This window comes from Vibrio tapetis subsp. quintayensis, assembly GCF_030409945.1.
Classification (GTDB): Bacteria; Pseudomonadota; Gammaproteobacteria; order Enterobacterales; family Vibrionaceae; genus Vibrio; species Vibrio quintayensis.
Genome location: NZ_JAUFQV010000043.1, coordinates 1 through 57,671, shown reverse-complemented (window position 1 = coordinate 57,671; position 57,671 = coordinate 1). Strand labels below are relative to the sequence as shown.

Annotated in this window: 52 protein-coding genes and 1 pseudogene (1 of these 53 running past the window's edge); 25 read left to right on the top strand and 28 right to left on the bottom strand. The window is 43.7% G+C overall.

What is annotated here, in order from left to right:
• The 9 genes from QWZ04_RS21265 to QWZ04_RS21225 all read right to left on the bottom strand — a co-directional run.
• Positions 1–655: the 5' portion of a methyl-accepting chemotaxis protein gene (locus QWZ04_RS21265; protein WP_290330260.1), read on the bottom strand. The gene continues 1,250 nt to the left of window position 1, outside the view; the window shows 655 of its 1,905 coding nt (coding positions 1–655); the start codon lies at positions 653–655; the stop codon falls past the left edge of the window.
• Between the two features lie 97 nt (positions 656–752).
• The gene (locus QWZ04_RS21260; protein WP_290330259.1) at positions 753–2,522 is read right to left on the bottom strand and encodes an exo-alpha-sialidase; all 1,770 of its coding nucleotides are present in this window, start codon (positions 2,520–2,522) and stop codon (positions 753–755) included.
• Between the two features lie 204 nt (positions 2,523–2,726).
• A complete protein-coding gene (locus tag QWZ04_RS21255; protein ID WP_290330258.1) occupies positions 2,727–3,797 on the bottom strand; it encodes a YjhT family mutarotase in 1,071 nt (356 codons plus the stop codon).
• A gap of 14 nt (positions 3,798–3,811) precedes the next feature.
• On the bottom strand, positions 3,812–4,972 hold the full coding sequence (locus QWZ04_RS21250) for an N-acetylneuraminate epimerase (RefSeq protein ID WP_435433645.1): 1,161 nt from the start codon (positions 4,970–4,972) through the stop codon (positions 3,812–3,814).
• Positions 4,973–5,176: 204 nt separating this feature from the next.
• Positions 5,177–6,013 (bottom strand): MurR/RpiR family transcriptional regulator, encoded by an 837-nt coding sequence (locus tag QWZ04_RS21245; protein ID WP_102257793.1) that lies wholly within the window; start codon positions 6,011–6,013, stop codon positions 5,177–5,179.
• Between the two features lie 112 nt (positions 6,014–6,125).
• A complete protein-coding gene (locus tag QWZ04_RS21240; protein ID WP_290330256.1) occupies positions 6,126–7,016 on the bottom strand; it encodes a dihydrodipicolinate synthase family protein in 891 nt (296 codons plus the stop codon).
• Between the two features lie 82 nt (positions 7,017–7,098).
• Positions 7,099–8,382 carry a TRAP transporter large permease gene (locus QWZ04_RS21235; protein ID WP_009847244.1) on the bottom strand — a complete coding sequence of 428 codons (1,284 nt, stop codon included), beginning with the start codon at positions 8,380–8,382 and terminating at the stop codon, positions 7,099–7,101.
• A gap of 8 nt (positions 8,383–8,390) precedes the next feature.
• Positions 8,391–8,900 (bottom strand): TRAP transporter small permease, encoded by a 510-nt coding sequence (locus QWZ04_RS21230; protein ID WP_290330255.1) that lies wholly within the window; start codon positions 8,898–8,900, stop codon positions 8,391–8,393.
• 64 nt (positions 8,901–8,964) lie between these two features.
• Entirely contained in the window at positions 8,965–9,930 is a 966-nt protein-coding gene (locus tag QWZ04_RS21225) for a sialic acid TRAP transporter substrate-binding protein SiaP (RefSeq protein ID WP_135382527.1), read from the bottom strand.
• A 226-nt stretch (positions 9,931–10,156) separates the two neighbouring features.
• On the opposite strand from QWZ04_RS21225, the gene QWZ04_RS21220 reads away from it, so the two are divergent.
• From QWZ04_RS21220 to QWZ04_RS21190, 7 genes are all read left to right on the top strand, one after another.
• Positions 10,157–10,867, top strand: coding sequence for a putative N-acetylmannosamine-6-phosphate 2-epimerase (locus QWZ04_RS21220; RefSeq protein WP_290330579.1), 711 nt, complete (start codon positions 10,157–10,159; stop codon positions 10,865–10,867).
• On the top strand, positions 10,867–11,736 hold the full coding sequence (locus QWZ04_RS21215) for an N-acetylmannosamine kinase (protein WP_290330254.1): 870 nt from the start codon (positions 10,867–10,869) through the stop codon (positions 11,734–11,736). Before QWZ04_RS21220 ends, QWZ04_RS21215 begins: the two co-directional genes overlap by 1 nt.
• 72 nt (positions 11,737–11,808) lie before the next feature.
• Positions 11,809–12,954, top strand: coding sequence for an N-acetylglucosamine-6-phosphate deacetylase (gene nagA / locus QWZ04_RS21210; protein ID WP_290330253.1), 1,146 nt, complete (start codon positions 11,809–11,811; stop codon positions 12,952–12,954).
• A gap of 339 nt (positions 12,955–13,293) precedes the next feature.
• A complete protein-coding gene (locus tag QWZ04_RS21205; protein WP_290330251.1) occupies positions 13,294–14,979 on the top strand; it encodes a hypothetical protein in 1,686 nt (561 codons plus the stop codon).
• Between the two features lie 2 nt (positions 14,980–14,981).
• On the top strand, positions 14,982–15,611 hold the full coding sequence (locus QWZ04_RS21200; protein WP_290330249.1) for a PEGA domain-containing protein: 630 nt from the start codon (positions 14,982–14,984) through the stop codon (positions 15,609–15,611).
• A 127-nt stretch (positions 15,612–15,738) separates the two neighbouring features.
• Complete coding sequence (locus QWZ04_RS21195) at positions 15,739–17,445, top strand: amidohydrolase (RefSeq protein WP_290330248.1); 1,707 nt, start codon at positions 15,739–15,741, stop codon at positions 17,443–17,445.
• A 293-nt stretch (positions 17,446–17,738) separates the two neighbouring features.
• Positions 17,739–17,882: a hypothetical protein gene (locus QWZ04_RS21190; protein WP_290330247.1), complete on the top strand. Its 144-nt coding sequence runs from the start codon at positions 17,739–17,741 to the stop codon at positions 17,880–17,882.
• A 283-nt stretch (positions 17,883–18,165) separates the two neighbouring features.
• Here QWZ04_RS21190 and QWZ04_RS21185 read toward each other — a convergent pair whose 3' ends face one another.
• The 3 genes from QWZ04_RS21185 to QWZ04_RS21175 all read right to left on the bottom strand — a co-directional run bounded on the left by QWZ04_RS21185 (position 18,166) and on the right by QWZ04_RS21175 (position 23,343).
• On the bottom strand, positions 18,166–21,294 hold the full coding sequence (locus QWZ04_RS21185; protein WP_290330246.1) for an efflux RND transporter permease subunit: 3,129 nt from the start codon (positions 21,292–21,294) through the stop codon (positions 18,166–18,168).
• Between the two features lie 5 nt (positions 21,295–21,299).
• Positions 21,300–22,415, bottom strand: coding sequence for an efflux RND transporter periplasmic adaptor subunit (locus tag QWZ04_RS21180; RefSeq protein ID WP_290330245.1), 1,116 nt, complete (start codon positions 22,413–22,415; stop codon positions 21,300–21,302).
• A gap of 217 nt (positions 22,416–22,632) precedes the next feature.
• Positions 22,633–23,343, bottom strand: a complete 711-nt coding sequence (locus QWZ04_RS21175; RefSeq protein ID WP_290330244.1) for a lipid-binding SYLF domain-containing protein — start codon at positions 23,341–23,343, stop codon at positions 22,633–22,635.
• A 154-nt stretch (positions 23,344–23,497) separates the two neighbouring features.
• On the opposite strand from QWZ04_RS21175, the gene QWZ04_RS21170 reads away from it, so the two are divergent.
• Complete coding sequence (locus QWZ04_RS21170; protein ID WP_290330243.1) at positions 23,498–24,652, top strand: BamA/TamA family outer membrane protein; 1,155 nt, start codon at positions 23,498–23,500, stop codon at positions 24,650–24,652.
• A 7-nt stretch (positions 24,653–24,659) separates the two neighbouring features.
• On the opposite strand, the gene QWZ04_RS21165 is transcribed toward QWZ04_RS21170, so the two are convergent.
• On the bottom strand, positions 24,660–25,490 hold the full coding sequence (locus QWZ04_RS21165) for a LysR family transcriptional regulator (protein ID WP_290330242.1): 831 nt from the start codon (positions 25,488–25,490) through the stop codon (positions 24,660–24,662).
• 134 nt (positions 25,491–25,624) lie between these two features.
• Between QWZ04_RS21165 and QWZ04_RS21160 the strand changes: the two genes are divergently transcribed.
• Positions 25,625–26,272, top strand: a complete 648-nt coding sequence (locus QWZ04_RS21160; RefSeq protein ID WP_290330241.1) for a glutathione S-transferase family protein — start codon at positions 25,625–25,627, stop codon at positions 26,270–26,272.
• A gap of 86 nt (positions 26,273–26,358) precedes the next feature.
• Here QWZ04_RS21160 and QWZ04_RS21155 read toward each other — a convergent pair whose 3' ends face one another.
• From QWZ04_RS21155 to QWZ04_RS21145, 3 genes are all read right to left on the bottom strand, one after another.
• Complete coding sequence (locus QWZ04_RS21155; RefSeq protein ID WP_290330240.1) at positions 26,359–28,416, bottom strand: EAL domain-containing protein; 2,058 nt, start codon at positions 28,414–28,416, stop codon at positions 26,359–26,361.
• 2 nt (positions 28,417–28,418) lie between these two features.
• A complete protein-coding gene (locus tag QWZ04_RS21150) occupies positions 28,419–28,868 on the bottom strand; it encodes a YfiR family protein (RefSeq protein WP_290330239.1) in 450 nt (149 codons plus the stop codon).
• Positions 28,869–28,950: 82 nt separating this feature from the next.
• Positions 28,951–31,035 carry a TonB-dependent receptor plug domain-containing protein gene (locus QWZ04_RS21145; RefSeq protein ID WP_290330238.1) on the bottom strand — a complete coding sequence of 695 codons (2,085 nt, stop codon included), beginning with the start codon at positions 31,033–31,035 and terminating at the stop codon, positions 28,951–28,953.
• A 518-nt stretch (positions 31,036–31,553) separates the two neighbouring features.
• Between QWZ04_RS21145 and QWZ04_RS21140 the strand changes: the two genes are divergently transcribed.
• Positions 31,554–32,090, top strand: coding sequence for a hypothetical protein (locus QWZ04_RS21140; RefSeq protein ID WP_290330237.1), 537 nt, complete (start codon positions 31,554–31,556; stop codon positions 32,088–32,090).
• A gap of 129 nt (positions 32,091–32,219) precedes the next feature.
• On the opposite strand, the gene QWZ04_RS21135 is transcribed toward QWZ04_RS21140, so the two are convergent.
• The 3 genes from QWZ04_RS21135 to tnaC form a co-directional block, all read right to left on the bottom strand.
• Entirely contained in the window at positions 32,220–33,434 is a 1,215-nt protein-coding gene (locus tag QWZ04_RS21135; RefSeq protein WP_290330235.1) for an aromatic amino acid transporter, read from the bottom strand.
• Between the two features lie 207 nt (positions 33,435–33,641).
• Complete coding sequence (tnaA, locus tag QWZ04_RS21130) at positions 33,642–35,096, bottom strand: tryptophanase (protein ID WP_290330234.1); 1,455 nt, start codon at positions 35,094–35,096, stop codon at positions 33,642–33,644.
• Positions 35,097–35,251: 155 nt separating this feature from the next.
• Positions 35,252–35,320 carry a tryptophanase leader peptide gene (gene tnaC / locus QWZ04_RS23510; protein ID WP_353958867.1) on the bottom strand — a complete coding sequence of 23 codons (69 nt, stop codon included), beginning with the start codon at positions 35,318–35,320 and terminating at the stop codon, positions 35,252–35,254.
• Positions 35,321–36,170: 850 nt separating this feature from the next.
• Here tnaC and QWZ04_RS21125 point away from each other — a divergent pair.
• The 3 genes from QWZ04_RS21125 to QWZ04_RS21115 all read left to right on the top strand — a co-directional run bounded on the left by QWZ04_RS21125 (position 36,171) and on the right by QWZ04_RS21115 (position 40,821).
• Positions 36,171–37,778, top strand: a complete 1,608-nt coding sequence (locus QWZ04_RS21125; RefSeq protein WP_290330233.1) for a BCCT family transporter — start codon at positions 36,171–36,173, stop codon at positions 37,776–37,778.
• Between the two features lie 292 nt (positions 37,779–38,070).
• The gene (locus tag QWZ04_RS21120) at positions 38,071–39,975 is read left to right on the top strand and encodes a bifunctional metallophosphatase/5'-nucleotidase (RefSeq protein ID WP_290330232.1); all 1,905 of its coding nucleotides are present in this window, start codon (positions 38,071–38,073) and stop codon (positions 39,973–39,975) included.
• A 147-nt stretch (positions 39,976–40,122) separates the two neighbouring features.
• The gene (locus QWZ04_RS21115) at positions 40,123–40,821 is read left to right on the top strand and encodes a DNA-3-methyladenine glycosylase I (protein ID WP_290330231.1); all 699 of its coding nucleotides are present in this window, start codon (positions 40,123–40,125) and stop codon (positions 40,819–40,821) included.
• 115 nt (positions 40,822–40,936) lie between these two features.
• On the opposite strand, the gene QWZ04_RS21110 is transcribed toward QWZ04_RS21115, so the two are convergent.
• Together QWZ04_RS21110 and QWZ04_RS21105 are read right to left on the bottom strand one after the other, a co-directional pair.
• Positions 40,937–41,602 carry a periplasmic substrate-binding domain-containing protein gene (locus QWZ04_RS21110; protein WP_290330229.1) on the bottom strand — a complete coding sequence of 222 codons (666 nt, stop codon included), beginning with the start codon at positions 41,600–41,602 and terminating at the stop codon, positions 40,937–40,939.
• 65 nt (positions 41,603–41,667) lie between these two features.
• On the bottom strand, positions 41,668–42,636 hold the full coding sequence (locus QWZ04_RS21105; RefSeq protein ID WP_290330228.1) for an SgrR family transcriptional regulator: 969 nt from the start codon (positions 42,634–42,636) through the stop codon (positions 41,668–41,670).
• Between the two features lie 67 nt (positions 42,637–42,703).
• Here QWZ04_RS21105 and QWZ04_RS21100 point away from each other — a divergent pair, with 67 nt between their 5' ends.
• Together QWZ04_RS21100 and nfsA are read left to right on the top strand one after the other, a co-directional pair.
• Positions 42,704–42,862 (top strand): hypothetical protein, encoded by a 159-nt coding sequence (locus tag QWZ04_RS21100; RefSeq protein WP_290330226.1) that lies wholly within the window; start codon positions 42,704–42,706, stop codon positions 42,860–42,862.
• Between the two features lie 83 nt (positions 42,863–42,945).
• A complete protein-coding gene (nfsA, locus tag QWZ04_RS21095; RefSeq protein WP_290330225.1) occupies positions 42,946–43,668 on the top strand; it encodes an oxygen-insensitive NADPH nitroreductase in 723 nt (240 codons plus the stop codon).
• Positions 43,669–43,768: 100 nt separating this feature from the next.
• On the opposite strand, the gene QWZ04_RS21090 is transcribed toward nfsA, so the two are convergent.
• Entirely contained in the window at positions 43,769–45,211 is a 1,443-nt protein-coding gene (locus QWZ04_RS21090; protein WP_290330224.1) for an AGE family epimerase/isomerase, read from the bottom strand.
• A 286-nt stretch (positions 45,212–45,497) separates the two neighbouring features.
• On the opposite strand from QWZ04_RS21090, the gene QWZ04_RS21085 reads away from it, so the two are divergent.
• The 3 genes from QWZ04_RS21085 to QWZ04_RS21075 all read left to right on the top strand — a co-directional run bounded on the left by QWZ04_RS21085 (position 45,498) and on the right by QWZ04_RS21075 (position 47,196).
• On the top strand, positions 45,498–46,031 hold the full coding sequence (locus QWZ04_RS21085) for a YbhB/YbcL family Raf kinase inhibitor-like protein (protein ID WP_290330223.1): 534 nt from the start codon (positions 45,498–45,500) through the stop codon (positions 46,029–46,031).
• Between the two features lie 22 nt (positions 46,032–46,053).
• Entirely contained in the window at positions 46,054–46,857 is an 804-nt protein-coding gene (locus tag QWZ04_RS21080) for a helix-turn-helix transcriptional regulator (protein ID WP_290330577.1), read from the top strand.
• A 147-nt stretch (positions 46,858–47,004) separates the two neighbouring features.
• Positions 47,005–47,196: a hypothetical protein gene (locus tag QWZ04_RS21075; protein ID WP_290330222.1), complete on the top strand. Its 192-nt coding sequence runs from the start codon at positions 47,005–47,007 to the stop codon at positions 47,194–47,196.
• Positions 47,197–47,251: 55 nt separating this feature from the next.
• On the opposite strand, the gene QWZ04_RS21070 is transcribed toward QWZ04_RS21075, so the two are convergent.
• Positions 47,252–48,148, bottom strand: a complete 897-nt coding sequence (locus QWZ04_RS21070) for a LysR family transcriptional regulator (RefSeq protein WP_290330221.1) — start codon at positions 48,146–48,148, stop codon at positions 47,252–47,254.
• Between the two features lie 205 nt (positions 48,149–48,353).
• On the opposite strand from QWZ04_RS21070, the gene QWZ04_RS21065 reads away from it, so the two are divergent.
• From QWZ04_RS21065 to QWZ04_RS23505, 4 genes and pseudogenes are all read left to right on the top strand, one after another.
• On the top strand, positions 48,354–48,992 hold the full coding sequence (locus QWZ04_RS21065; protein WP_290330219.1) for an NAD(P)-dependent oxidoreductase: 639 nt from the start codon (positions 48,354–48,356) through the stop codon (positions 48,990–48,992).
• Positions 48,993–49,204: 212 nt separating this feature from the next.
• A complete protein-coding gene (locus QWZ04_RS21060; protein ID WP_290330218.1) occupies positions 49,205–49,438 on the top strand; it encodes a hypothetical protein in 234 nt (77 codons plus the stop codon).
• Between the two features lie 68 nt (positions 49,439–49,506).
• Positions 49,507–49,914, top strand: a complete 408-nt coding sequence (locus QWZ04_RS21055; RefSeq protein WP_290330217.1) for a GFA family protein — start codon at positions 49,507–49,509, stop codon at positions 49,912–49,914.
• A gap of 115 nt (positions 49,915–50,029) precedes the next feature.
• Positions 50,030–50,206 (top strand): annotated as a pseudogene (locus QWZ04_RS23505) (Crp/Fnr family transcriptional regulator); the annotation flags it as partial.
• On the opposite strand, the gene QWZ04_RS21050 reads toward QWZ04_RS23505, so the two are convergent.
• Positions 50,153–50,428 carry an MDR/zinc-dependent alcohol dehydrogenase-like family protein gene (locus tag QWZ04_RS21050; RefSeq protein ID WP_290330216.1) on the bottom strand — a complete coding sequence of 92 codons (276 nt, stop codon included), beginning with the start codon at positions 50,426–50,428 and terminating at the stop codon, positions 50,153–50,155. The pseudogene QWZ04_RS23505 and the gene QWZ04_RS21050 overlap by 54 nt on opposite strands.
• Positions 50,429–50,595: 167 nt before the next feature.
• Between QWZ04_RS21050 and parS the strand changes: the two genes are divergently transcribed.
• Both parS and QWZ04_RS21040 read left to right on the top strand, forming a co-directional pair.
• Entirely contained in the window at positions 50,596–51,039 is a 444-nt protein-coding gene (parS, locus tag QWZ04_RS21045) for a type II RES/Xre toxin-antitoxin system antitoxin (RefSeq protein ID WP_290330215.1), read from the top strand.
• The gene (locus QWZ04_RS21040; protein WP_290330214.1) at positions 51,036–51,497 is read left to right on the top strand and encodes an RES family NAD+ phosphorylase; all 462 of its coding nucleotides are present in this window, start codon (positions 51,036–51,038) and stop codon (positions 51,495–51,497) included. The genes parS and QWZ04_RS21040 overlap by 4 nt, the downstream gene beginning before the upstream one ends.
• A 513-nt stretch (positions 51,498–52,010) precedes the next feature.
• Here QWZ04_RS21040 and QWZ04_RS21035 read toward each other — a convergent pair.
• The 4 genes from QWZ04_RS21035 to QWZ04_RS21020 all read right to left on the bottom strand — a co-directional run bounded on the left by QWZ04_RS21035 (position 52,011) and on the right by QWZ04_RS21020 (position 56,448).
• Positions 52,011–53,504, bottom strand: coding sequence for a coiled-coil domain-containing protein (locus QWZ04_RS21035; RefSeq protein ID WP_290330213.1), 1,494 nt, complete (start codon positions 53,502–53,504; stop codon positions 52,011–52,013).
• A 389-nt stretch (positions 53,505–53,893) separates the two neighbouring features.
• Positions 53,894–54,799 carry an SMP-30/gluconolactonase/LRE family protein gene (locus tag QWZ04_RS21030; RefSeq protein ID WP_290330212.1) on the bottom strand — a complete coding sequence of 302 codons (906 nt, stop codon included), beginning with the start codon at positions 54,797–54,799 and terminating at the stop codon, positions 53,894–53,896.
• A 38-nt stretch (positions 54,800–54,837) separates the two neighbouring features.
• Positions 54,838–55,776 (bottom strand): NADP-dependent oxidoreductase, encoded by a 939-nt coding sequence (locus QWZ04_RS21025; protein ID WP_290330211.1) that lies wholly within the window; start codon positions 55,774–55,776, stop codon positions 54,838–54,840.
• A gap of 45 nt (positions 55,777–55,821) precedes the next feature.
• Positions 55,822–56,448, bottom strand: coding sequence for a putative quinol monooxygenase (locus tag QWZ04_RS21020; RefSeq protein WP_290330210.1), 627 nt, complete (start codon positions 56,446–56,448; stop codon positions 55,822–55,824).
• Between the two features lie 135 nt (positions 56,449–56,583).
• On the opposite strand from QWZ04_RS21020, the gene QWZ04_RS21015 reads away from it, so the two are divergent.
• The gene (locus QWZ04_RS21015) at positions 56,584–57,501 is read left to right on the top strand and encodes a LysR family transcriptional regulator (RefSeq protein WP_290330209.1); all 918 of its coding nucleotides are present in this window, start codon (positions 56,584–56,586) and stop codon (positions 57,499–57,501) included.
• Positions 57,502–57,671: the final 170 nt, after the last annotated feature.

The window sequence follows — 57,671 nt, the reverse complement described above, 5'->3', positions numbered from 1 at the left end:
TTTGTTGTAAGGATTGCCCCAGAAGCTCAGATGGTGACGTTGAAAACAAGATCTGTTGCTGTTGATTATATATGGTTTCTTCGGCCGTTTCGATATTGGCTTTTTTGAGAAATGCACTAAAACGCTCTAAATGTATATTTAGTGTCAACACGCCATATTTTACCGGAGCAGCAATACTGACCGTCGGTTTTCCCGTTTTAGGATCTTGATAAAAATCGGTCACGCTAGTTTGTTTGGTTTTCATCACAAGAGTAAACCATTGTGTCTTACGTGGATCACTCTCGGTCACGTCTAACATGCCATTTTTTGCAGAAAACCCGGTGCCATCGACAAACGCAATCACAACATCATCAACGCTGTCTGTTTCTGCAATTAGACCTAACGCCGTCACCATATCTTTGGGGCTACGCCTTGTTTGAAAGTACTCAGCCGAGCGTTCCAAATTCCGAACATTAGACGCGAGCCACTGTTCAATTTTGTAAGACTCTAAGCTCAAGCCCAGCTCTATTTTTTCAATCAGGTTTTTCTCTAAATCCTGTTGGTATTTATTAAACAAAATCATATTGCTGACTGCGATCGCCGCGACCATAAGCAAGATGGAACCTATGATTATTTTTTGCTTAAAACCTATATTATTCATCCATGTAGAAAACACTTGCTCCCCCCTTTATCTCAAGCCTAGGCCAATGAAACGTTACGCCGGAGTCGTACGCCAAAGCCTCATGTAAATAAGGCTCTGGCGTCTATTCCGATCAATTAACGTTATTAATATCCATCACCATCACTCGAATTTCGGAGCTCGATTTAGCTTCATAAATAACCCCTAAATCTTCGTTGCCAGCCGAACCTTTATTAGGAAGGATAACAATGTCTGAATAAGCGCTGTATCCATCACGAAATTGGGTTCTCTGGGTGAAATTGTACACACCACTGCCATTATCCGTCGCACTCCAAATAGCCAAATCATTGCGATCTGAACTGACTGCGCCGTTGCCTTGTGGGCCAGACATCAGTACGCGGTCGTTGCCGTACCTCACTAGACCAATATCAACTTGATCAAGTTTAAAAAATAAAGCGCCATTCACTGAGTTTCTGGTTTCTTCAATCACTTTCCAGCTAATACCGTTATCTTCGCTGATATAGTGATAGCGATTAAAGTTACCCGTTCCCGTGACTCCATCGTTACGTGCTGAAAGTAAAATGCGTCCATCGTTAAGCTGAACCATATCGGCTTCACTTGGCTCTTGGGCGTAGGTCGGTGTTTGTTGGCCGGCCTGCCACGAAACCCCATGATCATCGCTGTAAATAGAAACCACCGACAGTTGTTCAAACGCATCTAGAACGATTGCAGGGAAAATCAAACGACCCGAATTCAGTTGAATCCCTTGGCCCGGGCCTGCATTAATACTCTTCCAGCCCGGGTCGCCATGCCCACCATTTGCCCCAGTCTTAGCCCAGCCTTGTTCTGAAGGTTGGTTAATCACGCTGTCGTTGACTCGACGCATTAAAGTAGCATCGAACTGAGCCACCGCCGTGTTAGCAATAGAAAAGTCGATGGTTTTATAAGCTGCACTGCCAGAAGTCGAAGAACACCCATTGCCCCACGTGACCGTTTTACCGCTATGAGACTGACCACCCCAACCACTCGCAATTAGCGTCCCATCGACGTAAAAGCTTGCACTACTGCCACTGCCTACAATTTGATAATCATGGTAGCCACCAACATCAAAATTGAGTGGGTATTCGTTGTTACTCCCATTGCCATATAAAACCGCTTTAACTGACTTATCATCATTTACGACCAAATCAACAAGGTAACGGGTATTGCCATCACCATAGTATTGGACGTTACACGCTCCATTCGCGACTCTAGAGTTCCAGTCGAGTTGCCAACCGGAGGCTGCTGCCTGCGCTACTTGGCTAGCACTTGGTGTATAAGACCAAGTGGCTCTGCCGTTATGAGTCGAATCACCATTTGCAAACCAGTTCACATCGCGGACTTGATCTAAAACATCCGTTTCTGTCGACCACGTTTGTCCGTTGTCGTCACTGGTTTTGAACAATAGCTTATGGTTTGGATCATCAAATGGAACACAACTGCCGTTTTGGGCACAATCTATATCCCACTTAGTATAAAAGACGAATATTCTGCCATTACTTGCATCTAACATCGGACGAGGGTCAGAGTATGCCTCGGCTGAATTTTCTTGGATCGCTTGATACGCAGACCATGTTTGACCATTGTCTGTCGAACGACGGCTCTTTATGCTTGTTGGAGTACCATTTCCAGGGTCTCCAGACGTTCCTCTTCCTTCCGCAAAAGCGACTAAAGACCCATCGGCTGCGACGACCATAGCCGGAATACGATAATGGCTACTGCCACCTTCTCCACCTTTAAAAACGATGGTATCGCGAATGTTAGGAGCAACGGCGTTAGCTTGAAAAGATACGAGTAAGGATGAAGCAATTGCTACGCTCGCTAACAGGTTAATTCCTTTTAAACAATGTTCTCTATTTTTCACTTTAATTCTCCTTAAATAGAACGGAGAACAACAAGCACCAACTGCTGATGTTTACTATCAAATAGACAATAACCTCAGAGGTTTCACGCCTCTGAGGGAAACCATCAAAGTGTTTGCTGTCCAATTGGGTCTTAGTCAAACTGAACCAAAAAACTAACTTTAGGGTCAGTTTTTTACGCGTAAGTCACCTATAGGGGGAGCGGCTTATGCGTGCCAATTAATCAAATAACAACTTTGTAGTCCTTGTCCTTTTGCGTTTTCACCTCCAATGATGATTAGACCTTGTTCGCTGGAAATCGAGATGCCATAAGCTTGACCAACAGGCAGTTCGCCTACCCGTCGCCATTGTTGCTCCTGCAAACACCAAATATCGCCAGCATAATGCTTACTTAACCCTTGATGGGTATACCACTGCTTTTCTCTCGCTTTCTTCTGGCTACCGATGAAAAATGCGCCTCCGGCAACCAAATACTGGCCTTTCACCAGCCCGGCATACGCGCCAGCTAAACCTTCATGCTCTTGGGGGGAGGCTTGAATGCTTGGCAACGTATTGCTCTTCACTTCTTCTACGGAAGAAAAAGTAAATTGTTTTACTTGGGTACTGCGCAGCCCAGGTTTGATTTCTCCGTCTACCAACACCACCTGATTATCATCTTGTATTAGGCTCGCACCGCAGTTAGCTGGAAATGAATTTTCTGCTAGGATTCGCCATTGCAACGTTTCACAATCGAACAACCAAATGTCCTGATTCCAACCGTACTGCTCCGGTTGCATCGACATAAATTCAACCAAAGCGGCTTGATGTTTTGCCGGTTCAAGCGCGGAGTCTATCTGGCTGAGCTTCGCTAGAAAGTCATCAAACAAGGGCTTGTTGTATCCGCCCCAAAACGCGATTTTTCCTGGTGCAATTTCACAACCGCTTGCACCGAGTAAACCGACAGGGATCGTCGATACGATCGTTTGCCATTCGTTATTTTCTATATCAAAACGATGCACATCAGTAAGCACTTGGGCGCTCTCACCGCTTGCCTTTATCCCGGCACCAGAGAACACCCAAATGCCACTGCCACTTGCGACCATGACGGCATCATTCCTAACCACACCAGTAAACGCTGCCATCGATTGCCAACCACGTTCAGTGGCGTTCAAATCTAGGCTATAAAACTGCGTTCCTGCACTGCCCAACCCTGCGAAGATTCGGTTGCCAATTCGAGCACCAACAGCGTTTATAATTTCAACGGGAAAGTTAGGATACGTAACGATAGAAAGTGACATACTTAACCCCGTGATTAGTTAGTGACTTGAACAGCTTGGCCGTCCCAAGAAAGCAAATACACTTCTTTACGAGCCGCGCGCTCACCATCCTCTCCACCAATAACCAGCACACCATCATCCGTAGTAAAGGACGCGCCATAAGCTAGGCCGTGTGGCAGATCTGTGGATTGCGCCCATAACCCACTCTTTAACACATACGTTTCGGGATTAAAGGCTTTGCCAAACCCGTTATGGGCAAACATTTTTCCTTGCTCAAATGCGCCTTTTGCTCCGTGGAAGTTTGCGCCCCCCGCTACAATCACAACACCGTTGCTTTCCCCAGCAAACGCACCTGCAACGCCTTCTTGAGTCTGTTGGCTTGATGGCTTAGGTAAGTCATGCAAGCTCATCCAAGGTTGAGCGGCACCGAAAGCAAACTGCTTTACTTCAGACGTTCTTAGCCCTGGTTTAATCTCGCCACTCACCAACGTCGCCTTAGCCCCTTGCTTAACCAAAGCTGAACCGCAGTTTGGCAGGTAAGGAGAAGAGCCTAATTCTTTCCATATCCCAGTTTCAGGTGTATAGCTCAGAACGTTTGAGTTCCATTTGTAATCTAGTGGCTTCATTCCCATGTAGTCATCGACGATTTTTTGCCATTTTTCCGGCTGTTCTTTTCTGCTTGTCGCGTTGATGTCTGCCAAGTATTTATCAAAGTAACCTTTGTTGTAGCCGCCAAAAAACAGCACTTGTTTGTTATCAGGCGAATACGAAGCTGCCCCAAGTAAACCTACTGGTGTTTGAGTATTCACACGGGCCCAAGTATTTGCATCAGCGTCATAGCGGTAAACGGTATCAAAAAGGATTGGCGCCGCATCACTGGTGTTCTTCTTTCCTGAGCCACCGAAAACATAGATATCCTCACCAACAACACTCGCTGTTGCACCGCTTCGCGCAGGGCCTGAGAAATCCGCTTTCTTCTGCCAGCCTTTTTTTACATTGTCGAGATCCAACATGTAGAAATCTTGGCCTGTAGACCCTAAGCCAACGTAAAGCTTGCTTCCCACTTGAGCGCTAATGCCGCTTTTCATGCCAACGGGTAAATCAGGCCACTGGTCTTTTGCAAAAGACGCAGTGCTAAGGAACACAGAAGCCGCCAGAAGTGGCATAACCAAGCGATTGAAGTGTTGTTTATTCATTATCTTAATTTCCTTATTTGAATGGCAACAATGTGCCTTTCAGTTAATGAGAATACGTATAACTCTCTTGTTTATAATTCACACATAGTATTGATCGGAGAAAATTATTTTTATTAGATCAAGTTAACAAAAAAATTATTTTCATAAATAAATAAAATAAAAGCCTGCGATTGCAGGCTTTGGGTAGAAATAGGTTTTAACTTATTAGGTTGTCATGAGCGGCATGACAACTTCTGCGGTTTCCAAAACGGACTCAGAGTATTCTGGATAAATGTCTAGCAAAGTATTAACTAATACGTCAACAAGCAACAATGCACCTACTTTAGAGGAAAATGCGCCTCCAGTCAGCGGCCCTTCAGGCCTTGCTGCTACTAACATTTCAGTAGAGATGGCAGACAAAGGACTGTGACTAATGTTCGTTAAGGAGACGACAGGAACTCCGCGTTTATACGCTTGCGTTGCCGCGTGGACTACCTCTTTGGTCGAACCGGAACTGGACACAGATATCCACAAATCACCTTCAGTACAACGAACCGCATTCATTGCCGCAAGGTGAGTGTCTTCATACATAGTGACTTTCTTACCAATTCGTAACAAACGAAATGAAAGATATCGCCCTACAATACTCGACGCACCAACACCAACACAGCTGATAAAACTAGAGTTATGTACTAGTGTACAGATCCTCTCCAACGATTTCCTGTCAATGAGCTTGGCGGTATCATTCAAACTTGCTACTGCATTCTGAGCAGAAACGTCGCAAATATCGCCTTCAATTTCTGGCGCATTTTGGCTAGCGGTTTGGCTTAAATCAATAGCCAGCCCCATGCGGAAATCGGAATACCCTTTGTAGCCCATGTCACGGCACAAACGCACTACGGTCGCTTCACTGGTTTGAGTATTCTTGGCAAGTTCTGTGATCGTTTGAAATTGCACGTCGTGCGCATTTTCAATAATGTAGTTAGCCACAATGGTGAGTTTTTTACTCAAGGGTTCTATATTAGAACGCATTCTGACTAATAAATTTTTAGGCGTATTCACATTGGCCCCTTTAAATACTTAATGCTTGAGCCAAAATAACAGACTCCATAAAACAATGACATAGCACCCCGTCTTAAAGCGCAATATAAGGGGGATTTCCCCCCTTTTATTGTTACAAGAAGTCAGCGTCTCGCATTTTTGCTACAACATCGGCTTTTTGTGCTGCCGTTAACGGGCGAATTGGTGAGCGAGGGTTACCTGCATCAATACCATGTAACTCCATCGCGGCTTTACCCGCTGCTACGCCGCCGTATTCTACCAACACACGAATCAGCGCAATCACTTTGTCCATTAACGCGGCGACTTGAGCTTGATCGCCTTTGTTAAATGCTTCGATGATCTTTAGGTAAAGTGGTGCAGCGTAGTTATAAGTGCTCCCAACAGCGCTCACAGCTCCAACAGCCAAACCGGCCGGTAAAAACTCATCAACACCAAACGGGATATCAAACTTACCATTGGCTACACGCACACAACGTTGATACTCATATAAATCGACGTTGTTAAATTTTGCACCCGATAGGTTAGGAATACGATCATCGGCTTGAATTAGAAACTGTTCCAAATCGACATTTACGCCAGACATACCAGAGTGGTAATAATAAAATCCCTTTGAAGGCGCGGCCGCCGCTACTTGCGCACAATACTCGACCAAATCTTCAACATTACCTGGTTTAAAGAAACACGGGCCAATAGCCGATGTCGCGAGAATATCCAATTCCTCTGCGTGGCGAGTCAGCTCTAACGTATCAATAATGCTCAGGGCGCCTGTGTGAATAATGAGATCTAATTTACCACCAGCAGCCTTAACCCAATGCTGCGCGATGGCTTTACGCTCTTCTACCGAGCAATGAATCCCCTCGCCCGTTGTCCCACACACGTAAGCCCCCGTTACTCCTTGGTCAATCAACAGTTCTGCGATTTGGTCAATCGCACCAAAATTAACTTTATTAGCGGCATCAAACGGGGTGTGAGGTGCTGCAATTAGTCCTGATAACTTTTTCATCTTCTTACCTTAATTATATTGTCTTAAACATGGAATGAACCGGAATCCATTCCATTTATTAGTCGTTTATTTAATCTGCCTGTTACTTTCCGTAATCAAGCATCAATTCCGGGAGGAAAAGCGTGAATTGAGGGAATACCGCAATAAGCGCAAGTACGATAAATAATGGCACCAAAAGTGGAATGACCCCTTTAGTCAAGGTATGGAACGGAATGTCTCCAACCTTCGAAACCACATACAAAGCCATGCCCATTGGCGGGGTTAAAATACCGATCATTAAGTTCAAAATAGCCATGACACCAAAATGAACCGGATCAATACCCACTGCCGCGGCGACAGGCACAAGGAACGGAACCAATAAAAGAAGCAAAGCTAGCGATTCAATAAATGTACCCAAAAATAGGAGCAGCAAGTTAATCAGTAACAAGAGTACAAGCGGGTTATCACTGATTGTTAAGAAATAATCAGCCATCATTTGAGGCAATTGCTCTCGCGCTACAATCCAACCAAATACCGTCACACCCATGACCATCAATGCAACAACAGCGGTGGTATTAACGGTTTCTTTTAAGATACCAACAAAGCTTGTCAGCGTAACTTGACGGTAAACCACAACGCCTAAAAACAAGGCATATAAAGAAGAAACAACGGCCGCTTCTGTTGGCGTGAATTTACCCGAGAAGATGCCACCAATGATGATAACGGGCGTCAACAAAGACAAGAAAGCTTCTTTTAGTGATTTAAATCGCTCACCGCGAGTCGCTTTAGGTAAGGTCATGTAGCCACGTTTCTTACAGATGAAATAGCTCATTACCATTAAAGACGCTGCGCACATCAAGCCTGGAATGGCGCCGGCTAAAAACAAAGCACCAATGGATGTATTAGAAACCACACCATAAATCACGAGCGGAACAGAAGGTGGAACCAAAGGACCGATGATGCAAGAAGCGGCGGTTAATCCACCAGCGAAATCGTCATCGTACTTTGCGTCTCGCATTGATTTAATTTCAAGCTGCCCAAGACCACCCGCATCCGCTAAAGCCGATCCGGACATACCAGAGAATAGTAAGCTTGCCATGATATTTACATGACCCAAGCTACCGGTAATGTGCCCTACCATGGACTTAGCAAAATTAAAGATACGCTCTGTAATCCCAGCACTGTTCATTAAGTGCCCAGTTAATACAAAAAAAGGTACCGATAACAGCGTAAAGTTATTGATGCCACCCAGCATTTGCTGAGCGGCGAAGTTAATGCCCGTGCTCTGAGTTAATACCAAGAACACAAGTGCAACGAAAATAAGTGAAAAGCCAACCGGCATCCCTGCAAACAGGAGTGCTAACCAGCCAAAAATTGAACCTGCCATAACGACTCCTACCTAACGACTGTTTGAGATGATTGTTCAGATGCTTCAGCTGTACTTAAGCGAAACTCACCGACTAACTGAACCATTTTCTCCAGTTGACGCGCCACCATAAACAAGCCAGCAAGAGGTAAACTATAATTCATCCACTTACTCGAAATTTCTAACGTGATCAGCTCAAAAAAAGCGGTACGTTGAACGTGTTGGTAGCCCAAATAGATAATGGCAAAAATAGACACGAGTACAGCTAACTCCAAAGCAAACGCTAACGAAAAGCGTACTTTGTTGGGTAATTTGTCTGAGAAAAAAGTAATTTTGACGTGCGAACCCGTTTTTATGGCCATCGCACAACCAATTAACGACATATACATAAAAAGAACTCGCGCGAGCTCTTCACTCCAAAGCGAAGGATCATTCAATAACCAACGGGTTCCGATCTGCCAAGTCAGAACTAGGAGCAGAATGGCCATTAAAGGTACGGTGATGATCTCTTCGATATTATCAATAATCTTACGTAACATTTTTTAGCTCCAAGGCTGGCCTCTTATGGCCAGCCAAGCTTATTTACTACCAATAGGCGATCGCTTACATGCTCGCCAGTTTTTTCACAATTGGCTGACCAATTTTGTCTTCAAACTTCGTGTATAGCGGCTCCATTGCTTGACGGAACGGAGCAAGGTCTGGATAAGTGACATTCACGCCTTGAGACTCAAAGAAAGCAACTAATTCAGCTTCTTGTTTTTTCACTGAAGCGGTATGAGCAGCGCCCGCTTTCGCTACCGCAGCGGTTACTATCTTACGATCAGCTTCGGACAGTTTTTGCCAAGTCGTCTCAGAAATGATCACCATTTGATCGTTCACAATGTGGTTTGTGATCGCGAGGTTCTTCTGAACTTCATAGAACTTCATTGTTTTAATGGTCGGCAATGGGTTTTCTTGACCGTCAACCGCATTCGTTTGCAGTGCTAGGTACACTTCAGAAAACGCCATTGGTGTCGGAGATGCACCAGACAGTTTTGCGTAATTTAGGTTTGGTTTGGCGTTTGGAACACGAAGCTTCAAGCCTTTAAAGTCTGATATTGATTCAAGAGGGCGGTTAGACGTTGTTTCACGCGTTCCGTTATACCAAGTATCTAGCGCTCGCCAATTGAATTTAGTGAGCATTTCCTCACGGATGCCTTGGCCAAAATCAGATTCAAACATACGGCGTAGATGTTCATAATCTTTCGCAACGTATGGCAATGTTACGGCTTCTGCGCGAGGGATCCAAAGACCCATACGGCCAAATTCAGCGTAAGTGATATCCAAGTCACCCAAACTTAACTGTTGTAGCATTGCGCGATCATCACCCAACTGTGCGCTTGGGAAAAGTGACAGTTTGATGTCCCCGTTACTCATCTCATCAATCGTGTCAGCAAGCAATTTAGCAGACGTGTATTCCACCGAACCTACTGAGGCTTGCATGCCCATTTTAAGCGTTGTTGCCGCTTGTGCAGAAACAGCAAATCCGAGAGTCAGCATAGCAATAGTGATTTTGTTCATGGCTTTCATATTATTCCCTTATATTGGTTTTCGGTCTGATTTCACCACTTTCAAAAAAAATTTTTATTTTGTTTGAAAAAAATCTTCGTTATGGATTATCATTGCGGTGAAGATTATTTTCAAACCTAGATTTAACAAAATGTGATCACGGACAGATATTCGATTCAAATAGCACCACAGTTGATCATTCATTGCTGTGATGCATTCAAATAATACCGTGAAAAAACTTATAAAAATGAGGCCCATCGTGAGAAATAAAGCACTTTGTATCAATGACTTAAAAGGCATTTTACACGGCCAAACCATTGTCTCTATTCAACCAGTTGAATGCAGCCCACTTGCGAAAACTGAGATTATTGTCGCAATGGCCCAAGCCGCAGAACAAGCTGGAGCGAAAGCACTTCGCATTGAAAGTGTTAACAATGTTAAGGCGGTTTCTGAGCATGTCAGCATACCAATTATTGGTATTGTGAAGCGTGATTTAGAGAATAGTCCGGTAAGAATTACGCCTTATTGCAGCGATGTCACTGCATTGGCAGAGGCTGGGGCAACCATCATAGCGTTTGACGCAACTGACCGAATTCGACCAGAAAGCCGCGATGCAATCGCCACCGCAATTAAGGAAACAGGTTGCTTTGCGATGGCAGACAGTTCATGTTTTGAAGACGGTCTTTGGGCCCATAAACATGGCGTGGAGATCATTGGATCAACCTTGTCAGGTTATGTTGGAGAAAGTGAACCAACAGAGCCAGATTTTGAACTAGTCAAACAGTTTTCTAGTGCTGGTTTCTTTACAATGGCGGAAGGCAGATACAACACGCCAGAACTTGCCGCGAAGGCCATTGAATGTGGTGCGACGGCGGTAACCGTTGGATCCGCCTTGACACGGCTAGAGGTCGTAACAAACTGGTTTAATCAAGCAACTCAAGCAGTAGAGGCGCGATAATGAACATCCTAGCCATTGATATTGGCGGTACAAAAATCGCATTGGGGCTTGTCTCAAATGGCAAGCTCTGCGAGCGAATACAAATTCCGACCATTGATGTTACTTCCGCGAATCAATTCGCAACTTATATATTGGAGCACTGCCAACCTTGGTTAGTCGACGTGGATCGAATTGGGATATCTACTACGGGTTTGGTCACAGAACAAGGGATCAGCGCCATTAATCCAGATACATTGGCCTTCCCTGCTCCGTTCCCACTTCATACTGAAATTCAAACGCAAACAGGTAAGTCTGTTGCTATGTTGAATGATGCTCAAGCCGCTGCATGGTACGAATACTTGCACTTAACTGAGCAAGAACAAAACATGGCGTATCTGACGGTATCAACCGGTGTTGGTGGCGGCTTGATTGTTAATGGAAAACTGCATCGCGGGGAAAACAACTTTGCCGGACATATCGGGCATGTAGTCATTGATCCCAACGGGCCAGTTTGTGGCTGCGGTCAAAAAGGATGTGTCGAGGCTATTGCCTCAGGGACAGCCATCAACAAATACGCTAAACAAACCATCAGTAAAACTATTTCTAACGTCGAGCTTTTTGAGCAAGCTCGCCTTAACCCCTCTGCCGAGTACATTATTCAGCAAAGCGCCCAAGCTATCGCCACGTTATGCTGTAACTTAAAAGCCAGCCTAGACTTAGATGTGATTGTGATCGGCGGTGGTGTGGGTCTTGCGTCTGGCTATTTGGAGCGAGTAAGTCAGCATATTGAAATGCGCCCAACTCCATTTCAAGTCAAATTAGTCCCAGCGAAAGGCAATCACGATGCCTGCCTTTTAGGGGCTGCCGCTCTTTTTGAGCACTCAATTTAAACGCTCTGTGGCTCGTTACATACAACGTAATTTAATAAAATAGCTCTTCAATGAAGAGCGAAAGGATCATTCATGACACTCAAAGCAATCTCAGCGCTGCGTATTTTTGATGGTGAAAAGATGCACTACGAATCCGCATTACTTTGGCAGGAAAACCACATCGTCTCGATCGTGCCCGAGAATCGCATTCCTGCGCAAGCCGAAGTTATACGCTACCCTTCATCGACGCTTACTCCAGGGTTTATCGACCTGCAAGTAAACGGTGGCGGCGGTGTCATGTTCAACCAACAAACTGATGTCAACGGCATTGAAACCATCTGTAAAGCCCATAGAAAGCATGGTACAGCGTATTTATTGCCTACCTTGATCAGCGACAACCAAGAAAAGATAAAACAAGCCCTACAGGCTAGTCACTCCGCTTTAGAAAACAAAATTAAGGGCGTATTAGGTGTCCACCTTGAAGGGCCTTGGCTAAGCCCCGAGAAAAAAGGCGCTCATGATACCGCGCATTTTTACGACCCATCGGTCGACTCTCTTCAACAATTACCTTGGTTAACTCAAGGGAAGACGCTTGTTACCTTGGCACCAGAAGCGGTAAATTCAGAAGCCATTCACTGGTTATCTCGCCAAGGAGTATTCGTGTCTTGCGGCCATAGTAATGCAACAGAACAGCAGCTATGCGATGAAACACTATCGCATATTGATGGCTTCACGCATTTATACAACGCCATGTCGCCACTTACCGGCAGAGAACCGGGCGTTGTTGGAACGGCGCTGATGACGGATCACGCATGGTGTTCCATCATTACCGACGGCATCCATGTAGCGCCAACTAGCATCAAGCTTGCTCACCGAGCAAAACCAAAAGGCAAATTGCTGATTGTCTCTGATGCAATGGGTTCGGTCGGCAGCGAAGACAATAGCTTCGTCCTCAATAACGAAATCATCAAAGTGGTTGATAACAAATTAACCAATTCGAATGGCAGCCTAGCTGGCGCACATATTGGCATGGATCAGTCTGTTGCTAATGTGATTGAGTGGGGAATTGATGAAGAAGAAGCCTTTAAAATGGCCTCAACTTATCCTGCGCATGCGTTACGAAGTGGCAGTTCACTTGGCTACTTAAAAGAAGGGTTTATCGCCTCGGTGACCATCTTAGATGAGCATTATCACACTCAAGCCGTCATTGTTGATGGACAGATATTTAAACAAACTTAACAACGTTCACTTCTTATTTATGCGGCTACCCGTATCATTCCGTTACGGGTGGTGTCTATTGCCTAGCATCTACCTCCCCCCTAATTTGTTTGCCCCTAGTGCGTTTTCACCACCACAAATGAAAAACTAAATGCATATCAAGTGCACCTTTTAGCCATGCAACTGTACGATTAGATCTCACTTATTAGATCACGCCACTGATACGCTGCTATATATATGATAGCATTTATAAAAATCACGAAATCATACATCCACTAATAAGCCATTTCGTATTTTATTGGATTCACAAAACACAGCAGTATTCATCGTTAGTCATCTAAACCGGCAAATAAGTACATCATGATAAAGCTCCTTATAATCGCAATTCTCTTTTCAGCAGTTCTACTCTTCACCGGCATCAAAAACAACAAAAACACCGTAAAGAAAATTGGCCTAAACTTCGTTGTCATCCCTCTAATCTACATTCTCGCCGCTTCATTTGGCCCGGCGAAATATCAGGTTGACCTCAACACGACGGTGAACGTAAACAAAGAAAAATACTATTTAGGATGGAACCTAAATCGTGTGCTTCCGTTTGTTTCCTTAGCACAGCCTGTATTGGTTACCTCACATCAAGGCAACAATGTCGTTACCAAGATGCCAGAGGACCTGGTTAAAAAAGCGAAGAAACAGTATGGTTACCAAGCTGAACCGTTCTTTAAACAATATGCATTTTTGATTGCACTATTGGCTTGGTATTTAATACAAAGGCGACTATTTAAGAAGAAAACGGTTCGAAAAGCAGCCAATAAAGTCACCCCGCAAGAGATCCTTGCATCCAACGACATTGGTCAGCTTGAAACTTGGATAGAAGAAACGCAAAAACGCAGTATGTTCCGAGTGTTTTATAAACGTAAAACCTTGGCTTTATGTAAAAACCGTCTTGCCGCCGTCAAAAAGGACTATGCTGCTGGTTTCTATGGGCTTATGAAGTCCATCTGTAATAATCGCATCGCGAAACAAGACTATTTTGACTCTCAGAACACTCGAACCTTCCCACTTTGGGTCGCAGAGCAAAGATTGCTTGGACAGGATACATTTGCCATCGAGGTCAACGTTAAGGACACCATTCAGTCTTCGGAGCTCAGCAGACGATTACCCGACACGCTCATCGAGCGCATCCAAAATAATAAATTAAATTATTTGGAAGAAAATTTTGAGAAAAGGCGCGCAAGCCAAGACCGAGACAATTTCTCTGGTTTTTACGATGATCGTAATACTGAAAAAGTGTCCAGAGCCATAAAAAGCAACTTTGAACAAAACATTCTCAATACACTGAGAAAATTCTCGCCCAAGCACCTAATCCAGTTCTCAACCGAAGCTGGATTAACCCTTAGATTCGACATTTATCGCGCGAGACCTTCTGGAGATAGCTTATCCTACTGCTTTATGAGGCTAACGCGTCATACTGACGACAGCCAGTTGCATCTGCACTCTCACCATTACTATTGCCATATTCAATTGGTCAATGGTGGCCGAACCCTAGAAGAGAGCTTTATGTCTCTCCAGCAGTGCTCGTTACTTGATGTATTTCAAGCGCTAGTGGATGAAAAAGGCGACGAAACCGGAGTTAGCTTCCCGGATCGAAAAGAAAAGGCCAAAGTACTGAGCCGCTTAAACTCCATCTCACGTGCTGCTATTGGGCAATCGTTAATCCTCCAAAACTTTGGCGCGATGCCGTCTTCAAATCGGAGTAAGTCCTCAATTGTGTACCCAGAGCAAACCGAATCCATACTGCAAAAAGCCTATCTAGACATCACAAAGAGTTTAAACTCGGTTTGTAAAGATGAACTGACCAGTCGTTCAATAGATTTAGCGATTGAGACGCTCTATGAGCGCTACCCTGAATTGGTCGAACGCCATGTCAACATAGCAGTCGCGCAGTTAGTTGATCTTGGTGTTGGTCAAGACATTATCGCCGACTTAATTGGTGAGTTATTTGGCGACGTTGCCGTCGAAATCATTTCAAATACATTAGGGGACTAAAAATGAAGCAAGTCATTTTTATCATACTTGGTAGCCTGATGTTCGCATCCGCCGCGTCTGGTTCCGATCTAAAAGCCAAAGTACTGGATGTTGTGCAAGAAGAAGCGTTAGGCGCAGTAACAGGGGAATCTCTCAATTGGCTAGACTCCCTTGGCGACAACATGAAAGAAAACGAGTTCAGTAATCAAAAACCTCAAGACCCTGTGAGAGTCTTTTTTTCACAACAAGGCAGTTATAAAGTTGGCGTGTCTCAGGGAGGAAAAGCGATTTATGTCTTCCCACAACTCAATAGCGTTGTTGTCCCTAGAAGCGCGAAGTTTTTAGTTTTTTATCAAGATGGAAAACTGGTGAACTATCGAAAACTTACCATTCCTAAAAATGCGCTTGCCATAAAGGAAACCGCACAACCAATATTTTCAAAAGGTCGAAAGATCCCAATTAGGATCCAAACTTACCCGTCTGATGCCGTTGTTAAGATCATGAATATTGGTCCTAAGTACAGCGATAATATCCTTCTTACCAAAGGAAAGTACGATGTACTCGTCAAATCAAAAGGTTACAAAACCTATCGTAAAATGGTGTTCTTTGATAAGTATTCGCCCGTACATCATGTAAAGCTGCAAAAAAGATAATCTTGTAGAAAGGAGCAGTTCCTCATTTCAAGGCACTGCTCCTACCATGATTACGCAATCACAGACACGTTTATATCGCGGGTTCCATCTATACTGTTATCAAGAACATTATAAGGACGAAGCACCCATGACATTTTTGTATTCTCATTCTCTTTTGTCTTCGATAGCATCAAAGGTAGCGCTCACTATAGGGCTAACGTATTCAAGCTTAGGGTTCGCTCAAACTCACGCTGATGTCGTTATCACCAACGCCAATATTTACCAACATAACAACGCCAACGCTATCGCCATCAAGCAAGGTAAAATCTTAGCCATCGGTTCAAAAAAGATCATCCAACCTTATTTTGGCAGAAACACAAAAACTATCGATATTGAAAATGCTTTTGTCATGCCGGGTTTTATTGATAATCATAATCACGTATTTGAAGCAGCGTCGGAAGCTGGCGGAAATTGCGAACTTAATACAGACGCCTCTCTCAATGAACAAATCCCCTACCTCAAAGCCTGTAAAGCAGAAGCAAAGGCGGGTCAATGGCTAATGGGGTATGGCTTTTCCATCGACGCCATACTTGGGCAAGAAAACCTCCAAACTCCGCTTCAAGTTCTAGATAAGATATTTCCAGAAACCCCGGTCGTGATAATGGAGCAAACGTCGCATTCAATGTGGGTAAACACGGCCGCACTCAATTTGGCAGGCATTAACCACAACACACCTGAACCACAAGGTGGCAAGATCCTCAAAGACGAATTCACGCAAGAATTAAACGGTATATTGTTAGACAATGCTGGCGACATCGTCATGGAAAAAGCATGGAACAGCCTCAAAAATCAATTTAACCAAAGCTACGATGGCTTGATGGCAGGATTGGAAACAGCCGCAGCTCACGGCATTACTACTATCGGTGACGGCAGGCTCTATTGGAAACGCGGCTGGCTGGACGTTTGGAAAGCGGCTGAAAAGAGTGGCGATTTAACCGCTCGAGTTTCTTTGAGACCGTGGATCTACCCTACCGATGGCATGGACTCACAGCTAGAGTATTTGGAAACAATTCAGTCCGATAACAAGTCAAACTTACTGGTTATCGATCAAGTGAAAATGTACAGTGATGGTATTTTCATTAATGGCACAGCAAAAACGCTCGCGCCCTATTTGGACACTTACATTCCGGATGAACCCAATGGTATTAACTATATTCCGCCCCAACAAATGAAAGTGTGGTTAGAAGCCCTGAATGACATTGGATACGGTGCTCATGTACATGCCATTGGCGATGGTGCCATTCGCGAATCACTCAACGCTGTTGAATACGTTCGAGCCAAGGGCGCAACTCGACCTTACACCTTAACTCATGTGGAACTGGTTAACTCAAAAGATATTCCTCGCTTTGCCAAGCTCGATGTCACGGCAGATTTTCAAGTCGGGTCAGATTATGTCGCCTACCATGATCATCAATGGGCCGAAGTTTTTCTTGGCGCGCTTCGAACTCGATCGCTTATGAATTTACGTGCCATTTTTTATACTGGCGCTAACGTGACACTTAGTAGTGATTGGAATGTTCACGATATTAACCCTTTGGTGGGTATCGCCAATAGTTTAAAAATGGGAAAAACCGGCTTGCCGAATATTGCAACTGCCATTAACGCTTACACCATCAACGCTGCTCGCAGTTTGGGGTTAGAGCAGCACACAGGCAGTATTGAAGTAGGCAAGTCTGCAGATTTTGTGGTTCTCGAAAAAGATATCTCTACGCTAAATGTGGATGATATCGCAAGCACTGAAATTTTGATGACGATTTTGCAAGGAAAGACTGTTTTTGATGTTGAGGTGCAATAGGCGGAAGGCGGAAGGCGGAAGGCGGAAGGCGGAATACGAGAATCGATTAAAGCCTTTGAGTCAACGTTGGTCGCCTCTTTTGCGGTACATTCATGGTGCCAATCAGTCACCGCGCACGGATAAGTAACCACAAGAAAAATAATGTTATAATTTGTAAATTACTGTCAAACCCACTATTTATGGAATCTTATATTCAGCTTTTTCGTTAATAGTGTTTTGCCTCTCAAATCGCCTTAATGCCATTCACTACAATACCTTTATTGGATTAAATCACCCACTAAAAGGTAAATATTATGGACAAAGCAATCAATGCGTTAGGTATGGCCATCATCGCGAGTAAATACGCTGGTGTACTCCTGTTTGCTGGGCTAACACTATCAACCGGAACAATTGCTGCAGAAGCACTATTGTTCACGGGTTCGGAGGGAAACGAGTAGTTCTATAAGTTCTGAATAAAAAAAGATCAACATTCGCAACACTTGAGCAGCTATTGATGTACAAATACTCACTTTGATTTCATTTTTTGAAATGGCTGCTCTTCTCTTCCCCTTTTCGCTCAGTTACCTCCCCTTTATCACCCATTCTTCAACACCTTACCTTACGCTTTTGCCTTTTGTCTTTTTACTTAAACCCCATGCCTAATACCCAAATAAAAAAAGCCTCTCCCCAGTACATCAGCCATAACAAACCGGGGAAAGGCTAGAACTCTAATGTTCTCTATTAAGTAAGCGCTGGCGTCTTCTCTTTCTTAGTGCGAAGTTCACGCAGTTTTTGCAACCCAACAAAGAAGATAGGAACAAACAAACACCCGATAATCGTTGCAGCTAACATACCACCGAAGCTCGCCATGCCTAATGCATTTAGGCTGGCAGCACCCGCACCGGATGCAAGTACCAATGGCACAACACCAAGAATGAACGAGAACGCCGTCATCAACACTGCTCGAATACGTAATGCAATTGCTTGTTTGGCTGACTCAATAATTGATAACTGTTGTTGCTCACGGAGCACTTTCGCAAATTCCACAATCAATATCGCATTTCGACTTGCCATACCTATCAGTAGAATCAACGCGACTTGCGTATACAAGTTAATCGTGCCACCCATTGCCGCAACAAAACCCAATGCACCAAAGATACCCGTTGGTACACATAGAACGATAGCAAGAGGAATTAACCAGCTTTCGTACTGAGCCACTAAGAACAAATAAGTGAACAACAATGCCAAGGCAAACAAATAAGGCGCAGAGTTGCCCGCTTTAAGCTCTTGATATGTCATGCCTGTCCATTCAACGTCATAGCCAGCTGGCAGTGCCGTTTTAGCAAGAGATTCCATTTTCGCAATGGCTTGGCCTGAGCTAAACCCTTCTGCTGGAATTGCGATCACTTGCGCCGTGCTATATAGGTTGTATCGAGCGGTTGAGTCAGCTCCTACTAGCGGCTGATACTCTGCAAAGCTCGACATTTTCACCATATGCCCGTCGTTAGTACGAACATATACACGAGTCAGATCTTTCTCCGAATCACGGAACTCTTGCTCTGCCAGCAGGTTAACCTGGTAGTTTTTGCCGTATCGAGTGAAATCATTCACGTACATGCTGCCCATCATGGCAGCCAGTGTCGTATTGACTTCCGCTAAATCGACACCCATCGCCATTGCTTTTTCACGATCAATATCGAGATAAAGCTGAGGTACATTTGCACTGTAGGTCGAGAATGCCATGGCGATCTCTTCCGATTCATTCAACTCATTCAGGTAATTATTTAATGCAGGTGCCATTTCTTCCACGGTGCGGCCATTTAGGTCTTCCACTTGAAGAGTTAAACCACCAGCGTTACCTAATCCAGGAATAGATGGCAACGAAAATGCCATTCCCGCAATATCCGGATTGGTATCAATCATATTCTGAACCTGAGCCACCAAAGCGAATTCACTTGTTTCTGGTGTTTTACGTTCATCCCAATGATCAAGCACCACAATTAACATGCCTGAGTTAGAGCTCGATGCCCCTTTCAGTAAGCTGTAACCCTTAGCTGCCACAACATGTTTAACGCCGTCTAAGTCGGATACCGCTTTAACCATATCGTCGATCATTGGATCAGTACGATCCATCGCAGAGGCTTCAGGTAAGCTCACATCAACCATAAACGAACCTTGGTCGTCGGCAGGAATGAAATCCTGTGGTGTTGTTTTACCTAGAACGACGATGCCACCAATAAGCAATGCGAATAGCACGCTAGCAAGCATTAAACGTTTAGCTAAGAAGCCAACAGAACTAACATAACCGCGGGTTACCGATTCAACAAAGCGGTTAAATGCAGCCAACGGACCACGAGTTTTCTTTTCTTCATGTTGCATCAGTACAGCACAAAGTGCAGGGGTCAGTGTTAAAGCAACAATCGTTGAAATGATCGTCGATACTGAAATCGTCACACCGAACTGCTGGTACATTTGACCAACCATACCCGGCGCAACAGACACAGGACCAAATACGGCGAGCAATACCAAAGCAGAGGCAATAAGCGGGCCTGTCACCTCTTTCATTGCTTTCGATGTCGCCTCAGGAGCGTCCAAGTGCTCTTCTTCCATCAAACGTTCTACGTTTTCTATGACAACAATCGCGGCATCAACCACAACACCAATCGCGAGAATCAAACCAAACATTGAGATGGTGTTAATGTCGATGTCCATCATCGCCATGATGACAAACGTACCAATCAAAGAAACAGGAATAGCAATAGATGGAATCAGCGTCGCACGCCAGTTTTGTAAAAATAAGAAAGTCACACAAATTACTAACGCAACAGCGATGTATAACGTTTCGAACACTTCTGCCATTGATAGCTTAATGAAAGTCGTCGAATCATACGAAACCTCATAAGTCATGTCTTCAGGGAAGCGATCCGACAACCTTTCCATTTGCGCTCGTACACCTTCAGCTACATCTACAGCATTCGCACCTGGCGCCTGATAGATGGCAAGAACTGGGCTTTCATGGCCTGCAAAAGTTGACATAGCCGCGTACTGTTCTGAACCTAGTTCAACTTTCGCCACGTCTTTTAGGTAAATGAAACTGCCGTCATTTTCTGCTCGTAAAACAATATTTTCAAATTCTTGAGCTTCTTTTAAACGCCCTTTTGTTTGAATGGTGTATTGAAATACTTGTTCGCCAGCTCCCGGGCGTTCACCCAATTTACCCGCCGCAACGGTGGTGTTTTGGGCACTGATCGCGGCTGAAACATCCGTCGCCGTCAGATTTTTTGCTGCCATCTTTTCAGGGTTTAGCCATACTCGCATTGAGTATTTTTGCTCACCAATAACTTGAACTTTACCCACGCCATTAACACGGAGCAGTGCATCAACCAAGTTAAGAGACGCATAATTAGAAATGAACAGGTTGTCGTAAGTACCATTAGGGGAATACGGGCTAACCGTCATCAACATTGAGTTCGATACTTTCTCAACCGTTACACCTTGTTGTTTCACTTCAGCGGGCAATTTCGCCATCGCTTTGTTAACACGGTTTTGCACTAACACTTGTGCTTTATCTGGATCGGAGCCAATTTCAAAAGTGACATAAGCTGTATAGCTGTTATCGTTATTAGACTTTGAGTCTAAGTAGATCATGCCTTCTACACCATTGATCTCTTGCTCGATAGTTGTAGCAACAGTGTCTCTGATCGTGTTGTGGTCAGCACCTGGGTACACAGCAAACACTTCAATCGAAGGAGGTACTACGTTGGGAAACTGCGAAACGGGCATTTTTGCCAGTGTTAATAGCCCTGCTAATGTCATTACAATCGAAAGTACGATCGCAAATTTGGGCCGATTTATGAAAAATTCAACCATGACAATTACCCCTTACTGATTACGTTAGCTTCAAGACCTGGACGAGCCTGCTGAAGTCCTTTCACAATCAACTGCTCTCCCGCATCCAAACCAGATTCAACTATCCAGTTTTGATCAAGCCTTTCACCCAGTTGGATGTACTTAGATTCAATGAGGCTTTCCTCATTAACAGTCAACACATAGCGGCCGCGCTGATCTTCTTGAACAGCACTTTGTGGGATAACAATTTTAAGGTCGCTTTGAGAGTCGGTTGTTACTAATGTGACGAATTGCCCCGGAACTAACAGTGAATCAGGGTTAGGAAAGATAACTCGAAAAGTGATGGTACCGTTTGAACTGTCTACTCGATTATCTATGAAATTAATCTCTCCAGGCTGCTTGTAATCAACGCCATTAGAAAGCTTCAAGCTAATCTCAGGAGCAACGATATCTAGATTTCTTTGGGCTTTGTCCTGAAGATCATTTAGATACTGCTTTTCATCCAGCTGGATGTTCACGTACATATTTTGGTTACTGACCAAACGCGTCATTGCAGGATTACTTGGCCCAACAAGGCTACCAGGGCTTACGTTACTTGCCCCAACAATACCTTCAAACGGTGCGGTGATTTGAGTATACGAAAGATCCAGTTTTGCACGATTAAGATCCGCCAAAGCCGCATGAACTTGAGCTTCTAACTCACGTCTTTCCGCTTCAATTTGATCAAGCTCTATTTCTGTGAGCGCATTGTTCTTCACCAACTGCTTAGCTTTGACCAACTTTTTGTCGGCAATTTGAAATTGAGCGTCCATTTGTGCAAGCGTGGCGGTTCGTCTATCGACTTCTATTTGGAATGGAACAGGATCGATTTGATACAACAGCGCCCCTTTTTCGACTACGTCACCTTCAACAAAGTTTCGAGATACAAGGTAACCGGAAACCTTGGGAACAATATCGACTTTTTCAGTGGCTTGGGTTTTCCCAACAAACTGTTCAGTTTGAGGAGCCTGTTGCATCGCAAGAGTTAAAACACTGACTTGTGGCAGTGCTTGAGCGATATCTGGTTCATGTTGAGTTTGGCTATTACACGCGAGAAGCGTGAAAGGCATCGTTGCAATAAGTAATTTGGCTGATGTACGCATGATAAGTCCCCTCCGAGGGAATTGTTTAACGATTCCCCGCCATCATATTCAGCTTTTATATATACTTTGAATTACTTACCATTTAAAAATCGAATAGGTTAGACATCCACTGTGTGATTTTTTTGATGTACCTCAATACTTCCCTCTAAGTCATTGCTTTATATAGCTGCCATTGACCAAAGCTTAGGAAAAAGACATACTAAATTCGTGATCTAAATCACTCAGAAAAAACGGAATCGTAGGCAATTTGGCTTAGTTTGGTTTGAATTTGCTGAACAGGTAATAATGGCTGCTCTTCAAATTTTTCTAAAATCATTCGCGGTGTGAATTGATCGCCGTAAATAGCTTGGTTAAGTAACGTATCTGGCTTGATTTTAAATGTGTCAACGCTTCCTCCAAAATACGCCCCGGTATTTTGCGAAACCATCAAAGTTGAGATACCGCTGGTTCCTGCCACCACTTTTCCACTCACCCCCCGGCCTAACGTTAGGTCTCCAGTAGCACTGATTTTCATCGATTCACTGGTTAACATGTCGAGATAATGGTCATCCAATAAAATACCAATGCCGCTTACTTTTTGTCCACCAATCACTAATCCGAGCATATAACTTCGCATGTCGACAAACAGGGGCGCGCTCCAGGTTTGGTTTTTTCGAGCCATAATGATCCCTTTGCCCCACTGAGTCCCCAACAGGTAACCAAGTTGGCCGCCGTCAGGCATGATCAAAATCGCTTTGGCCGATCCGACCGTATTTTTTACCGAGTTCCAACGCTCATTATCATCAAAGTCCTCTAACTGTGCCTGAGCCCTTTCCGTTAGTGAAAATGCTTGATGATGAACGTCACCCGCAAGCACCGCCTTGGAAAGTAAACCGCCAGTGAGAACAAGCGCTATGGTGAGTATCCGAGTCGTAAGTAAGCGTATCATTTGGGCATATCCTGATTATGTGGGTTTGCCACAATACAGAAGCTATCCGAATCGTTGATAGTCAGGTCCTATTAGAAAAGCGAATAGGAACTGATTGGAGAGTATTTACTCCACGCAGTATATTTGTGTTTCGATTATGCACTGAGAACATAAAATGTCCTTTCAAACCGATAAACAGCCACTGCTAGGGAAAAGCTTGCTGCTTGCACTATTAGGATTGCCTTTGACGGGTAATGCGAGTCTTATGGAGCAATTTACCGACCCTATCGATGGAAGACTGGATGCGAGCCAATACATATTGGATAACGCCGCTGGTTTTTTGCCTATTCCGGTTATGATCAGCGACCCAGCTATCGGTGTGGGCGGTGGGGCAGCATTGCTCTTTTTCCATGAATCTGACGAACGAAAAGAAAGGCGTTTATCAGGTGAACATGTAGCTGATATTCCAACGAGCGTGTCAGGGCTAGTGGGTATTGCGACAGACAATGGCACAAAACTGTACGGTGGCTTTCATTCAGGTAATTGGAACAACGACAACATTCGTTACCTAGGCGGCTTATTTGGCGCAGACATCAACATGAAGTTTTATGAAAACGATAACGCCGTTAAATTTAACGCCAAAGCCGTGCATTTCTTTCAAGACATCGAGCTGCGTATTGGTCAATCCAATTTCTTCGTTGGCGCTAACTACACCTATACCAACTCCGATACTAAATTTGATTTTTCTGAGTTCATCCCAGAGCTTGGGCAAACAGGCCCTGTTGCTGTGAAAGATGGCGGCTTAGGCATTAAACTGACTTACGACGACAGAAATAACCAGTTTTCACCAACCAGTGGCACTAAGGCTGGCATAGCTGCAACCACTCATGCTAAAGCATTTGGCGCACAAAGTTACTATCAAATTTGGCACGCTCATGCCACACACTATAAACGTTTATCAGAAAAGTGGGGACTGGGTTTACGAGGCGATGCTAAATCAATAAGAGGTGAATCCCCTTACCCGTTTTATGCTTCACCATCAATTGATATGCGCGGCATTGCCATGATGCGTTATCAAGGTGACAACACGGCTCTGGTTGAGGCTGAGTTAAGTTACGATATTGATGATCGCTGGACTGTACTCGGTTTTGCGGGCACAGGCACTGCATTTAATAACAACCAAAGCCTATCGAATGCGACCTATCACAACGTCAAAGGTGCCGGGTTTCGATACCTTATTGCACGTCAACTTGGGCTTACGTCGGGTTTAGATGTGGCTGTAGGCCCGGAAGAAACCACAACTTATATCCAATTTGGTGGTGCATGGTAACTCAAGGTTAGTGAAACATGCCTTCGAGTTGCTGTAAAAAGGGCTGACTCAATAGTGGGTGCCCTTTTGAAGATACCGCCAAAACGATATCCACAGCCGGCAATGCTGGCATGTCTTCGATAATGGTGAGATCCGCGCTTACGCTTAATCGCCCCATAGCACCAACTCCTAGGCGTTTACGAACCAGAGAGCGTTGAGCTGAAGCGGTATTGCAGCATGCTAATAATTGGTATGGGGTCGCGCGTTTATTCAAGCCATCAATCGCTGCGGCGTGGTATTTACAATCGGCTTGAAACAAAACTAAAGGCAAGGGCTGCTGCTCATCATAACGAAAGTCTGAAGCGGCAATCCATACACCTTGGTCAGCAACAAGCCAATAACCCTCTTCGCTATCGGGAGAGCGCGTTAAAATGGCCGCATCCAGTTCTCCTACATCTAATTTATGCCTTAGATGGCAGCTTGGCTCACTGAATATTTGAATGGAACATGTTGGCTCTGATGCTTGCAGTGCGGCAACAAGCGTTGGCAGAATGGTTTCATTATAGTCTTCAGGGCAACCTAGCTTCAGTGCCCGTTTGTCTTGATGCCGCTTCATTTTCGATAGTGCATCATCATGCAATAGCACCAGATCCTGAGCATGAGTACTTAAGCGCAGGCCGGCCTCGCTGAGCGCTAAATTACGGCCATCCTTTTCAAACAACGTCGATCCGGTTTCGTCTTCAAGCTTTCGCATTTGAGCACTAAAAGCGGATTGGGTTCGGCTTATTTGTTTAGCGGCTCGTGTAAAGCTGCCGGTTTCTACAAATGCTAAAAAGCTACGTAGCGCATCAATATCCATTCTTCGCTTTCAATCCATCGTTTTTATTAATGAGTCATATTAAAACTATCCGTTAGTGCAAAAAATAACAATCCCTTAATCTAGAATTCAACCAGGCAGGACATTTTAGCCACAACATACCTAGGGAGATTCGTATGCAGCTTTATATTGGAAATCAAAATTATTCGAGCTGGTCACTGCGCGCATGGCTTATTTTTTCGCAATTCAACGTGAAAGTAGACGTCACGAAACTCAAATTGTTCACCGACGATTTTTATCACTCGCTGCAGAAGATCACCCCTGCGGCTAAAGTGCCAGCACTGGTGGATAATGAGGTCGTCGTCTGGGATTCATTAGCCATACTGGAATACGTCAATGAAACCATGCTTTCGGGCGCTGCATGGCCTGCCGAGGCATCACAACGAGCGAAAGCAAGAGCGCTAGCCTGTGAAATGCATTCCGGATTTTTTGCCATCCGCAATGAATTACCAATGAACTGCCGAGGCAAACGTCGTGTTACCTTAAGCCAAGGCGCAAACCTAGAGCTGGCGAGAATCGACGCCATGTGGTCAGAGCAAATGACGCTTCATCCAGATGGTTGGTTATTTGGCGAGTGGTCTATCGCTGATGCGATGTACGCTCCTTTGGCGCTGCGCATCGAGACCTATCAAATTCCGTTGTCAGATAAAGCACGCCAGTATCAACAAAAAGTGCTCAACAGCGCAGCGATACAACAGTGGTTAAGTGAGGCGAGCTTAGAAACGGACATCGTGGTAGAAGATGAGGCCGGAGACGAAGTGTAATCCCTCATAGCAAGGCTCGGTGCGATTACACCGAGCCTTGGATATTGCAGATATCCAAACTACGAGATTAGAATGGCTGAGCAAGCTTATTCTACCGTCAATTTCCTTTGTAGTACTCGTTCTAAGTCTTGATAATTCATTGGTGAAGCCAAATAGAAACCTTGTCCATAGTGGCACCCATAACTGGTCAGTAGTTCCAATTGCTCTTTTGTTTCAATCCCCTCCGCAACGACTTTCATCCCCAAGTTTCTCGCCATGATAATGATGGTTTGGCATAAAGTTTGGCTGGCTGCGTCGTATTGCATTGACTGGACAAAACTTCGATCAATCTTCAGTACATCGGTTTTCATTTGCTGTAAGTAGGACAAAGATGAATAACCAACGCCAAAGTCGTCAATCGCTATTTCGATGCCAATATCTTTAAGCTCTTTTAATAAATTGAGCGTATAGTCATCACTGCTCATTAAGAGGTGCTCTGTAATTTCCAAGGTGACGGCTCTTTCGTCTACATCGTATTTTTTCATTGAATCATGAAAACACACCAGCCATTCGCTCTCTCTTTTAAATTGATGGGGGGAGACGTTAATAGCTACTTTCAAGTTTGAATCATACTGGCGGCGTAGTCGCTTAATAGACGCAATTGCGGTCTCGCTCACCCAGATTCCGATCTCATTAATTAAGCCCGTTTCTTCGGCCAATGTAATGAAGTCCACTGGTAATACTTGCCCTAGCCCCGGGTGATTCCAACGAATTAAGGATTCGACTTTGTCCATATTCCCTGTGGCTAAATTCATTATTGGTTGGTAATAGACCTCAAATTCACCTTTTTCAAGCCCTTTACGTAAATCATCCAACATTCTCTTTTTATTTTGGACTTTTTGCAGCATCGGCGGTTCAAAGAAGCGGAACGTATTCCGCCCCTCATCCTTGGCAACATACATAGCAATATCGGCTTTTTTTACCACGTCATCAGCGGCATTCCCCGCTTCAGGGTAGCAACTAATGCCTATACTGGCCGTCACCCGTACTTGCTCATCTTTAATGAAAAACGGCTTAGTCAATTGGAATCGAATGTTATCTGCTATCTGGCTCAACACTTCTCGACTGCATTCTTCATTGAGTAATACGGTGAATTCATCACCACCAAGACGGGCTAACGTATCTTCACTACGGATTGCATCTCGTATACGAATTGTTGCTAACTTAATTAACTCATCGCCTGCATCATGTCCTAGGGAGTCATTGATGATTTTGAACCCATCAAGATCTAGATACATCAGAGAAAACGCATGTACGCTGGGATCTTTAATTAAGTCATCCATCCGTTCTAGCAGGTAACGGCGGTTAGGTAAATTGGATAATGGATCGTGAAAGGCCTGCTCTGTAAGCTGATTATTTGCCACCTTCAGTTGAGTATTAGCAATTTCTAGCTGATTAGTTCGCTCTTGTACTTGAAATTCTAGCACTTGTTCACGCTCATCAATGGTCTCTAGCATTGAATTAAAACAGTCGGTCAGAGCGCCTAGTTCATCTTGATTTGTTGTTCTCGCTCTCAATGTGTAGTCATTACTTTTTGTTACTCGATTGGCAATATCGGCTAATGACAAAATAGGATTAGTAAAAATTCGGCTTAGGTACAAAGACACTATCAAACTAACAAACAGCGAGAACAACAACATGGATACCAGTGTTTTTATGTAGAAAGATACATGCTTCGCAACCACGGTATCATCGCTGAAAACGACCAGCTCACCATGAAGTGTGTCATCTAAACTCAACGGTGTTGTAATTTGGTTTAAACTGCCAATTTGAGGCTTTGTTAGAGACAAACGTCTTTCTGATGAATAAAAGACATCACCATATTTATTCAACACGATAACATCAATGATCCCAGCCTGTTTTTTAAACGGGGCAATCAGTTCTTTCGCGGTATCACTGTCGTCAAACAACAATGCGGCGGTAAGGCTTGGTGCTAAAATATCGGCAATGGAAACAATACGACTGATTTCAGTGCTTTTGGTGGTCTTGAGTTCATAGGCTGAAAAAACGATTGACGTTACCACCGTTGATAGCGCGGCAGACAGCATTAAAAATACAATCAATTTCGATCGTATCGGCTTTCTGGCAAATCGTTTCTTAAGCATGACTATTTGCTCCCATCAACAATTCGTCCAATACGAAGCACTTTTGCACTCAATTTAATGCCTGCTTTCGCTAAATTATCGGGGCTGACCTCAAAACGAATCTTTCCACCTGCGATGAAAAAGTTAATATGTCCTCCTTTAGCCGCAAAACCGTCTTCCTGCCCCACCAACATGGTATGTTTAAACGAAACGTCATTGACGAATTGATGGCCCTGAGCATGAGTCAAAAACAACGAATTGCATTGGATTGAAGGGCTGTCGACTTGAATTACGCTGACCGGGCGAGATTTAACTAATTGCCCTTGTAATGTTTGCTTAGCCACTCGTACAAATTCTGCATCAGGGCTACATAGGGTATATGCGTCATTAACACTAGGGTCAAACCAATCGCCGTCACTATAGCGTGCGAAATTATATAAAAAGCCTGCTTTTAGTGCATATTCCCTTTCCATCGCGCACGCACAGCTACTCATAGTCAAAGAGAATATGAGCGATATGCAGGCGAAGAGTCTGTTGCTTCCCCTCATCAGCAAGTTAAAAGTTTACCAATACGTTCGCCATCACTGATGGTTCCACATACGTCGGTTGTACATAAAATTCATTGACATTTTTAAACTCCAACATTTCACCATGAACTAAGTTGTTTCCTGTCAGGCCAAATACCACCAAAGGTGACACCTGCCAACGCCAACTTAGGTCAAGCGCATAATAATCTTCTGTTCGGTAAGCTGCGCTTTTTTCATACCTCAACATACTAAATAATGTATGCGACTCGTTCACTGACGCCGACATTTTCAAAAGATATTGTTCTAGGACAGTGCTAAAGCCTATCGCTGTATTCACTTTAGAGGGTAAGTCGTACTTTTGATCCGTGTAGCTATAACCAAATTCACCTTTGATTCTCGGTGTGATCTGCCTACCTATAACCAGTTCGCCACCGTAGGTTGTGAGTTTTCCACCAGAAACGAACATGGTTGTTAGAGTCGATGAAGATAAATACCCAGGCAGTGACGTAATGTCCGTTAAATACGCTTGAATGAGTTGCTCGACAGAATAAGGCGATAAGCTACTCTCAACCGCCACCACGTTGTTGGTTTCAGTATGAAACAGGGAAAGGTCGACGTTCCAACGGTTCTCTGAGTACCGATAGCCGAGTTCTTTAGAGATGGATTTTTCAGCCTCAATATTTTCATTCCCCGCAACCAACCTTTCAATTCGAAAATCAGCTATGTCTGAGGGCAAAGCATTCGCCAACGTTGGATTAACTGATGACAATAGACTTGCTACTGACAATCCTCCTGCTTTAAATGACGCGTTATACTCGATAACGGACGGGATCCGAACCCCTCGAGACAGCGATCCCCACAGGGTGTTTTTACTATCTACAAGCCATATCAACTTGGCACTGGGTTGGTGTTCCCAACCTGTAAAATCATTGTGCTCGGATTTGTTACCGATGACCAACTTCAAAGAATCAGGGACAAGGTCCATCTGAAATTGCGCAAACGCACCAAATTGTTCCATCGCATCCAGATCAGACAGAAGGGACAAGTAATCGGTATTTTCAACCTCTAAGTCGATGTAACGGTAATTGGCCCCCCAATCAAACTGAACATCACCATAAATAGCATTCATTTGATAATCAAAATCAAACGTTTTCTTATTTTCTTTGTAATGTCGACTGTCATGCTTATCATAGGTATAAGCAATCTGAACCATTTGGCTCGCAGTTTCGCTGATAATATGATCGGTTCTTGACATAAAGCTATAAGCATCTTTATCGTCTTCAGCTTTAGCAAATTCATTTTTGTTGGTCGTTAGATTTGGAAGAGCGACATTACTGCCATAAGTCATGTGTTGATAATGGGCTTTAAACAAAGTAAAAAGGTGGTCATTAATATTGAGATCTAATCGGCCACCAACGCTATCTACGCGCCCAGTATCATTCGCCACAAGATCTTGATGACTACGATCCGACGCCTGAACATCTTTACTCATTGCATGAAGATTAAAAGACCCGAGTCCACCAATATCACTGCCATAGCGCGCAGTCAGATCGTAATTCAGCTCGTTTCCTTTGGTCGCTTGAACCGTTAGTTGACGAGTATCCTCACTGTGCTTAGTGATAATATTAATCACACCGTTGGTTGCATTGCTTCCCCAAAGCAAGCTCCCTTGGCCACGAATGACTTCGATCTTATCGACATCCATTAGTGGGAGATTAATGTTTTCCCACTTTACACCAGCTTGAATAGGATCGTAGATACTTTGTCCATCGACTAATACCAACAACTTACTCGCATAGCGACTGGCGGAAGAACGGCTGGTAATAGCCCACAGATTGTTATCGATTTTTCTGACTTGAAGCCCTGGAACGAGCGTTAAAGCCTGCGGTATCGAAGTCACCCCTGAACTCAGAATTTCTTTACCCGATAGAATGTATGTAGAGGCAGCTGTTTCACGCGCAGATTGCAACCTCCTCATAACCGAAGTTAATTGAATATCCGAGTCCATTAGGGATTCCAAATCTAAGGTATCCACTGCCTCGTGCTCTGCTAACACCGCAGATGACCACCCTAAGCAGATACACAACGCGAATCCAATAAACTTCCTATTCATACGTCCTAACTTTTTACCGCCTGTCAAAAGGACTTCCTATTAATAATTAGAATTCGACCCTATAAATATATACATAGAATGCATGATTAACACAGTGAAATGTGGCCTGACTTCAAATATATTGTGCCAGAAAGCAAACACTCAAACAGTTGGTAACCCATGCTTTGCAATCTATTTACATGAGCAACATCTAAAATAGGATTGATAGACATCAAGACACAGTGTACTTAAACGCGCATTGGATAAGAATACTTCTTCTAATTAGATCTATTTCAAATGCAATAGAGTCATTGTTAAGTACAATAATCAGAAGTTATAGCCCTTTTGTTTCAGACTTTACTTTGTTTTATTTCGATTCATTTTCTGAAAATGGATGGTACCAGAGACGAATTGGGTCAATATTTCCCCACTGATGTCAATCTTATGTCAAACCCATTGCAGGTTTTGATTCGCTCAAGTAACGTTATGCACATAAAGAGCTCATAACCCTAATAGCACACTACTTGAGAGATAATTCCATGAGAAAAACGCTGATTACCGCCACTCTAGCACTGCTTTCTACTCAAGTTATGGCCGATACCTCTTCAGAAGTGGTCATATTAAGCCTAAAAACTCAGGTCGGTGACCAAATCGTCGCGACAACTGAGCTGTATTCAAATCAAATCGACCCAAATACCAGCAGTATCGACGACACATTCAGACTTGTCGTAAACGGGAAAACGGTAGATGCTCCTCAAGAGTTACTTGCCGACCTCACGCGTAACCGTCGTACCTACAGCTATGACAGCATGACAGACGGGGTTGAACACGTTAAAAGCCCTGCTATGTGCATGCTCGGTGGTGAAGCTCAAGGTTATATCTTAGAAACTCGTTACCTTGATTACAAAGACAGCCAGATTGTCGGCCACGACATGAAGCCGGTTTATGCGGAAAGTGCAAATTGCCTGTTCACCGAACAGTACGTACCAAATGATCGTAATGCTGAGCTGTCTTCAGCTAAGTCTTTAGCGACCTTAAAAACGCTGTCCATGATTTACTCGCAAGACCAAAAATAACTGCGACAAAGACAGTCAGTAACCTCTGCACAGAAAACGAAGACAAAAAAGGTAAACACAGCATCAGCCGTGTTTACCTATATTATTGTTTATTACTGTTTTAACGTGCGGTTAGTTCAATAGCCAAACCTATCCCGTAAACGCAGGCAACGCTCCCATCATGGCCATAAAGTGGAATACAGCCGTAAGCACACCAAATCCAACAACCACGGCGATCATCGGCGCGCCACCGGGAGCAACGAAACCTTCATTACCTGCTTTTAGCTGACGAGACTTACGGGCAAGTAACGCTGGGATAATACAAGCCCACACCGTTGCCGCCGCGCCTGCATAACCAATCGCAATCACGAAGCCAAACGGAAACAGTAACGACAAAATCAGTGGCGGAATGAATGTGACCATCCACGTTTTCGCACGACCTTTCCTACAATCTTCGAACCTGAACAAGTCTGCTAGGAAGTCAAACACGCCCAAACCAACACCAATAAAGGAAGAAAGAATCGCTGCCATAGAGAACGTATTAATCGCATTCGCTACTTTTTCAGATTCAATCACACTTGCTAGGGCTGCTAATAGAGCATCAACATTACCACCTTGTTCAATCACAGGGCCAAACTCACTGCGAGGCAGGTTTCCGTAGATACTAAATAGCCACAAGAAATATAAACTCAATGCGATAACCGTACCGCCGAGAATCGCTTTCTTGGCTTTCTGCTCTTCGCCGTAATACGCTCGCATAGAAGAAACCGAGTGATGGTAGCCAAAAGATGTTAGCGCCACCGGCAACATCGCCAATGCGTATGGGGCGTAGCTTGACTGCTTGCTGATGGTGTCAAACAAAATTGACGTATCCACTTTAATCGCAAGGCCAGACACACCAAACACGAAGCTTAGAATCATAAAAGCGATGAGAATAACTGAAATTCGATCGACAGCTCGTGTTGAATGCCATACAAAGGCAGAAAAAATAACAACAAAACCAACAGAAGCAATTTTGCTATCAATATTAAGTAGTCCTTCAAGAATTAAACCTGAAGACGTAATATAGGCGTACAGTAATATACCACCTACAAAGTAAACCGTTATATTATTAAAGGCGTTAATTTTATCGCCGAGTAGATCCTTTGTGACGGTATTAAAAGATACCTTGAGTTCATAATGTTTGAATGCTTCTAACAGCATCCAACCGGATATGGTCATCACAACCATAGTTAGAGAAATGGCCAGTATCGACCACGTTGTCCATGCTCCGGCTCCTGCACTTGGTAACCCTAACATGCCTGCACCCACACAGACACTGGCTATAATACAAGAACCACCTATTAATGACGGACTCTTATTCATATTGATATTCCCTTAAATTCACGTTATTTAATCTGGTTTCCTAAACAGGTTTTTTATATTTATTAGTATTATTCAGACACACTTATCCCGTAACCAATTCCAACGTTTAACAATGGATAACTGGAAATAATAATGTCTTAGGGTTTACGTATTACTTGAGTGCCTAGGAAAAAAAAGCGCATTCAATAATGAATGCGCTTTATCTTGTTATGCTTCAGCGAGTTCTTTTTTTTCAACCTTCACTGCTTCTACTTCTTTTAGTCGAGCAGTAAAGTGACGCAGTACTTTCGGCTCGTAAGTGAAGTCTAACCCTTTCACGTTCGAGGCGTTCTCTTTCACTTTCTCAAATGCTTCAATGATGAAGTCCATATGAGTTTGCGTATAGGTTGCTCGCGGTATGGTTAAACGCAGCAGCTCCGCAGGGCACGCGTGTTGCTCGCCCGTTGCTGGATCTCGGCCTAATAATAGAGAACCAATTTCTACCGCACGAATACCCGCGACTTTATACAATTCACATGCCAATGCATGAGCAGGGAATTGACCTGCAGGAATATGAGGAAGTAATTTACCTGCATCAACAAAAGCAGCATGACCACCAGCTTGCTGACATACAATGCCCATCGCCTCAAGGCCGTTTACTAGGTATTGAACTTGACCAATACGGTACTCTAACCAGTCTTGACGCATGCCATCATACAGGCCAACAGCCAAACGCTCCATTGCGCCGCCTTCTAGACCACCGTAAGTAGGGAAGCCCTCTTGAACCACACATAATGTACGACATTCAGTGTATACGTCCATGAATGACTCATCTTTGAAACAAAGTAAGCCGCCCATTTGAACCATCGCATCTTTTTTAGCAGACATTGCTAAGCCATCTGCGTACTTGTAAGACTCACGAGTGATTTCTTCAATCGTCCAATCTTGGTAGCCTTCTTCACGTTGCTGAATGAAGTATGCATTTTCTGCATAACGAGCCGAATCCATGATCACTGGAATATCGTATTTCTGTGCCATTTCGTATACCGCTTTCAAGTTAGCGATAGAAACTGGCTGGCCACCAGCTGAGTTACACGTAATTGTACTGACAATATATGGTACGTTCGCTGCACCCGCTTCAAGAATGGCTTCTTCTAACTTAGGTAAGTCAAAGTTACCTTTAAAGTCTGCGTTGATTGACGTATCAAATGCTTCTTCCGTGTACACGTTTTTAGCAACACAGCAGTTAACTTGTGTATGACCTTGTGTGGTATCAAAGAAGTAGTTAGACAACGCCACCATCTTAGTGCGGTCTAAGCCTTTTTCCGTTTCACGTTTTTGAATAAGAACCGGAATGTAGATTTGCTCTGCACCACGACCTTGGTGAGTTGGAATCGTCAGCTCGTAACCAAAAATGTCTTTTACTGCATTGGAAAGTGCGTAGTAACTGCGGCTGCCACTGTATGCTTCATCACCCATCAACATCGCAGCTTGCATGCGTTGAGTAATAGAACCTGTGCCACTGTCTGTTAGTAGGTCAATAAACACGTCATCACTATCGAGTAGGAATGGGTTCATACCTGATTTTACGATCGCTTCTTCGCGGTACTCACGAGTGGTACGTTTTACTGGCTCAACAACACGAATGCGAAATGGTTCAGGTAGATGCTTGAAGTTTTCCATAATAATGCCTTCATTTTTTATTTAGATGCGTCTACGCACCTTTTAAATTGGGTAAATATATTTAAACAATAAATCAAACCAACGATATTAAATTTAATGCCACAAAATTCAGGTTAATATACCTAGCGACAAAAATTACGTAAGTCGATTATTTTCTACTTATGGGTAGCTTCGTTCGATGGAAAATAAAAAGATATTTTTCCATCTTCATTGTACCAATGCATCTGCATCGGAGATGACAACCAAACATGTTGCCAATCAAGACATATCTTCACTGTATGTACTCGCAATAAGTTGGATTTTCAAAATTTGCTCACCATAAATGCCAGATAGCATGAGGTAAACACGTTAAATTCATACGGAAAGTCGTACTAAGAAAGGTTGTAAGCGTTACTCTGCGGAAAGGTGGAAAGACAGGACGTGATCTAAGTTAAACCATGCAAGCAAGGTTTGAATTAATGTGGATTGCCATTTAAGGTACATGTTCATTTTTTATGTCCTATCCTGAAAACCAAAGTCCTAATCGATGAATCTATCATCCAATATAATTTGGATTTGTTAAACAAAAAGCAGCCATAAATGTGATCAATATTTGCCAATAAATTTCTATTAAATTAAAACTTTCTATAGGATCACAGAATAACTCAAAACCATATGCAACACCACTCAATCACTCATAAGAATAATCGCTAAAATAATTTTATAAATATAAAACTTATATTTTAAAACTAAGCCGCTACGGCCAAGAAAATATCATTAAACTAGTACGTTAGTCTTATTATCCTTTATTATAGATTAATACGTCTGAGTTCATTAACCCCATTCACTAGATCGTGACGAAAACTTCATTTCCCACCGAGCAGAAAAATCACGTGATCAGGCAAACTGTTAGCCTACGATAGCTAAGCTAAACCCTTCCCCACAGCCCGCTATTGATGAATAACTTCACAAAAAGTCCCATTTTTGCTTTCAATCATGTTAGTATCAGCGCCTTTTTTTGACGAACCTCACACTTTTACTTCTGTGTGCGGTAAATGCAACGGCCTTCAATGGTCAAAAAATAGTGAACAATCTATGTCGAATATGACACATGTAGTAGATAGTACTTTATCAGCTTCACCCGAATATACAGATCAATCGACCACTCCCACTTCTGAATCATTGACTCAAAAACTGGAGTTAAACAACCCAGTCTTCTGGCTCAGTGGTAGCTTTCTCGTTTTATTTGTTTTACTTGCAGTCACCAATGCCTCCGCACTGTCTTCTCTCGTTACCACCTCTTTCTCTTATGCAACACAATGGTTTGGCGCATTTTGGCAAGTATTGCTGCTGCTCAACTTTGTTATTGGCCTCTTTTTGGCTATCAGCCGCACCGGTGATGTCAAACTAGGCGGTCTTTCAACCCCTGAAATGGATACCTTTAAGTGGATGGCCATTGTGCTGTGTACTTTGCTTGCTGGCGGTGGCGTATTCTGGGCTGCTGCAGAGCCCATCGCTCACTTTGTTTCCCCTCCCCCTTTCTTTGGCGATGCTAGCGTCGCGGACAACGCAGTAAACGCGCTGTCGCAATCATTTTTACACTGGGGATTCTTGGCGTGGGCTATCTTAGGCGGCCTATCCTCTATCGTATTGATGCATCTGCACTACGAAAAAGGCTTACCTCTTAAACCAAGAACTCTGCTTTACCCATTATTAGGTGATCGCGCCATTAATGGTTGGTTTGGCAATCTTGTGGATGCGTGCAGCATCATCGCAGTCGCGGCGGGTACTATTGGTCCTATCGGATTCCTTGGCCTACAAATCAGCTACGCACTCAATTCTTTATTCGGTATTGAAGATACTCTGATGACACAAACAATGGTGATCATCAGCGCTATCGCAATGTATACCTTGTCGGCACTCAGTGGTGTTAACAAAGGCATTCAAATTGTCAGCCGTTACAACATCATTCTAGCGATTGGTCTTATCAGTTTTATTCTGTTGTTTGGCCCAACAAGCTTCATTATTGACGGCTACCTACAAGGTGTTGGCGGTATGGCGAGTAACTTCGCCCCTATGGCGTTGTTCCGTCAAGATGCGGGTTGGCTAGGCTCGTGGACGGTATTCTTTTGGGGCTGGTTCATTGGTTATGGTCCAATGATGGCCATCTTCATTGCTCGTATTTCTCGTGGCCGTAGCATCCGCCAGCTTATTTTGGCTATCAGTGTTGTTGCTCCGCTGATTACTTGTTTCTGGTTCAGTGTTGTTGGTGGCAGTGGTTTAGCGTTTGAACTCGCTAACCCTGGTAGCATCACGACTGCGTTTGAAGGCTTTAACTTACCAGCAGTACTGTTGGCTATCACCGCGCAACTGCCTGCTCCGATGCTAATCTCGGTATTGTTCTTAATATTGACGACGACGTTTATCGTGACCACTGGAGACTCCATGACCTACACCATCAGTGTTGTTATGACAGGCTCAACAGAACCAAACCCATTGGTACGCGCTTTTTGGGGCGTAATTATGGGCGTGGTGGCTATTGCTCTTATTTCAATGGGTTCTGGTGGCATTTCTGCTCTTCAATCATTCATTGTAGTCACCGCCGTTCCTGTGTCGTTTATTTTGCTTCCTTGTTTATGGCAAGCACCTAAAATTGCACACCAAATGGCTCGCGATCAAGCGCTTATCACTAATCAGCGCTGATCCCCGCCTTAAAGGCTGAATTCTACTTTTGTTTAACACCTGCCCTCGACCGAGACGCAGGTGTTTTTTTATCTACATCTGCTCGCTTGCTCTTCTCTTCTCTTCTCTTACAATAAGAATCAACAAAAGCCACAATATAAAAATGGTCTTTACCAATACTGTTGGAACTGCCAGACACCTCCCAACATGATGTAACAGTCACCTATGTTTCACCTAAAAGGTGACACCAATCTCATTTCGTAGTGGGCACATTGATTATTATGCATCTAATTCCTCTACAGAAATGATAATAATGAAAAAAACTCTATTGACCAGTGCTATTGCACTCAGCTTTTCTTTCCCAATTTTCGCCGCTGATGGCGATATCCATGACGTCACCATACTTGGTACTTCCGATCTACACGGTCACTTTATGCCATGGGATTACGCTGCAGATAAACTGAATATGCGTGGAAGCCTGAGCCAGATAGCGACAAAGGTTAAAAACATTCGCGAAGAGCAACCTAACATCATTTTGGTTGATGCGGGTGACACCATTCAAGGCAATTTCGTCGAGACATTTAAAGATGAGCCTGTCGACCCAATGATGCTTGGCTTCAATGAAATGAAATACGATGTCTGGGTGCTCGGCAATCATGAGTTCGATTTCGGGCTTAAAGTACTGAACCGCTCTCTTGACCAATTCAAAGGACAAACGCTGGCTGGCAACATTAGCCGACCAGACGGCAACCCTTTCTTGCCCGCTTACACCATCATTGAACGAGGCGGCATCAAAATTGGCATGATCGGTATGGATACTCCGATGACCCAAGTGTTTGCTGAGGGCACAAACCGTCTTGATGGCATGACATTTACCAACCCAACCATTGAAGTACAAAAAGCCATTGATGCGATTGAAAACGATGTGGATGCGATTGTTCTTGTTGCCCATATGGGCCTTGAAAACGAGAACGATATTGCGAACACAGGCGTTACTGACATCGCGAATGGTAACCCAGAATTAGACGCCATCGTTGCGGGGCACATGCACACTCGTATTGATAAAGCTGTCGTCAATGGTGTCATCATTACCGAGCCCGACAAATATGGCCGCGCACTGTCTCGCATTGATTTCCAGTTTGAAGAACGCAATGGCAAATTTACCTTAGTAAATAAAGATAGCTTCACCTACAAAATCAAGGGTGTCGACTCTGATGAGAAAATGGAAGCGCTCTATCAGCCTTATCACAAACGTTTACGTGAAATGGCCAACCGTGAAGTGGCAGAGTTAACAGGCACCGACCTTGTTCCTGAAAACGAAATTCGTGGCATTCCTCAAGTGCACATCCAAGACACAGGCATCAGTGCACTGTTCCAAGAAGCAAGCTTTTTCTATGCCCCCAAAGCGAACGTCATCGCTCTGCAAATTGACAATGATAACGCTGAACTGGATGTAGGCCCTATAAAGGCCAAAGACATTGCCTATAACTATCAATATGCTGGCGGTGAAATTACGGTCTACCAAATGACAGGAAAAGAACTCAAGACCTATATGGAATGGTCTGCCGGTTACTTTAATTCTGTGGAACCTGGTGACGTCACCTACAGCTTTTTCCCTAAACGTCGAGCGTCTAAGTACTCTACCAATGATTTTTTTGCCGGAGTGAGTTACACCATTGACCTGACACAACCAGCCGGTAAACGCATTACCGACTTAAAATTTGCTGACGGGCAATCTATCACTGACAGCAGCGATATTCGTATTGGTATGAACAGTTACCGAATGGGGCATTTAACTAAAAAAGGTGGCGTACTTGAAAGCCAGTCTTTCCCAGTTCTATTTGATACCGAAGCCGAATACGGTGAAGAAGAAGGCACCATCCGCAACCTGACCATTCGCTATTTGACCGAAGAAAAAAATGGTACCTACCAAGGCAAAGCGATGCAACGATGGAAACTTGCAGGCTTAGAAGGCTATGAAAAAGAAAGAAACATCGTTAAACAGTTGGTGAACGACGGAAAGATTGATGTGCCAGCCAGTGAAGACGGCCGCTACACCAACATCGCCGCCATCAATGTTAAGGCTCTTCTGTTTAACAACAAAGATGCACAAGCCAAGGCTGTGGCTGAACGCAATGCCAAACTGCCTGATGCCACTAAGGCACAACGCATCACGCTTGAACGCGAACTCGTCCTTATTGAAGCACTAAACCAATAACCGGTAAGTAACCTAACGTGACACTGTCGGCCTTATTCAGGCCGACTTCTTCCCTCTTTAAAATCTAGCACCACGAGATTTATTCTCGCTTTTCCCGTCAGTTTGTTTATCTTAACCTTCACCTTTCGCTTTTTAGATCAAATCGATATGACCCAAGAAAAATTCCAATCTATCTATAATCGTGCTGTTGAACGTAAAGGCGGAGAAGAAAACCTCATCGCTTTGGTTCGCAAGCCACTTGATGTTCAAACGTTGGCACAAATTGGCGACGATCGTTGGTTAGCTGCTTTTACTGAAAAAGTATTTCAATGCGGGATTTCATGGAATGTAGTGAGGAATAAATGGCCTAATTTTGAGGAAGTATTTTTCAATTTCAAAATAGAAACCTTGTTAATGCTGCCTGAAGAAGCTTGGGAAGCCAAAGCTCAAGATCCAAAGATCATTCGTCATATGACCAAGGTCATGAGCATTCCAGCGAATGCCATGATGATTCACTCAGCGAAACACGATAACCAAGACGTTAGTTCATTTTCGGAAATGGTAGCGCACTGGCCAAGCGAGCAGATTACCGAGCTATGGGGCTACCTAAAACGAAACGGTAAACGCCTTGGTGGCAACACCGGAGCTTATACACTGCGCCAAATGGGCAAAGACACATTCATCCTTTCATCAGATGTGGAATCACACCTAAGGAACACAGGGATTATTGATGGTGGCCGAGATACTAAGCGCACCCAACTGGCAGCCAGCAAGGCATTCAATAATTGGCAGCAAGAGTGTGGAAAAAGCCTAAGCGAAATAAGCCAAATTATCGCGTACAGTGGCGGGGACAATCGCGTTCTATGACTCCATAAATGCTCTTACTCTAAGCCCATTTATAAAGGGCTTAGACAAATACCCGCCTTAGTAAAAGACCGACTCAATTCAGTGCCATTCCTTTTCTGTTCGGGACTTTTAATCGTCACTCTAGCCACAATCGCGCTAAAGACATCACTCCCATGCTATTCGTCTCTGTGCCATGTAACTCTTGCGACGTTGTATATCGCGCATGATGACGCCACAATGGCATGTAGTAACCGTTTTGTATCAACCAATCTTCTACTCGATACAGCTTGTCTAAAAAGTCTTGCCCGCTCTGGCTGTCTGCCATTAGTGAGTCAATAAATCTAAGGTAGTTTTTGCCGTTTATATCATCTAAGCAGTATTGATAGATATTGCCCGTTAATAACCAACGATAGTACTGAAATGGCGTATTATCGCTAAAGACGTAGCATTGATTAAGAATGTCGACCTGCTGGTTTGCCAAATCATCGCCGAGCCATTGATAGCGAATTTCACATATAACACCAAAAGACTCAAGGTGCTCAACGAGGCCTGCAAATGAGTCACTGTCCTTTCGGCTGCTCATGATAACAATGGGTCTAGATGGCTTTCGCATGGCAGTATTAAATAGATGAAACCCTTTATCTTGATGGTAAGGGGTAATGCTATTCGCTAAAGGTGAACTGTCACTATTTTGTAGTTCTACATATTGCCTGGTTTTGTCCATCAGCCAAGAACGTTCTGCTACCGACAACCTATTTTCATGGTGAACGAACTCAAATAAGTTACAGGCGTCTTGATCCACTTTGTCTGAGTCATCTCTCGACTGCTCGCTACTGAAACTGATCTCTTGAACATGAGCACTGCAAATTACTTGCTCTGATTTACTAGACCAAAACTCGGCCTTTCTATCAAGCCCCCTACGGAAAAATACTGCCTGTTTTTCTCCAACACCCAATGATCTTCTTGAAAAGCACTTAATTTATACGTGCCTGTACCAATAGGTTGAGAAAGCTCGCCTTTGTTATCGAGTAAGAAAATTCCGTGGTGTATATCTGCCAATACATGCAAAAACACAGGGTCAAATTGCTTCATATTGAATAACAGCCATTGACCGTCAACCGCGATACTCTCTACATGACGAAAAAGCAATTTACTTTTTCTACTGTGCGTTACTTGATAGTTAAAACAATCTTTTAAGTGGGTAAGCTGCAGCTTTTCGCCATTGTGAAAAAAGACATCATCTCGAATCCGAAAACGATATTGATTGTCTTGATAATCAAAATGATGGGCAATATGAGGAATGATTTTCCCTGTTTGATGATCGTATTTCACTAAGGTATCAAAAATCGATTCAATCAACATAATGGATTGAAGTAAATCCACCATCGGTGGACGCCATTCAGGGAAGGGGTAAGGCACTAAATAGACAAGCGTATTTTGCTTCGAAAGCTCAGCTTGAGCGGGGGCGAGCCACCGCGGCAGTTGGTCTTGAAATAGGCTGAGCTTGTCAAATTGCTCGGCGTAACGAAAAGCTTCATCAATATGGCCTTCTCGCGCTTGAGATTCCAACTGCGCCAGCAACGCCTCTTCAAACGACATCAGTATTGTTAGCGTCGATTTATTACCGCGCCCACGCCCGGGAGACCACTGAATACAGCCTTTAGATTGCAGCGTAACCATTAACTTACTGACATTACGCTCGGAGCAGGAAAGCAACGCCGCTAATTGGCTTACTTCTACCGGCGTCTGGGTCGCGGTCGGGAAAGCTTTATCTAGCTGATTTAAACGCTGTAAATGAATGATGGATAAAAAAGGTGAACTCTGTTTTTTGATCATATCGTTCTTTATTCCGGTTATTCCTCTGATAATAAAAAGCGTAACCAGATGAAGAGCAGAGGAACCTATGAATAATATTTATCACCCTCGTTATACCTTATATACCGAGCGCTACGCAACTGCCGTACGTGAACCGATTGGCGCAACAAAGCCCCAGACTCACGGCCTTGTTACTTTTTGTGCTGGTGCCTTATTAGGCATGTCATTAGCCCTGCTCGTCATATAAAGACGATAAACACAAGATGACACAGCAGACAATATTGCATATAACTAGAGAGCAAATTTCAAACTAATCAATAGAGTGACACTATGAATTCAGTAATCGATACCATGCTATCTCACCGTTCTATTCGCCAATATACCGACGAACCTATTGCTCCTGAGCAGCTTAATGCCATTATTCAATCAGGCATCGCGGCGTCGTCTTCTAGCATGTTGCAAGTCGTTTCGGTGATTCGGATTACTGACCCTGAGAAACGTAAAACGCTGGCACGCCTTGCTGGCAACCAAGCATACGTAGAAAAAGCAGCCGAGTTTTTGGTCTTTTGTATCGACTACCAGCGTCACTTCGAGCTTAACCCTGAGGTAACCCCAGAGTACACAGAGCTAACACTGATCGGGGCTATTGATTCTGGCATCATGGCACAAAACTGCTTACTTGCTGCTGAATCATTAGGCCTAGGTGGTGTGTATATTGGCGGTTTGAGAAATGGGGTAAAAGAAGCCGATGAACTGCTCGGTTTACCAAAATACAGCGCTGCACTCTTTGGTTTGTGCCTTGGTCACCCCGCGCAAGACCCTGAAATTAAACCTCGCTTAGCACCTGAGGTATTAGTACATGAAAACCAATACCAACCATTAAACAAGCAGCACGTAGCCAAGTACGACGACGTCATGGCAAGCTACTATGCCAGCCGCACGAGTAATCAAAAACAAAGTTCTTGGTCTGAGCAAGTCACGAGCAAAATATCCGGAGAAGTTCGCCCTCATATTTTGGGGTATTTAAACAGCAAAGGGCTGGCTAAGAAGTAACTTTTCGCTAATTAGCCGGCTACGTTTAATAGTTCGACTAAAGGGATACATGGCTTACGTGTATCCCTGAACCTACAACAACGACCGTCCTCTCGGATTATTAAGGCCGAATATTGGTAAAGCTGACTTTTTTAGTTCCGTCACTCTGGTTCTGAGAATCAACCATGTCCCCTTGGAAATAGTAGGGTTCAATAGGTATTTTACTGTTGTTTGGTCTTGCGTAGTACAAGGTAGCCGGCTTCGAGTCATTCTGTTGTGCGAACAAATAGCCAATTAACGCATGCTCAAACTGGTGGTAACCATTCCCCCAATGAAACGCTTTAGTTTGCTTCGGATTTAACCCAACGCCACCATACTTGTGATCAACCCATACATCATGAAAAGTCGGCAGCGTATATTGCAGAACAGGCTTCATTGACCCATCAATAAGAGATACCGTCATGGCCGCCTGATCAAGCTCTGCCCATTCCCATGACGAACTGCCTTCGCTATATGGCCGGCTTTGCCATCCACTGATCTGCTGCCCTTTCCATCTCTTTTGAAGTTGCTCACCATAGTAACCAGAGACGCTAGCAAAGCTTTTAGTGTATTGCGCCTGCGCCAATGTATGCTTCATCCCAGCCATACCAAACTGTGACCATTGAGAATTATCCAACGTTTTCCCTGTTAAATAAGTCATCCAATACGCTTTAATGGTATGGCCGAAATCGTTATGGTTGGCACTTGGCATCATCACCGCTTTATGATGAATTGCACCGTAAAAACGTTGCTCATCTTCTGAATGGTAGTGGTCTACCATGGTTTGTGTTAGCCAAGTTAGGTCTTTAAACCATTTTGATTTATTTGGTTCTGGCAGCAACGGGGCAACAAGAAGCAGGTAACCGTTGATTTGATCAAGCTGTGCAACCAGTTCACGTTGTTGTTTACTCCCATCATCACCGTCTGCGAGTACCCAAGCGAGGCCAAGATCATCTTTAAGCCGATACTTATCAAAGATAAAAGCTTGTTGCGAGATAAGTGCCTGTTCGACCTTTTTATCTTGAGTAAGGTAATAGTACATTGCAAGACCAACCAAAGCGTACGCTTGATCTTGAGAGGTACGCTGTTGCCACTCGAGCCCCGCTTCCCCATTGACGGTGTAACTGATAAAGCCGCCATTCTTCTCATCTTGGAGCTCATCGATTAGATAATACGCACCTTGTTTGGCCAGCTCTAACGCCTTCTTATCACCCGTTAGGTGGTACAGCACGCCATAAGCATAGGTTTGGCGCGACTTCATTCGAGTAAATTCTTTGCCAAAGTGCGGAGTAATCCAACCTTTCTTCAATTCAGGGCAGACATCAGCAACATCGAGCAAGGTGCCGTTATCGCAACGAAATGTCGGAAAGTTACCGACTGGATTTCCTTCGGCACTCGGCATTAACCAATAGGGGGCGAGTCCTTCTGTTGCGTGATTAAGCCAGTCTTCACCAGAAGGAAGAGTGATACTGGCAGTGGCAGCGAAGCTAGTGACACAGAGCAATGCGATTGTTGTTCGTAACATAATATTAACTTAACTAATTGAATTTATTTGAATATAAACAATCAGGTTTACGCATATTGACGATACGATCACAATCAGAATAAGTGTTCTGTCCATATCTCTAAATGAAAAAGAGCAATCGACTCTAGGCAATGAGCGACAAAGGGAAATATCTGTATCCTAACTTAGCCATTTAACTTAAAGTATCAAAATTACAACAAAAATAGCACTAATTGATACTTAATGAACATTCAGTACTTTTCGGGAACGGTACACTTTACTCGAACTCACGAAAAGGAACACACTCATGCAAGTATTCACAAAATCTGTATTAGCACTCAGCCTATTGGTTATTGGGGCAGCTCAAGCATTTGAATTAACGAGTAAAGACATTCAAGAGGGTCACCCTATGGCTAAGACCTTTGAGTACAACGGTTGGGGTTGTGATGGTAGCAATTTATCCCCCCAACTAATGTGGCAAGACGCACCAGCAGGCACCAAGAGCTTTGCAATCACAGCGTATGACCCTGATGCACCAACAGGCAGCGGCTTTTGGCACTGGGTCGCATTCAATATTCCTGCTACGGTAAATGAACTGCCGCGAGGTGTGAATATTAAAAAGCTTGGCGGAATCGAGTCTCGTATCGATTACGGCAGCATCGGCTTCGGTGGCGCTTGCCCTCCTGTTTCAGACGGCATGCACCGATACCAGTTTACGGTTTGGGCACTGCCAACAGATAAAGTACAACTAGATGAAAACACGCCTTCAGCGGTAGTCGGTTTTACATTGAATAGTATGGCATTAGACAAAGCGACGCTAACCGCCACTTACACACGTTAAATTACAAGAGAATGGGGGAATGATGAGTCATCAGTATCAAGTAACGATATTCCGTGCCGAGCAACTTCAAAAGCTCCGAAACGTAAGAATTCATTCCCCGTGCATCATTCAAATTATGGATGGTAGTAAACGTCTGTTCTGGAAAGACTCGACCATGGATCTTTCTCACGGAGCATTATTGCTCTGTGAGGCTTCGGCCTCATTGAGCTTTGAGAACCTCCCCCAAAAAGGCCGTTTTCTTTCCAGAATGTTCAGCTTCCATTGCCTACCGACAGACTCAATGATTGAACTGAGCAAGAACAGCGGCACAACACAAGCCACTCCAATGATGAAAACCGACAAAGGATTGCAAGAAACACTCAATGCGCTGTTCTCGTTTACTCCACAGAGCCTAAGCAAAGAAACACAGACTTTTTGGATCATGGGGGTTTATCAGCAGTTGGCGGAGCGTGGCGTGTTGCATCATTTATTTGCCAGCACGAACACCACCTTCACCCAGAAATTGAGCCGCTACTTGTCCTACTCTCCGAGTGAAGAACATACGCTAGAAGCCACAGCAAAACGCTTTGCTGTTAGCCGAGCAACGATGATGAGAAACCTCAAGCAAGAAGGCACACGATACAGAGAAGTGTTGGCTGAAGTGCGCCTAAACCACGCGCTGCATTTAATGCAAAATGGTCACTATAACGTCGCACTGCTATCTCAATTATGTGGCTACCAATCCGAAGGCCGTTTCAGCCAACGCTTTAAAGGCAAGTTCGGCCTAACGCCAAGTGATTATATTAAAACGGTAGTCGTTCAATGTAACTCAATAATGAAATGTTAGCTTACCGCTTTTAGCTTGATGCGCCGTTGACGGCCACATATAAGAAGCGCATTCTTTTAAACCTAGGCAGAACAAAGCTTCCTTTTATTAAGGGCGACCCTCCCACCGTTTTTTCTGTACAACGCATCGATTAAAATGGCAGGCCGAATGAATAAAATCGTTATATTAGTTATGGGGCTGCTTTTCACCAGCCGATTGTTTGCCAGTATTGCTCCGCATGTTACCCAGCTAGAACATGATGCACCTATTTTAATCCGTTCAGCTCTCATCGTGGGAGTGGCTAGCTATGTCATCTGGACGGTAGTTAAGTACTTTAAAAAGAACAAAGCCTCCCGTTAGAGCGAGTTGTGGTCACTGAGTCGTTTCATTCAACTCAATGTTGTCTCCATTGAAATCAAACGCCCCCAGATTTAATATCCGTTGACCAAGCTTGGGCAACAAAATCAATGAACTGCCGAACAATAGGAAGCTGATAACTGCGAGACAAATACACAGCCCAAAGCACACTGCTCGGAGAAACATAATCACCCAATATTTGTTTCAACTTACCATCAGAGATCAACGGATTCGCGAGATCGCATGGCAGGCGAACAATTCCTTTATCGTGTTCGGCGGCGCGACTTAACACGCCAACATCATTGGCCTTAATGGTTCCAGACACCTCAACTGAATAGTGCTTATTGTCTTTCACGAAGTTCCATTGAGAGATGCTAAGGTGGCGAAAGCAATTATGTTGTCGAAGCTCGTCGATAGACTTAGGTTCCCCATGCTCAGCTAAATAGGCTTCAGATGCACACACAACCGAGTCAATTTCCATTAGCTTTCGAGCAATCAAGCTATCGTCAGGTTGATCGGTATAGCGAAGGGCAATGTCTATTCTTTCTTCCACCAGTTGAGCAAAATAGTCGGAAGCAAAAAGCTCTACGCTGATATTTGGATGACGCTCGGTGAACTGCTCTACCACATCTAACAGCAAGTTTTGAGTCAGGCCGATAGGAGCCGCGATTCGAATTATCCCCGACAGTTCATCGGTTTGATTAAGGGCTGTGACCTCTAGCTCTGCGGTTTCATGGAGTATTCTCTCGCAACGTTGTAATGCCATTTCCCCTTCAGCGGTTAAACTCACTTTTCGCGTGGTTCTGTGCAATAACCTTTGTTGTAGCCATGCTTCTATCTCTTTGACATGGCGCGACACTTGTAACCGGCTCATGTCCAAATGCGTTGCCGCTTGAGTAAAGCTGGCACGATTTGCTACTTCCACAAAACTTCGCATCGCTGTCAACCTATCCATTACACCCTCTCAAATTGTTTATCTGTTCGTTCTGATCAACGCTTTATGCATAGCTTCGAGTCAAATGATTAAGCCAAAAACCCATTAGTTAACCAGGTGGATACAATGTATATCATTTGTCGATATTTATCTCAATTAAGGAATCTATTAGGCTGTAATGGCTGTCAGAAACAGACTAAATAAATCGGATAATTGGAGAGACATTATGAAAATTGCAGTATTAGGCGCGTCAGGTTGGATTGGTAGTCACATCGCACAAGAAGCAAAATCTCGTGGCCACGACGTTATTGCTGTCGTAAGAGATGCAAGCCGAGTAGAAACTAGTGGCGTTGAAGTTCGCCCCTACGATTTACAAGATGATACGGATAACTTATCGGCCACTCTATCAGGCGTTGACGCGGTCATTGCCGCTATTGGTGGTCGCGCCTTAGGTAATCACGACATCGTAAAAAGCACAGCGACTAAGTTACTTGCTACATTGCCAGGCGTCGGTATCGAGCGCCTATTATGGGTAGGTGGTGCAGGCTCGCTTGAAGTTGCTCCAAACGTACCCCTTGTAACCGTTCCGGACTTTCCCGAGGAATACAAAAACGAAGCACTAGCACAGTCTGAGGCTCTCGACGTCTTCAAGCAATCTGATAGCGAATTAAACTGGACGTTCGTTAGCCCAGCCGCAGACATCTTCCCAGGAGATAAGCTATCGACCTACCGTACTGGCGGGGAACAACTATTAACTGACGAAAACGGCGACAGCAAAATCTCTGTGAGCGATTACGCCATCGCGATGATTGACGAACTAGAAGCAGGCCAATTCCCACGCCAACGTATTGGGGTTGCTTACTAAGCGTCCCTACCTGTGAATCCCTACCTTTCTCACCTGCCATTTAATCATTCGATTAAATGGCAGTTTTTATATTATTCAATATCATTATGATAAGCCTTTGATTATTAATTGAAGTGATGAATTTAAAGGCGCATTATAGGAGCATTAAACATCTATCTACCCGATCAGTTGCGTTAGTTGCTAGACGATAAACCGGCTTCAGGAGAAGTAAAGTGGTGCATGCTTACGGTGCAAAGGAAATGAAAGCGTTTTGTTGTGAGTGTAAACAAGTCACTACCCATAAGTATGAGAGTTTTTCTAAAGCACAACCAGATAGTGAAGTGAAAGGTTTCTTCTCTGGATTGTTAGCTGCAGCAGCAAGCTCCTTAATGGAAAGCGAAGCAACGGGTGATTATAAGTGTAAGGTGTGTGGCACGAACCTTTATACACCTGACAATTTAGATTAAGTTTATGGTGCAATGCAGAATGCTCGGTGCGTTAAACGAATGAGTTAAGCTATAACTAAGGAGAGAAAATGTACAAAGGGAGTTGTTTGTGTGGTTCCATCCAATTGACATTGGATGGTGGTGTCACCGATATTATTCATTGCCATTGTTCTTTATGCCGTAAGGCAAGTGGAAGCGCCTATGCTACCAATGCTTTTATCGACTCGGAAGGCTTAAAATTATCCGATGCAGATAACACTCTCACTTTTTACGAAAGTAGCAAAGGCAAACGCAAATACTTTTGTAAAGCTTGTGGCAGTCCAATTTATAGCTCAAATTCACAGTCTCCTGAAAGGTATCGTCTTCGGTTAGGCATCTTGGATTCAGATATCACTGAACGCCCTATTTCTCATAACTTTGTGACTTCCAAGGCTAATTGGGAGGATTTAGATGCAGAGCTCCCACGTAGTGAAAAACACGAAGTTGGCAGAAAATAACGCCGTTCAATTCGCTAGACCAACGTTTAAGAGTTCTAAGCAATTTTTCTGATCGGATATTCACGAGCTGAAATGCTGCCCCACCGTTTCCCCAATAATACCCCTGTGGCGGCATGAAATCTTGTGCACTCAAAAACGAGCTGAAGCACTCCATGAATAACCTGAAATAATATTCGTTTTCGCCTCAGCATTGGCTGAAGATTATCAAGACTCGATGACCTACTACAGTACCTATGACTTATTGATGCAAAGCCAAACCAATACCGTGATAGGAGGTTTCAATAGTCAAAATAATCTTTCCATTTAATGCAACTGATTCATCCTCAATAAGCTCAATGGCCGTTAGCACGCCATCTAACGGAATATGGCGTTCTACATCTAGCTGCATTTGGTTCTCCATGAAATGGCATAGCATCATCATGAACGCACCTCGACGGCTATCCCTACCGACCGCCTTTTCCCAGTGACGTAAAAAGAACGTACTAAACTCAATATTCTCAATTTGGGAGAGCAAATCGCCCCTTGCATCTAATACATAGGCAGTCGAATATGGGTAGCTTTCTGGTTTTGAAGTGCAACAATTAGACGAAACCCTAACGATGAAGATAACTGGGCGAAGATCTTGCCTAACACAATCATCTGATACATAATTAAACTATCATTTGATAAGGTGTTATTGTTATGTCACAAATGCAAGCATTCAAACCTGTTAAACAGCCAGCTAGCTTTTGGCAGCAAGTAGGTATTCCATCCCGAGGGGTAACCCTTTATGAGTCTGTTCATAAAGGTCTGGATTTTGATGTTTTTGACAAGCTAGCCAAGCACTCTAAATTGGAAAAGAAAGAGTTGGCTACCGCTGTTACAATTCCACCAGCCACACTAAACCGCAGATCGAAAGCGGGACGTTTTAACAAAGACGAAAGTGATCGTTTGTACCGTTTTGCTGAGATATTCAACCAAACAATCAACTTGTTTGAAGGTGATATTTTGGCCGCATGTGAATGGCTCAAATCCCCTGTGGTTGGTTTGGGTAACCGCCGCCCTATCGATATGGTTTCCACTACTGCTGAATCAGAAGGTGTTCTAAATCTAATTGGACGATTAGAGCATGGGGTATTTTCTTGATCACTTTGTACCGAATCGTAAAGGAAAAGTGGGAAGAGTCAGCTTTCGATGGCGAAGGCTCCAGACTGTACGGAGGGCGTTGGAATTCTATTGGACGCTCGGCGGTTTATGTTGCGGCGTCAGAGTCACTTGCCATTTTAGAAATCTTGGTTCATCTCAAAAATACCAAAGTACTTGAAAATTATGTCTTGTTTACGTTGGAACTGGATGAAGCCGATGCTTTGGTCCTTGAAAATGACGACTTGCCGGACAACTGGAATGAAGAGCCTGCCCCGCTTCAGACAGCCGAAATCGGTGATCAATGGTTATCGAGCTATTCAAGCTTGGCGCTGGCGATCCCGTCGGTGATTGTGCCTCGCGAACAAAACTATGTACTCAACACAAAACATTCAGGTTATCCAAAACTCATCAAAACGGCCAACAAATACGAAATTTCTTTCGATACCCGGCTTCTATAAATCAGTGATTCCCACTGTAAATGTCCGAGAGCATTAAAGTTTGTCAGTTCCAATATTGTTTGATCTGTTTTTGGCTATATCAAGTTAGACGGCGAAGATAAGTTAAAGCACTTTCTGCCCCAAAGTGTTTCAGGAGCCATAGTAAAACCCATAGGGTTAGCTAATGAGCAACTACCGAGGAATCCTCAGTAGTTGCAGAATTTGCAACAACTCCTACATTCCCCAATTGTCCAACAGGCTGTTGGGCAAATCTCTAGTATCCAATTTTGCAACAAGAGGGTCTTGCACAATTGCGAAACAACCTGTTTCGTGAATTATTTCTGCCCCAAAACTTTCTAGCCTATGCCTCAGAACTCATTTTTGTCACTAACTTACCTACTTTTTCTAATGATTCAATATGATAAGTAGGTATGTATCTGTCTAGCGAGTAGGTTGCGATTCACTTCGACTTCGACAACTCTCTTCTGCTCGGATGTCAGTAACAGTCATAGAATCCATAACACATGCAGTCAGTTACAGCGGCTCGTATTCTATTGAGTTTTGCATCTCTAAGATCATTCGATTGACTTTTATTTTCTTTTGAATACGTTCAGGCAAAAGAGAGGCGTACTCTGCCGTATCTAGCTGTTTGAAATCTCGAGCAATACCGTTAATGACTTTGACATACTTATCACCGACTTCTTTAAGATCATTCAAACGGTTTGTTTCCTTACTAATCGCTCTCTGCAAGTCTTGTTGTTTACTCCAAAGTCTATCTAAATTAACACCACTCTCTAACTCAGCTTTCTTTTCCTCTAGACTATCCGTTTCTTGTTTTAGCCATTTGACATGGTTTTCTAACTCGGTCAACGCTTCATTTGATACACCTTTTCTATCAAGTGCAGCTTCAAGCTCACTCGTGATTTTGTAATGTGCCCCATCCAATATTTGTTGCGCTGTTCTTTGAGCGCTTTCAACCATTGATAACTCTTGCTTTAGAGCATTATCGGTAATCATTTGAGCATTCTGTCTAGTATCTTCTATTTCCGAAGCTAACTCAGCTAGAACATCATCTCTAACTTCTACTCTGACCTTTTCACGCTGTTGTTCTGCTTCAACTCTCGCATTGTTAATGATTCTTCCCGCTTCTAACTTGTTAAGATAGATGGTTTGCTTGAGTTGTTCTGATTCTTGATTTAAAGATGACTTCTCTTCTTCAAGCCGCAGTACCACAACTTGAAGGTCATTCGCTAGGGACTTTATCTGCTTATAGAGCTCTTTTTGCTCCCGCTCTTTTTCTTGCCACTTTTCAACTCTTTGTTTTATTCGGGCAACCCTTTCCTTAGCTTGTACCTCACGCTCAGAAATGTTTTCAGTAATTCTTTGAACTTGTTTGCGATGCCTTGCTATCTTTCTCAACAACATACTTCTTTCTTTGCTGATACTCATCGCGGCTTGCTGCTCAATAAAATCCCAGAATGGATTTAGCGGATTTAATGCTGTTATCTGAACTTTTACATTTTCATAGCTGTTCAGCAGCGAATCTGAGTCCAATCCAACTAGAAATAACTCAAGAGCACTCCTGCCCTGCTTTCGAAAGTCCACTATTTTATCTGGTGGGGTTTCATGAGTATTAGTAACTTCCACGTAATACTCTTCCCTACCGATCTGGCAAACGACATCTGGAATCCTTCCGTCTCGATAGACCTCTAGACGGACATTTTTCACACCTACCATTTCACAGTCACTAGAATCAAAAATGCCACTGGAATATGGATGAGGAATGAGCTTCTCCCGTTCGATGAACTCCTTTGCACTCAAATGCAACTGGGTTTCATACGAATAGCGACATTCTGCGTTACTTTGATGGCGTAAGTAGCTAGCTATGCCTTTATTACTATGTGCGGCAACCATGAAGTCTCCACAGCAAGGACAGACAACGTCATTCTGAGTGCCACTTTCTAGCTCAACAACAGAAACAACTCTACTCTCACTTAGCTTCCACCCAAAAATAGAACGATTTCTCATGCACACCTCAACATTGGAAAAATAGTGATGGTTAAAAATACAAAATATGGAACAAATCTCATATTGATTATCACAATATTATCAAGTCAAAGACAATATGTGCTTACTTCGTGTGATCCGCATCATCAATGCTAGACACCAAGTTAAGCGACTTTTCATATTTTACGTAATTCATGACATGTTAATGTTCTGATTTGCGAAACTGATTTCTGTCCAAATCCTTCTCAGGTGGCATTTCGTAACTCAGAAATGCCCCATTCGGTGTTACACTCGTTCAAGAAGTCAGTTCACCTAAGTACGATTTGACTTACATTTTCTCATGCTTAGAACTCTAACTATGTGGCCAGATTTATTATGTCGCTACATTTGTGTGTTTTAGTTTCAAACCCCTATTTTTTGTAAATACGGTAAGCATTCAACTTGTCACCAAACAATATCGGCGCATAAAGCATATTTGTCTGCTGATCAATTGCAATATCTGCAACACCAATGTCAACCATGCCTACTGCTGTGCGGGTTTGCTCATCGAAGTAGTAGACCGTGCCCGAAGCCGGGCTTGGGACAATATAACCCTGCTCAAACGCTTGAAGTCCATCGACCAGCGCAATATTCTCAGTGCCTTCAACCATGGATACGGATTTTTCACTGATTGATATTTCGTAGATTGACCCTAGCTCATCTGGTTTTAGATCCAGCGCCAAGCGTGTACCGACACTGCCAACCCAAATTTTATCTCCTTGAATTAAAATGCCATTTAGGTTGGTAAACAGTGGTGAGCTTAACCAGTGGACAACCTCATTATCTTGGATTGTGTACAGACTTCCTGATGTCAAGTCAGTAATAAATACTCGGCCATCCTCGGTGACTGCAATATCATTAAGAGAGATTGCTTTCGACGAAAGTGATTTGACGACTTTGCCGAGACTCACATCAATTACATGGACTTGGTTTTGATCGGCCACATAAAGCAACCCAGCAAAATAGCCCATACCTGTCGGTGTTTGAATGCCATCGATCCATTTTAAAGACTCAACATGACCCTCCTTGGAGACCTTGCTGATAAAACCGGCCTTTTCTTCACCGTTCACGTTCGAAACATAAAGCCAATCATGATCGGCGATCACAAGTACCGACTCTGGTTGAGAAACGCCCGAATCTATCTGCCATTGCTGTTCAATGACGATGTCGCTAGCAACGCGAGTGGTCGAGGAAGGGCCTGGTTCTGCGTTTGTAAATAATGGCATTGCTGCCGCTAACAGACCTGCAACGATTCGTTTGGTTGTGGATGATTTCATCTGAGCGTTTCCTTAAATGTAAACTAATAGAGCGAAAGTTATAAAGTGATGATGACTTTACCCAGCGTTCTACCACTTTCGATAGCTGTGTGAGCTTGAGGGAGGTTTTCAAAATCAAACGTTTGAGAAATATGTGGCGTCACTCGGCCATCTTCTAGCATGGCTTTAAGTGTCGCCATATCTTTGCCATTAGAGTGAACCATGTGAGTGCTAACATTCACACTCAGCTCGGTAGCCAAATTTTCAAGCTTTGGCTCTAAACCCATCATTGCAATCGACGTTAGGCTGCCACCTTTTTTCATGGTTTGTAGTGACGTCATTGCCGTTTCTAGGCCTAGAGTATCGAACACAAAATCAATATCGATAGCCACTTTTTCGAATGCTTCTGTTCGGTAGTCAATGTGCTGGTCTGCACCCAAAGAAAGAATAAAGTCACGATTTTTTGCAGAGCTGGTTGAAATAACATAGGCACCTAAGCTTTTCGCGATTTGAATTGCAAAGTGGCCAACACCACCTGAGCCAGCGTGGATCAGTACACGATCATCAGCTTTCACTTCACTAAGCACTTGCAGTGCGGTTAAAGCCGCAAGGGTGGTTGCCGCAGCATCGTTAAATGAGGTGTTGCTTGGAATGGTTGCTAACTGATCTGCAGGCGCTGCAACATATTCGGCATAGGCTTTACCGTGCCCTGGGAAGTTCACCATACCAAATACTTTGTCACCCACACTAAATTCAGTTACATCATCGGCAATAGCGACAACTGTACCCGCAATGTCCCAGCCTAAGATCATAGGGTCAGCATCACCAAAGAGATTGTTGAGCGCTTCTTGGGCGTATTTCACCTTGGTGTCTGCAGGGTTAATACTGAGTGCTCGAGTCTCTACCAGCACTTCGCCCGACTGTACTATTGGCTTATCAATTTGAGTCAGTTGTAGGTTTTCAATGCCGCCAGCTTGCTTGATTACGAATGATTTCATGATTTGTGTCCTATTAAATGTATAAGAATTTGAATTGTGTATTGATTACGCGAACTGCGTAACGAAGCTCATGTATTGGTCAAGTTCACCAATGACACACTCAGCCATTAACTCACCAGTTTCTATTGCATAAGGCTGTTTAAAGTGAATGTCCCAAACGTCTGATTCCTTGCGCCAGTGTTCATATACCACCAAGGTTTCGTCGTCGCCTTCAACGGTGTAAAGATCAAACAATAGGCACCCCGCTTCATTGCGTGTGTTAGTGATGTGGTGTTTAAACTGTTCGAGCAGTTTCTCTTTAGTACCTGGCTTGATTTTGAAAATGAAAAAGATATTAAATCTTGGATCATCTTCAGCTGCCGAAATAGGTGCCATTGGGCTTGGATTAGTATCTTCCAGTGTTATGACTACTGGCTCTAATAATAGTGCGCTTTTAGCTACTGTCATGAAGTGTTGCGTATAGCTTTGCTCTTGATGAAATTTGACGGCGGAAACATTTTCCCAACGCTCGTATGCGAAAAACACGCTAGGGTTGCTGTTATCTTGATAGAACCGCGTCGCTACACTGCCTTGCTCAGCTTGCGTATGTGTATGCTGTACGAGTAGTGCCGACTGAAATGATTCGACAGCGTTTTCAGCAACCGTAAATTTGATAATTTGTGTAAATGGCATTGATATATTCCTAAGAGCGTGTTGGCTTGGAATGTATATTAATTATTTTGTTTGCCTTTATCATCTAGCAATAAAGGGATTGATAATCCCATTTTTCGGGATTAAAGTGAGTGGGTTTATTTAAGAGGGCATCGCATGGATCTCGATTTTAAAAGCCTAGCACTGTTTATTAGGGTTGCCGAACTAGGCAAAATTGGCCAGGCAGGACTGGATTTTGGTTTCTCGACAACCAATGCAAGCCAGCGTATTCAGCATTTGGAAAGCCAAGTCGGTGTAAAGCTGTTTCACCGTACCACGCGCACAGTGTCACTGACCCATGATGGGGTTGTGTTTCTTGAGCACGCCAAACGAATCATCGACAACATTGAAGAAACGCGCAATGTTTTTAAAGGGGATAAAAACATACAAGGAAAGATTCGGATCGCGGTATCTTCTACCTATGGCAGGCTTTATGTGGTTCCTTTTATTCCTGCCTTTTTAAAGCAGTATCCCGACTTAAACATTGAAATTGATTTTTCGGACAATCGATTAGATATTGTTGAACATGGCTATGATGTTGCATTTCGAATCGGTAACTTAGAGTCCAACAGTTTGCTGGCGCGAAAAGTTGCGGATAACCCACTGGTGCTAGTGGCGTCTCCTCAGTACTTAGAAAATGCAGCTAGCCTAAAAACACCCAACGATCTAGAAAATCACGTTTGCATCCCCTTCATGAATAACAACCAATGGGAGTTTAAAAGCCCAAACGGCTCGTTGCATAAGGTGTCTGTTCACGGCCCACTGTCAGTAAACTGGGGAGATGCCATTAGCGATCTTGTCGAGGTTGGGATGGGGGTTGGACTTGCGGCATTGTGGCGTGTCGCTCCTGATATAACGCAGGGTAAGGTTGAGGTAGTGCTGAAGGATTACGAAATTTTGCCTAAAACGGCCATTTGGGCTGTCCGCCCTCCTGGGCGATTTATTCCTGCCCGAGTCAAAGTCTTTTTAGATTATATTGAAGAAGCGATTCGGCGTACGAATCACGAGCGATACGGCTCTTTTTTTGACGAGTAAACCATTCTATATTAATAGTTTGTAATACCTTGTGTAATTCATGAAGATCTAATTTAGGAAAGTTCGTAACTCGAAAATGTCCAAAAGTGATTTACAGCAATGACAGCAATGACTGTGATCACCGAGCGATTCTGTCGTACCTTAATTACCAAGCGACTTTGTCATTGCAA

Bases quoted from the DNA above. Each gene is read 5' to 3' on its own strand.
- QWZ04_RS21035 (WP_290330213.1), bottom strand. From the start codon at position 53,504: ATGAGAAATCGTTCTATTTTTGGGTGGAAGCTAAGTGAGAGTAGAGTT.
- QWZ04_RS21240 (WP_290330256.1), bottom strand. From the start codon at position 7,016: ATGAAAAAGTTATCAGGACTAATTGCAGCACCTCACACCCCGTTTGAT.
- QWZ04_RS21100 (WP_290330226.1), top strand. From the start codon at position 42,704: ATGAATAATATTTATCACCCTCGTTATACCTTATATACCGAGCGCTAC.
- nfsA (WP_290330225.1), top strand. From the start codon at position 42,946: ATGAATTCAGTAATCGATACCATGCTATCTCACCGTTCTATTCGCCAA.
- QWZ04_RS21105 (WP_290330228.1), bottom strand. From the start codon at position 42,636: ATGATCAAAAAACAGAGTTCACCTTTTTTATCCATCATTCATTTACAG.
- QWZ04_RS21160 (WP_290330241.1), top strand. From the start codon at position 25,625: ATGCAGCTTTATATTGGAAATCAAAATTATTCGAGCTGGTCACTGCGC.
- QWZ04_RS21175 (WP_290330244.1), bottom strand. From the start codon at position 23,343: ATGATACGCTTACTTACGACTCGGATACTCACCATAGCGCTTGTTCTC.
- QWZ04_RS21150 (WP_290330239.1), bottom strand. From the start codon at position 28,868: ATGGAAAGGGAATATGCACTAAAAGCAGGCTTTTTATATAATTTCGCA.
- QWZ04_RS21115 (WP_290330231.1), top strand. From the start codon at position 40,123: ATGACCCAAGAAAAATTCCAATCTATCTATAATCGTGCTGTTGAACGT.
- QWZ04_RS21030 (WP_290330212.1), bottom strand. From the start codon at position 54,799: ATGAAATCATCCACAACCAAACGAATCGTTGCAGGTCTGTTAGCGGCA.
- QWZ04_RS21195 (WP_290330248.1), top strand. From the start codon at position 15,739: ATGACATTTTTGTATTCTCATTCTCTTTTGTCTTCGATAGCATCAAAG.
- QWZ04_RS21220 (WP_290330579.1), top strand. From the start codon at position 10,157: ATGAGGCCCATCGTGAGAAATAAAGCACTTTGTATCAATGACTTAAAA.
- QWZ04_RS21025 (WP_290330211.1), bottom strand. From the start codon at position 55,776: ATGAAATCATTCGTAATCAAGCAAGCTGGCGGCATTGAAAACCTACAA.
- QWZ04_RS21250 (WP_435433645.1), bottom strand. From the start codon at position 4,972: ATGAATAAACAACACTTCAATCGCTTGGTTATGCCACTTCTGGCGGCT.
- QWZ04_RS21085 (WP_290330223.1), top strand. From the start codon at position 45,498: ATGCAAGTATTCACAAAATCTGTATTAGCACTCAGCCTATTGGTTATT.
- QWZ04_RS21125 (WP_290330233.1), top strand. From the start codon at position 36,171: ATGTCGAATATGACACATGTAGTAGATAGTACTTTATCAGCTTCACCC.
- QWZ04_RS21140 (WP_290330237.1), top strand. From the start codon at position 31,554: ATGAGAAAAACGCTGATTACCGCCACTCTAGCACTGCTTTCTACTCAA.
- QWZ04_RS21235 (WP_009847244.1), bottom strand. From the start codon at position 8,382: ATGGCAGGTTCAATTTTTGGCTGGTTAGCACTCCTGTTTGCAGGGATG.
- QWZ04_RS21230 (WP_290330255.1), bottom strand. From the start codon at position 8,900: ATGTTACGTAAGATTATTGATAATATCGAAGAGATCATCACCGTACCT.
- QWZ04_RS21135 (WP_290330235.1), bottom strand. From the start codon at position 33,434: ATGAATAAGAGTCCGTCATTAATAGGTGGTTCTTGTATTATAGCCAGT.
- QWZ04_RS21120 (WP_290330232.1), top strand. From the start codon at position 38,071: ATGAAAAAAACTCTATTGACCAGTGCTATTGCACTCAGCTTTTCTTTC.
- QWZ04_RS21190 (WP_290330247.1), top strand. From the start codon at position 17,739: ATGGACAAAGCAATCAATGCGTTAGGTATGGCCATCATCGCGAGTAAA.
- QWZ04_RS21215 (WP_290330254.1), top strand. From the start codon at position 10,867: ATGAACATCCTAGCCATTGATATTGGCGGTACAAAAATCGCATTGGGG.
- QWZ04_RS21065 (WP_290330219.1), top strand. From the start codon at position 48,354: ATGAAAATTGCAGTATTAGGCGCGTCAGGTTGGATTGGTAGTCACATC.
- QWZ04_RS21080 (WP_290330577.1), top strand. From the start codon at position 46,054: ATGAGTCATCAGTATCAAGTAACGATATTCCGTGCCGAGCAACTTCAA.
- QWZ04_RS21185 (WP_290330246.1), bottom strand. From the start codon at position 21,294: ATGGTTGAATTTTTCATAAATCGGCCCAAATTTGCGATCGTACTTTCG.
- QWZ04_RS21225 (WP_135382527.1), bottom strand. From the start codon at position 9,930: ATGAAAGCCATGAACAAAATCACTATTGCTATGCTGACTCTCGGATTT.
- QWZ04_RS21020 (WP_290330210.1), bottom strand. From the start codon at position 56,448: ATGCCATTTACACAAATTATCAAATTTACGGTTGCTGAAAACGCTGTC.
- QWZ04_RS21165 (WP_290330242.1), bottom strand. From the start codon at position 25,490: ATGGATATTGATGCGCTACGTAGCTTTTTAGCATTTGTAGAAACCGGC.
- QWZ04_RS21090 (WP_290330224.1), bottom strand. From the start codon at position 45,211: ATGTTACGAACAACAATCGCATTGCTCTGTGTCACTAGCTTCGCTGCC.
- QWZ04_RS21075 (WP_290330222.1), top strand. From the start codon at position 47,005: ATGAATAAAATCGTTATATTAGTTATGGGGCTGCTTTTCACCAGCCGA.
- QWZ04_RS21145 (WP_290330238.1), bottom strand. From the start codon at position 31,035: ATGAATAGGAAGTTTATTGGATTCGCGTTGTGTATCTGCTTAGGGTGG.
- QWZ04_RS21055 (WP_290330217.1), top strand. From the start codon at position 49,507: ATGTACAAAGGGAGTTGTTTGTGTGGTTCCATCCAATTGACATTGGAT.
- nagA (WP_290330253.1), top strand. From the start codon at position 11,809: ATGACACTCAAAGCAATCTCAGCGCTGCGTATTTTTGATGGTGAAAAG.
- QWZ04_RS21155 (WP_290330240.1), bottom strand. From the start codon at position 28,416: ATGCTTAAGAAACGATTTGCCAGAAAGCCGATACGATCGAAATTGATT.
- QWZ04_RS21070 (WP_290330221.1), bottom strand. From the start codon at position 48,148: ATGGATAGGTTGACAGCGATGCGAAGTTTTGTGGAAGTAGCAAATCGT.
- QWZ04_RS21180 (WP_290330245.1), bottom strand. From the start codon at position 22,415: ATGCGTACATCAGCCAAATTACTTATTGCAACGATGCCTTTCACGCTT.
- tnaA (WP_290330234.1), bottom strand. From the start codon at position 35,096: ATGGAAAACTTCAAGCATCTACCTGAACCATTTCGCATTCGTGTTGTT.
- QWZ04_RS21205 (WP_290330251.1), top strand. From the start codon at position 13,294: ATGATAAAGCTCCTTATAATCGCAATTCTCTTTTCAGCAGTTCTACTC.
- QWZ04_RS21015 (WP_290330209.1), top strand. From the start codon at position 56,584: ATGGATCTCGATTTTAAAAGCCTAGCACTGTTTATTAGGGTTGCCGAA.
- parS (WP_290330215.1), top strand. From the start codon at position 50,596: ATGTCACAAATGCAAGCATTCAAACCTGTTAAACAGCCAGCTAGCTTT.
- QWZ04_RS21200 (WP_290330249.1), top strand. From the start codon at position 14,982: ATGAAGCAAGTCATTTTTATCATACTTGGTAGCCTGATGTTCGCATCC.
- QWZ04_RS21255 (WP_290330258.1), bottom strand. From the start codon at position 3,797: ATGTCACTTTCTATCGTTACGTATCCTAACTTTCCCGTTGAAATTATA.
- QWZ04_RS21170 (WP_290330243.1), top strand. From the start codon at position 23,498: ATGTCCTTTCAAACCGATAAACAGCCACTGCTAGGGAAAAGCTTGCTG.